The sequence below is a fragment of the Enterococcus pallens ATCC BAA-351 genome, from assembly GCF_000407485.1.
Classification (GTDB): Bacteria; Bacillota; Bacilli; order Lactobacillales; family Enterococcaceae; genus Enterococcus_A; species Enterococcus_A pallens.
This window is the reverse complement of sequence record NZ_ASWD01000009.1, coordinates 1-57671: the sequence shown is the minus strand read 5'-3', so window position 1 is coordinate 57671 and position 57671 is coordinate 1. Positions and strand designations below refer to the sequence as shown.

The 57671-nt window shown below is 37.3% G+C and carries 58 protein-coding genes and 2 pseudogenes; 40 read left to right on the top strand and 20 right to left on the bottom strand.

Annotated elements, in window-relative coordinates:
• The first annotated feature begins 690 nt into the window (after window positions 1-690).
• The 8 genes from traE to I588_RS25860 all read left to right on the top strand — a co-directional run bounded on the left by traE (window position 691) and on the right by I588_RS25860 (window position 10718).
• Window positions 691-1032, top strand: a complete 342-nt coding sequence (traE, locus tag I588_RS25895) for a type IV conjugative transfer system protein TraE (RefSeq protein WP_010760143.1) — start codon at window positions 691-693, stop codon at window positions 1030-1032.
• 579 nt (window positions 1033-1611) lie between these two features.
• Entirely contained in the window at window positions 1612-1908 is a 297-nt protein-coding gene (locus I588_RS25890) for a hypothetical protein (protein ID WP_010760144.1), read from the top strand.
• 133 nt (window positions 1909-2041) lie between these two features.
• The gene (locus I588_RS25885; RefSeq protein ID WP_010760145.1) at window positions 2042-3379 is read left to right on the top strand and encodes a C39 family peptidase; all 1338 of its coding nucleotides are present in this window, start codon (window positions 2042-2044) and stop codon (window positions 3377-3379) included.
• Window positions 3380-3448: 69 nt separating this feature from the next.
• Window positions 3449-4186 carry a hypothetical protein gene (locus tag I588_RS25880; protein WP_010760146.1) on the top strand — a complete coding sequence of 246 codons (738 nt, stop codon included), beginning with the start codon at window positions 3449-3451 and terminating at the stop codon, window positions 4184-4186.
• A gap of 179 nt (window positions 4187-4365) precedes the next feature.
• Window positions 4366-8424 (top strand): SpaA isopeptide-forming pilin-related protein, encoded by a 4059-nt coding sequence (locus I588_RS25875; RefSeq protein WP_010760147.1) that lies wholly within the window; start codon window positions 4366-4368, stop codon window positions 8422-8424.
• 78 nt (window positions 8425-8502) lie between these two features.
• Window positions 8503-8910 carry a hypothetical protein gene (locus I588_RS25870; protein ID WP_010760148.1) on the top strand — a complete coding sequence of 136 codons (408 nt, stop codon included), beginning with the start codon at window positions 8503-8505 and terminating at the stop codon, window positions 8908-8910.
• Between the two features lie 19 nt (window positions 8911-8929).
• On the top strand, window positions 8930-9292 hold the full coding sequence (locus I588_RS25865) for an ArsC/Spx/MgsR family protein (protein ID WP_010760149.1): 363 nt from the start codon (window positions 8930-8932) through the stop codon (window positions 9290-9292).
• A 19-nt stretch (window positions 9293-9311) separates the two neighbouring features.
• The gene (locus I588_RS25860; RefSeq protein WP_010760150.1) at window positions 9312-10718 is read left to right on the top strand and encodes a glucosaminidase domain-containing protein; all 1407 of its coding nucleotides are present in this window, start codon (window positions 9312-9314) and stop codon (window positions 10716-10718) included.
• Window positions 10719-10848: 130 nt separating this feature from the next.
• On the opposite strand, the gene I588_RS27480 is transcribed toward I588_RS25860, so the two are convergent.
• Window positions 10849-10935: a type I toxin-antitoxin system Fst family toxin gene (locus I588_RS27480; protein WP_174316924.1), complete on the bottom strand. Its 87-nt coding sequence runs from the start codon at window positions 10933-10935 to the stop codon at window positions 10849-10851.
• A gap of 136 nt (window positions 10936-11071) precedes the next feature.
• On the opposite strand from I588_RS27480, the gene I588_RS27765 reads away from it, so the two are divergent.
• The 28 genes from I588_RS27765 to I588_RS25725 all read left to right on the top strand — a co-directional run bounded on the left by I588_RS27765 (window position 11072) and on the right by I588_RS25725 (window position 40341).
• Window positions 11072-11224, top strand: coding sequence for a hypothetical protein (locus I588_RS27765; RefSeq protein ID WP_010760151.1), 153 nt, complete (start codon window positions 11072-11074; stop codon window positions 11222-11224).
• A 103-nt stretch (window positions 11225-11327) separates the two neighbouring features.
• Entirely contained in the window at window positions 11328-12236 is a 909-nt protein-coding gene (locus I588_RS25855; RefSeq protein ID WP_010760152.1) for a hypothetical protein, read from the top strand.
• Window positions 12237-12280: 44 nt separating this feature from the next.
• A complete protein-coding gene (locus tag I588_RS25850; protein ID WP_010760153.1) occupies window positions 12281-12472 on the top strand; it encodes a hypothetical protein in 192 nt (63 codons plus the stop codon).
• A gap of 30 nt (window positions 12473-12502) precedes the next feature.
• Window positions 12503-12718, top strand: a complete 216-nt coding sequence (locus tag I588_RS25845; protein ID WP_010760154.1) for a hypothetical protein — start codon at window positions 12503-12505, stop codon at window positions 12716-12718.
• Window positions 12719-12757: 39 nt separating this feature from the next.
• Window positions 12758-14023 (top strand): hypothetical protein, encoded by a 1266-nt coding sequence (locus I588_RS25840; protein ID WP_010760155.1) that lies wholly within the window; start codon window positions 12758-12760, stop codon window positions 14021-14023.
• Entirely contained in the window at window positions 14010-15524 is a 1515-nt protein-coding gene (locus I588_RS25835) for a RodZ family helix-turn-helix domain-containing protein (protein ID WP_010760156.1), read from the top strand. Before I588_RS25840 ends, I588_RS25835 begins: the two co-directional genes overlap by 14 nt.
• A complete protein-coding gene (locus I588_RS25830) occupies window positions 15521-16252 on the top strand; it encodes a hypothetical protein (RefSeq protein WP_010760157.1) in 732 nt (243 codons plus the stop codon). The genes I588_RS25835 and I588_RS25830 overlap by 4 nt, the downstream gene beginning before the upstream one ends.
• A 280-nt stretch (window positions 16253-16532) precedes the next feature.
• Window positions 16533-18770: a VirD4-like conjugal transfer protein, CD1115 family gene (locus I588_RS25820; protein WP_010760159.1), complete on the top strand. Its 2238-nt coding sequence runs from the start codon at window positions 16533-16535 to the stop codon at window positions 18768-18770.
• Window positions 18771-18805: 35 nt separating this feature from the next.
• Window positions 18806-20677 (top strand): pLS20_p028 family conjugation system transmembrane protein, encoded by a 1872-nt coding sequence (locus tag I588_RS25815; protein ID WP_010760160.1) that lies wholly within the window; start codon window positions 18806-18808, stop codon window positions 20675-20677.
• Window positions 20678-20703: 26 nt separating this feature from the next.
• Complete coding sequence (locus I588_RS25810; RefSeq protein ID WP_010760161.1) at window positions 20704-21009, top strand: hypothetical protein; 306 nt, start codon at window positions 20704-20706, stop codon at window positions 21007-21009.
• Window positions 20999-21601, top strand: coding sequence for a hypothetical protein (locus I588_RS25805; RefSeq protein ID WP_010760162.1), 603 nt, complete (start codon window positions 20999-21001; stop codon window positions 21599-21601). Before I588_RS25810 ends, I588_RS25805 begins: the two co-directional genes overlap by 11 nt.
• Window positions 21576-23501 carry a VirB4 family type IV secretion system protein gene (locus I588_RS25800; RefSeq protein WP_010760163.1) on the top strand — a complete coding sequence of 642 codons (1926 nt, stop codon included), beginning with the start codon at window positions 21576-21578 and terminating at the stop codon, window positions 23499-23501. Before I588_RS25805 ends, I588_RS25800 begins: the two co-directional genes overlap by 26 nt.
• Window positions 23501-25192: an NlpC/P60 family protein gene (locus tag I588_RS25795; RefSeq protein WP_010760164.1), complete on the top strand. Its 1692-nt coding sequence runs from the start codon at window positions 23501-23503 to the stop codon at window positions 25190-25192. Before I588_RS25800 ends, I588_RS25795 begins: the two co-directional genes overlap by 1 nt.
• A 1-nt stretch (window position 25193) precedes the next feature.
• Window positions 25194-25808, top strand: a complete 615-nt coding sequence (locus I588_RS25790) for a hypothetical protein (protein WP_010760165.1) — start codon at window positions 25194-25196, stop codon at window positions 25806-25808.
• A gap of 32 nt (window positions 25809-25840) precedes the next feature.
• Window positions 25841-26218, top strand: coding sequence for a thioredoxin domain-containing protein (locus I588_RS25785; protein ID WP_010760166.1), 378 nt, complete (start codon window positions 25841-25843; stop codon window positions 26216-26218).
• Window positions 26219-26239: 21 nt separating this feature from the next.
• Window positions 26240-27055 carry a coiled-coil domain-containing protein gene (locus tag I588_RS25780; protein WP_010760167.1) on the top strand — a complete coding sequence of 272 codons (816 nt, stop codon included), beginning with the start codon at window positions 26240-26242 and terminating at the stop codon, window positions 27053-27055.
• A gap of 360 nt (window positions 27056-27415) precedes the next feature.
• A complete protein-coding gene (locus I588_RS25775; RefSeq protein ID WP_016250098.1) occupies window positions 27416-27673 on the top strand; it encodes a FitA-like ribbon-helix-helix domain-containing protein in 258 nt (85 codons plus the stop codon).
• The gene (locus I588_RS25770) at window positions 27673-28221 is read left to right on the top strand and encodes a hypothetical protein (protein ID WP_010760169.1); all 549 of its coding nucleotides are present in this window, start codon (window positions 27673-27675) and stop codon (window positions 28219-28221) included. Before I588_RS25775 ends, I588_RS25770 begins: the two co-directional genes overlap by 1 nt.
• Window positions 28222-28223: 2 nt before the next feature.
• Entirely contained in the window at window positions 28224-29465 is a 1242-nt protein-coding gene (gene mobP2 / locus I588_RS25765) for a MobP2 family relaxase (RefSeq protein ID WP_010760170.1), read from the top strand.
• A 59-nt stretch (window positions 29466-29524) separates the two neighbouring features.
• Entirely contained in the window at window positions 29525-29974 is a 450-nt protein-coding gene (locus I588_RS25760) for a hypothetical protein (protein ID WP_010760171.1), read from the top strand.
• A 30-nt stretch (window positions 29975-30004) separates the two neighbouring features.
• Window positions 30005-30793 carry a hypothetical protein gene (locus I588_RS25755; RefSeq protein WP_010760172.1) on the top strand — a complete coding sequence of 263 codons (789 nt, stop codon included), beginning with the start codon at window positions 30005-30007 and terminating at the stop codon, window positions 30791-30793.
• A gap of 63 nt (window positions 30794-30856) precedes the next feature.
• A complete protein-coding gene (locus I588_RS25750) occupies window positions 30857-32437 on the top strand; it encodes a DUF3991 and TOPRIM domain-containing protein (RefSeq protein ID WP_010760173.1) in 1581 nt (526 codons plus the stop codon).
• A gap of 723 nt (window positions 32438-33160) precedes the next feature.
• Window positions 33161-33592 carry a TnpV protein gene (locus tag I588_RS28265; RefSeq protein ID WP_428829819.1) on the top strand — a complete coding sequence of 144 codons (432 nt, stop codon included), beginning with the start codon at window positions 33161-33163 and terminating at the stop codon, window positions 33590-33592.
• 38 nt (window positions 33593-33630) lie between these two features.
• Window positions 33631-38835, top strand: coding sequence for an N-6 DNA methylase (locus I588_RS25745; RefSeq protein ID WP_425387102.1), 5205 nt, complete (start codon window positions 33631-33633; stop codon window positions 38833-38835).
• Between the two features lie 157 nt (window positions 38836-38992).
• Window positions 38993-39262 carry a hypothetical protein gene (locus I588_RS25740; RefSeq protein ID WP_010760175.1) on the top strand — a complete coding sequence of 90 codons (270 nt, stop codon included), beginning with the start codon at window positions 38993-38995 and terminating at the stop codon, window positions 39260-39262.
• Window positions 39263-39264: 2 nt separating this feature from the next.
• Complete coding sequence (locus I588_RS25735; RefSeq protein WP_010760176.1) at window positions 39265-39651, top strand: hypothetical protein; 387 nt, start codon at window positions 39265-39267, stop codon at window positions 39649-39651.
• Between the two features lie 15 nt (window positions 39652-39666).
• Entirely contained in the window at window positions 39667-40068 is a 402-nt protein-coding gene (locus tag I588_RS25730; protein ID WP_010760177.1) for a hypothetical protein, read from the top strand.
• 93 nt (window positions 40069-40161) lie between these two features.
• Window positions 40162-40341 carry a hypothetical protein gene (locus tag I588_RS25725; RefSeq protein ID WP_010760178.1) on the top strand — a complete coding sequence of 60 codons (180 nt, stop codon included), beginning with the start codon at window positions 40162-40164 and terminating at the stop codon, window positions 40339-40341.
• 326 nt (window positions 40342-40667) lie between these two features.
• Here the strand turns inward: I588_RS25725 and I588_RS25720 are convergent, their stop codons facing one another.
• Window positions 40668-40946 (bottom strand): helix-turn-helix domain-containing protein, encoded by a 279-nt coding sequence (locus tag I588_RS25720; protein ID WP_010760179.1) that lies wholly within the window; start codon window positions 40944-40946, stop codon window positions 40668-40670.
• Window positions 40943-41302 (bottom strand): type II toxin-antitoxin system RelE/ParE family toxin, encoded by a 360-nt coding sequence (locus I588_RS25715; protein ID WP_010760180.1) that lies wholly within the window; start codon window positions 41300-41302, stop codon window positions 40943-40945. Before I588_RS25715 ends, I588_RS25720 begins: the two co-directional genes overlap by 4 nt.
• A gap of 149 nt (window positions 41303-41451) precedes the next feature.
• On the opposite strand from I588_RS25715, the gene I588_RS25710 reads away from it, so the two are divergent.
• Entirely contained in the window at window positions 41452-42057 is a 606-nt protein-coding gene (locus tag I588_RS25710) for a hypothetical protein (RefSeq protein ID WP_010760181.1), read from the top strand.
• Between the two features lie 144 nt (window positions 42058-42201).
• A complete protein-coding gene (locus I588_RS25705) occupies window positions 42202-43110 on the top strand; it encodes a hypothetical protein (protein ID WP_010760182.1) in 909 nt (302 codons plus the stop codon).
• Between the two features lie 508 nt (window positions 43111-43618).
• Here the strand turns inward: I588_RS25705 and I588_RS25695 are convergent.
• The 4 genes and pseudogenes from I588_RS25695 to I588_RS27125 all read right to left on the bottom strand — a co-directional run.
• Window positions 43619-44209 (bottom strand): SOS response-associated peptidase, encoded by a 591-nt coding sequence (locus I588_RS25695; protein ID WP_010760183.1) that lies wholly within the window; start codon window positions 44207-44209, stop codon window positions 43619-43621.
• A gap of 110 nt (window positions 44210-44319) precedes the next feature.
• Window positions 44320-44526, bottom strand: coding sequence for a hypothetical protein (locus I588_RS25690; protein WP_010760184.1), 207 nt, complete (start codon window positions 44524-44526; stop codon window positions 44320-44322).
• Complete coding sequence (locus tag I588_RS25685) at window positions 44504-45022, bottom strand: hypothetical protein (protein ID WP_010760185.1); 519 nt, start codon at window positions 45020-45022, stop codon at window positions 44504-44506. The genes I588_RS25690 and I588_RS25685 overlap by 23 nt, the downstream gene beginning before the upstream one ends.
• Window positions 45009-45448 (bottom strand): annotated as a pseudogene (locus I588_RS27125) (DinB/UmuC family translesion DNA polymerase); the annotation flags it as partial. The gene I588_RS25685 and the pseudogene I588_RS27125, both read right to left, overlap by 14 nt.
• 88 nt (window positions 45449-45536) lie before the next feature.
• Between I588_RS27125 and I588_RS25670 the strand changes: the two are divergent.
• Window positions 45537-45818, top strand: a complete 282-nt coding sequence (locus I588_RS25670) for a hypothetical protein (protein WP_010760187.1) — start codon at window positions 45537-45539, stop codon at window positions 45816-45818.
• Window positions 45819-45842: 24 nt separating this feature from the next.
• The gene (locus I588_RS25665) at window positions 45843-46256 is read left to right on the top strand and encodes a hypothetical protein (RefSeq protein WP_010760188.1); all 414 of its coding nucleotides are present in this window, start codon (window positions 45843-45845) and stop codon (window positions 46254-46256) included.
• Between the two features lie 944 nt (window positions 46257-47200).
• Here the strand turns inward: I588_RS25665 and I588_RS25660 are convergent.
• From I588_RS25660 to I588_RS25610, 13 genes and pseudogenes are all read right to left on the bottom strand, one after another.
• Window positions 47201-47671 carry a hypothetical protein gene (locus tag I588_RS25660; RefSeq protein WP_010760189.1) on the bottom strand — a complete coding sequence of 157 codons (471 nt, stop codon included), beginning with the start codon at window positions 47669-47671 and terminating at the stop codon, window positions 47201-47203.
• 644 nt (window positions 47672-48315) lie between these two features.
• Complete coding sequence (locus tag I588_RS27475; protein ID WP_155857141.1) at window positions 48316-48465, bottom strand: hypothetical protein; 150 nt, start codon at window positions 48463-48465, stop codon at window positions 48316-48318.
• A gap of 228 nt (window positions 48466-48693) precedes the next feature.
• Window positions 48694-49167, bottom strand: coding sequence for an IS66 family transposase (locus tag I588_RS26650; RefSeq protein ID WP_010760190.1), 474 nt, complete (start codon window positions 49165-49167; stop codon window positions 48694-48696).
• A 196-nt stretch (window positions 49168-49363) separates the two neighbouring features.
• A complete protein-coding gene (gene tnpB / locus I588_RS25650) occupies window positions 49364-49609 on the bottom strand; it encodes an IS66 family insertion sequence element accessory protein TnpB (protein WP_010760191.1) in 246 nt (81 codons plus the stop codon).
• Window positions 49581-49787 (bottom strand): hypothetical protein, encoded by a 207-nt coding sequence (locus I588_RS25645; protein WP_010760192.1) that lies wholly within the window; start codon window positions 49785-49787, stop codon window positions 49581-49583. The genes tnpB and I588_RS25645 overlap by 29 nt, the downstream gene beginning before the upstream one ends.
• A gap of 310 nt (window positions 49788-50097) precedes the next feature.
• Complete coding sequence (locus I588_RS25640; protein WP_010760193.1) at window positions 50098-50286, bottom strand: hypothetical protein; 189 nt, start codon at window positions 50284-50286, stop codon at window positions 50098-50100.
• A gap of 184 nt (window positions 50287-50470) precedes the next feature.
• Window positions 50471-50876, bottom strand: a pseudogene (locus I588_RS27980) (IS3 family transposase); the annotation flags it as partial.
• Window positions 50877-51096: 220 nt separating this feature from the next.
• Window positions 51097-54324 carry a C-type lectin-like domain-containing protein gene (locus tag I588_RS25635; RefSeq protein ID WP_016250097.1) on the bottom strand — a complete coding sequence of 1076 codons (3228 nt, stop codon included), beginning with the start codon at window positions 54322-54324 and terminating at the stop codon, window positions 51097-51099.
• Window positions 54325-54575: 251 nt separating this feature from the next.
• Complete coding sequence (locus I588_RS25630; RefSeq protein WP_010760130.1) at window positions 54576-54935, bottom strand: C40 family peptidase; 360 nt, start codon at window positions 54933-54935, stop codon at window positions 54576-54578.
• Window positions 54892-55368: a hypothetical protein gene (locus tag I588_RS25625; RefSeq protein WP_034692742.1), complete on the bottom strand. Its 477-nt coding sequence runs from the start codon at window positions 55366-55368 to the stop codon at window positions 54892-54894. The genes I588_RS25630 and I588_RS25625 overlap by 44 nt, the downstream gene beginning before the upstream one ends.
• Window positions 55369-55466: 98 nt before the next feature.
• Window positions 55467-56231, bottom strand: coding sequence for a winged helix-turn-helix domain-containing protein (locus tag I588_RS26645; RefSeq protein ID WP_010760132.1), 765 nt, complete (start codon window positions 56229-56231; stop codon window positions 55467-55469).
• A 17-nt stretch (window positions 56232-56248) separates the two neighbouring features.
• Window positions 56249-56992, bottom strand: coding sequence for a recombinase family protein (locus I588_RS25615; RefSeq protein ID WP_010760133.1), 744 nt, complete (start codon window positions 56990-56992; stop codon window positions 56249-56251).
• Entirely contained in the window at window positions 56989-57180 is a 192-nt protein-coding gene (locus I588_RS25610) for a hypothetical protein (RefSeq protein ID WP_034692744.1), read from the bottom strand. The genes I588_RS25615 and I588_RS25610 overlap by 4 nt, the downstream gene beginning before the upstream one ends.
• Window positions 57181-57671: the final 491 nt, after the last annotated feature.

The following is a 57671-nucleotide window of genomic DNA, read 5'->3' as shown; positions in this document are numbered from 1 at the left end:
AACGAGAAAAGCTCAATAAGAGAACAGAGAAAGACCGAATTGATAATGTTGTATTTGCTCTGTTGACTTGTTAAAATAATTGCAGAAACGTTTCTAGGAATCGAATGAGGAGGAGGATATGTTGCGGTAAGTTCCTTGGCTTTGATAATTCCGTGTGAATTTTTTATTAAAAAAGGCTTGTGATTTAAAAAAAATTGTGCTACCGTAAATTTGTATTTTGATAATGATTATTATATAGCCAGTAGTTGTTGCTTGCTATTGTGAAGCTTAATAAAAAAAGGAGATCGGAAGGATTTCTCGCCATTTCTGAGTTGGCGCTCAGGAACAGGTCATAGATTTCCAACCGTCCAATCAACGTAAACACCTTAAAACCACGCTGAAAGGGTATCTCCTTCTTTGTTACAGTTTTACCTGCAACAGGCTTATTCTAACACAGTATGTTCAAGAAATTAACTAGTTTATTTGTGCTGGGAAATTTTTTGTCAAGAGACCTTGAGGCAGAGCTATCCTTTAAATTTTTTAGGGTGGATTCTCTGAGAGGATCTCTGTACTTTGTTATTGCCTGGAAAGTCAGATTCGTAACTGTAGCAAAAGAGGGGCATTACACTTTAGAGTGTGATGCCCCTCTTTTTATTTGGCTTCGGAATGGTAAACAGCAACGGATTGGTAACTAATACAGGAGGAAAAATTTTGGGTAGAAGATTGGGAATTGAAGATATCGGTTATTATGCTGAAAAGGTTATGGTGTATGAAAAAATCTTAGTGGGAAGAGATCCTGATGGGATGCCAATCTTCAAGAAAGGCGTACAAGAGTATCGTGTAGAAGGATTAGCGGCTAGGAAAGTTCAACGGTATTTTGAAGATGGAAAGACCAAAGAAATATTGTCGGAATCAGTTCCGGTGAGAAGTTTGTATAAAAGAATTAAGCACGTCTATGATTTCAATAAAGTTCTAATAGCACGTAGAAATGCACCAAACCAACCACTTTTTGTTACAGGAAAAGGCATGAGTAAATTTCTAAGGTTAGGATAAAAAACAAGATTATTTCTCTTTTTTCGCACGCCTGAAAATATTGTGGATGGGATTAAGAACCTAGTGGAATCAGTGGAAACAATCATAAGGCCTTTAAGCGGTCGATGGCTCACTAAAATAACTTTTAGAAGGTACTTTCGGTATAAGAAATTTTATGGGAACGTCGGTAGTTTTTAAGAGTGATATCATAAAAAATTGGTCACTCAAGGCATACTGGCTTTGGGGAAACTGGTGGAATGAACAGCAACACTAAAAGTTGATGGTAAACAGCTAAGTGATTTATCTTTTGAAGCAATCCATAGCACCACACTTAATCAGAGCAGCTACTAAGGGAGTGTGGTTTTGACGGACGCTTATCCGTAAGGGATGGGTGGGTTCCTCGTAATGGGGGAGTCGCATAGTTAGTGCTAACGACACTAATTATGTCGTGTGCTGCAGTACATTTAGACACTTGTCATTCACAAGTATCCTGGTCTAATAGGGTTTCTAGTTTCGGTTGCCATAAACTAGTCGTATTTTATTTTTGTGTGTGCGAAAAAAGAGAAATAACGACTAGTAATTTTTGTTGAGGTGATTAGGATGGAAATGCTAACCAATCTACAAATACAAACAGATCTACCTGCATTTGTAGAAGAAAGAATTGCTTATTTTGCAAGATACGTTTCAAAAGGATTATGTTTGATAGATTTTTGCTTATTCGTGACAGCAGAATTAGACGAAAATCTACTCCAGCAAATGTTCGAAGATATGACTGGTGGAAGTTATCTGTTTTGTAGTTATGAATTTCTGAAATGGTACAGGGACTCTCTTCATTGGAAAGATCGACAAGTCTATTTGGTACAAGAATGTTTACGAGTGTATCTAGAGCAAGCATAAAGAATCAATTCAAACGATAAGAATTGTTAGTCTTAGTTAAGTAGAGAGCCATTCGCAACAACTCTTGACATAAAAAAACTTCGATTGATAAAATATTGTTACCAAAAATACCAAATATAGGAGAAATAGAGTTATGAAAAAGAAGTATTGGAAAGTATTAATCGTCGGGTTGTTAACTATCCCATTAGGAATGGGAAATGTTGTATTAGCGGAAGAGTCGGCCGAACAGCCTACTAAATCCGTTCAGACAGAAACTAGTCAATCAACCATTGAACAGACAGTAACCAGCCAAACTGTCGAAAGTCAGACCGCGAGTAGCCAAGAGCCAGAGGAACAAATTGCAAGCTCGGATGTGACGAACCTCTCACCTGCGGGGAGAGCAACACCAGAACAAGAGATAATGGTTCCTGATCCTGAAACGGATGAAATTGCAGCTGAAAATGCACGCAGCGCGTCATTGCCTGTGGAAGCCCGTGCAGCAAATAATTTACAACCAGTATATCGAGTGTACAATCCAAATTCGGGTGAACATTTACACACATTGAATGGGAATGAAAAAGATTCTCTAATGTCTCTTGGATGGGTGTACGAAGGAGTTAGCATGCAGATTGATGGGAATGGAATCAATTTGTATCGTGCCTACAATCCGAATTCTGGCGAGCACTTCTACACAAAAGATTACAATGAAATAGAAAATATCAAACGTGCAGGATGGAACTATGAAGGAGTTGCTTGGAAAGTCCCAAACAGTGGTAAAAATGTGTACCGCTTGTTCAATCCAAATGCTCGTGACGCAGGAAGCCATCACTACACATTGCTCGAAGCTGAAAAAGATGATCTTGTAAGACGCGGTTGGAGATATGAAGGTGTTTCATGGTCAGTAACCGGTGGATCGATTAATGTAAAATCTACCAACGTAATCAACAGTGTTCCATACATTAGTCAATACACACCTGTAAAAGCACCCTGGGGTTGTGCTTCAGCTTCCTTAGCAATGCTTTTAGGTTCGAAAAATATCAAACCTGATTTGCGAACAATGCAAGATAACTTGCCAATGTATCCTAGCAATCCAAATGGCCAAATGGGAAATGTCTATACAGGTGCTGGATTTGGTTGGGTTATAAAACCAAATGCGCTAGCTGCTTACGGTAAAACATACGGCGGAAATACAATAGATATTTCGGGATCAAATACGGTTCAAATTATTAATCGCGTCTTGAACGGTCAGCCTGTTCTTTATTATGGGTATTCTTCATACCAGAATAATGCAGATAAAAATAGAAACCATTGCAAAGTGATTGTCGGTTACAATCTTGGAAAATTCTTAGTCTATGATCCATTGTATTATTCAAGCAATGCTGGAGCAGGCAGTGGCGGTAAAAATATGTTGTATGATCATGGCGCGAGAGCTTGGATAACAATGGGGCAATACAATGCGGAAAAGGATGGCCGTGCAATTACCATTCAATAAGGTTTTATAGAAATATGATGTAGGTAAAAAATTGAGTTTAGTATAATTACGATAAAGGAGAAGATCAAAATGAACGGTAGTAGTATTTTAGGTAAAGTTGTTGTTGGTTTAGGAATTTTGTTGGGAGTTGGCAGTGTTGCTTTAGCAAATTCAACTGATGCAGATGCTTCGACTTTGTACCGTGCCTATAATCCTAATACTGGTGAACATCTTTATACACAGAATTACAATGAAATTCCTTTTGTTGTAAAAGCAGGTTGGCGTAATGAAGGGATAGCTTGGGAAGCGCCAAGTAAAGGTGTTCCAGTGTACCGCATGTTCAATCCGAATAATGGAGGAGATCATCATTATACCGTTAACACAAATGAAGTAGATATGTTGAAAGGTAAAGGATGGCGTTACGAAGGTGAATCATGGAAATCTGGTGGCAGCATACCGGTTTATCGTTTATATAACCCAAATGCGAAGTCAGGTACACACCACTATACGCAACTAGCTTTAGAAAAGGATCAGCTGGTAAAAGCAGGATGGCGTTATGAAGGAATTGCCTTTTATAGTGGGTCGGATGCCTCAACACAGCCAACACAGCCATCTAAACCACAAGAACCGGCGAAACCAACTTCTCCAACAATTGTGAGTGGTTGGGTAGGAAATACTGGAAAAATATTTGCTAGTAACTTAGAAGCATCTGAGTATGGTGAGAATGAATGTTTGAAAGAGGGATCAATATACAGCAGATATGTTGTGATTACTATTTTCTATTCGGATGGTAGTCAAAAATACTCAGTGTCATTGTATGAAAATTAAGCCAATATTAACTTAATAGAGTATAAAAAAGTCGATCATTGATCGGCTTTTTTTATTTCTTGGAGGTGATTATAGGATGTTTAGCATACGCTCCCCTTCATAAAAGTGAATTCTTTACCATAAGACAAGTTTTTATAAACTTGTTTTTTTTATTGAATTAAAGTCTAGGAGTGAACACTATGAACAAGTTTAAAAAGATTCTAATGTCTTTAATGCTGTTATTTTCATTGAGTGGTCAATTGGCTCCTTCCGTGCAAGTTTTAGCAGAAGTACAAAAAACAGAAGTCTCTAGTAGTTCGGAAGTGGTCGAAGAAGTTGAAACAAAAGAAGTTACGAAAAAAACAACTGACACAAAAGAATCTACTAAAACAAGCGAAACAGAAGAAGTACAGACTGAGAAACCAGAAATTGGAAAGAGTCAAAATTCAAATGATAGTCCGAAAGTAACGGTAGACGATCATCAAGTACCAACGAATCAATTAGCTGATATTTTAGACCAGTATGGCTATTATATGACCGAAGATGGAAAATTTCTATCTCGTACAAACGAAACGATTCGCGACAACTGGAATGAATTTTTAGAGAAAGTTCAGGAAGTTCAAGGAAATTCACAAGTAGGACGGTCATTGTCACCACTGACGAGAGCTGGTGTAACGATCTATGTAGATCAAAATTACTCTATTCCCACAGCATCATGGGATTACTCTAGTGGAATTCACGATTCAGGTTTCTATGCAAAACGTGATGCAAATGGTGGTATGTTATGGTGTGTTGCACCAGGAAATCCATTGAACTTTGGTGCTAATGGTGGTTTTACACCAGAAGAACGGGACCAATTAAACTTAGTAATTGCTAGTTTAATTGCGTATTGGGGGTACGAAACCCAACCATCTGTTGCGAATGCTTTCTATACAGAACGCCATATCCAACGGATGGCGTCGGCAGTTTCAACTTCCAATATCCAAGACCCATCAGGAACAGTGAGCCAAGCAGGTTATGAAGCTTGGGTAAAAGAAACTGATCGTAAAATCAATTCGTTTTTAACAAAACCAAGTTTTGATACTAAAAGTTTTACAATGAAAAAAGGGGATACCCTTCGGATTGATGATGTAAATAGCTCGTTATGGGCGTATAAAGTTGCTACAAATGACACGAATATGAATGTCTCTATTGATGGCAATACACTTGTAATAAAGGCAACTGGTGACGTAAAAGACGGTACAATCCAATTAAAATATAATATTCCAACCTCTTATCAAGGAGCGACACTAGTTTATCGCCACCCTTATTCTCAAGAATTACTTCAAGCTGCGATTAAAGACCCGAATATCACGAAAGTAAATATTAAAGTATTAAAAAATGGGAACGCCAAAATTAAGAAAGTAGACGCAGATACAGGGAAAGCTATTTCTGGTGCAAAGTTCAAACTTTCTTATGACGGAAAACAGGTAGAGGTTGTCACAAATGCAACTGGAGAAGCTGAACTGAAAGACATTACACATGGCACAAAAGTAACAATTCAAGAAATTCAAGCCGCAAATGGCTATGTCATTAACCAAACACCACAAACTGTAACAATCGAAGCAGACCAGACAGTAACCGCTATTTTTAAGAATAAAAAACAAGTCGGGCGCTTAGATCTAATCAAAGAAGATAAGGAAACAGGAAATCAACCACAAGGTTCTGCCAAATTAGATGGCGCTGTGTATGGGCTATTTGAAACAAACGGTCAAAAAGTAAAAGAAGTGACGTTGAAACAAACGGGAGATAAAGTCACTGGTTCTTTCGAAAATATTCAGATCATGCACGATTACTACGTGCAAGAAATCAAAGCACCCGAAGGGTATAACGTTGATGGAACAAAGTATCCGGTGAATATTGCTTATGCCGGTCAAGATCAAACAGTCGCAGTACAAAGCATGAGTTTAAAAGACCAAGTCATTAAAGGTGGCGTAGAAATCGTTAAAATTGGGAACAAGCCACTTGTTAACCAAGTACTGGATAAACTCACTGGAAAATCAGACAATGTTAAACCAAAATTAGAAGGAGCAGAATTTACAATCACTTCTAAAACGACAGGCAAGCCAGTCAAAGTAATTATAACCGATAAAGACGGTAAAGCGAGCACAGGTAAAACATTGCCGTATGATTCTTATATCATGACAGAAACAAAAACCCCAGAAGGTTATTTAACCATTGAACCGATTGAATTTACTGTTTCAGAAGAAGATCAAACATTCTTCTGGGTGTTGGAAGACAAAATCATCGAATCACAATTGCAGTTAATTAAAGTGGATGCGGAAACAGGGAAAAATATTCCGTTGAGAGATACAACGTTTAAAATTTGGGATCGCTTGGCCAATGATGGCGAAGGGGGCTACGTTTCTATGCGTGTACCTAATTCATTGGAAGTCAGTGACGAGTTTAAAACCAATGAAAAAGGCGAATTAGTCACCAATGATAGTTTACCTTTTGGAAAAGATCGTTATGAAATTCGTGAGCTGCGTGCGCCAGAGGGCTACTTATTGGCAACTGAACCCGTTGTATTCTCGGTAACTGAAGCAGATGCAGGTGGTGTGATCACGATTAAATTTAAAAACATGCCACAAAAAGGACAAGTAAAGATTCATAAAACAGGTGAAAAAGGGATTTCTGCTGTCGAAAAAGAAAGCGAATATGGAAAATATGCGGAAATCCAATATGATCAAGTGGATTTAGCAAATGTAAAATTCAAGATTCGTGCAGCAGAAGACATTACAACACCTGATGGTACCGTTCGCTTAGCGAAAGGTGACTATATACAGAAGGATGGAAAAGATCTTGAGCTAGTCACTGATGACTCAGGAATGACGTCATCTGATCCTAATTTGTATTTAGGAAAATACGAAGCAATCGAAATCGAAGCACCAAATGGTTTTGTGATGTTAGAAGAGCCAATACCTTTTGAAATCAACTATGAGGGACAATTGGTAGAATTAGCGTCAACTGATGTAAAAGTCGAAAATACATTACAAAAAATAGATGTGTATGGCTATAAGAAACAAGAAGTTGTCACTGGTTGGGAAGATGGCAAACCAACGATTGAGTTAGAAGATGCGAAAAATGACCAAGTGTTTGGTTTATATGTTGGTGAGGAGGGTATTCAGATTGGTTTTACTATTTTACCTCACGATACAGCGTTGGCTTTTGTGAAAGTAAAAGACGGTAAACTAGCATTTGAAGGGTTGACGCTGCCAAATGTAGAAAGTAATTTCTATATTAAAGAAATTGATGCCGGAAATGATCATGTTCTGGACGAGACCCACTATGGCTTCCAATATGTGCCTTCTACCAATCAAAAAGAGCATACGATCCATGTGTTTGCAGATGGCTATGCTGAAAACAAAGAAATCTTAACAAAAATGGCTCGCAAAGAAATTGAGAATAAATTAGCGTATACCGATGTAGAATTGGTTAAAACGGATAATTTAGGAAACAAACCACTGGAAGGAGTCGAATTCCAACTTATCCGTGAGGATGACAAAAAGGAAACAGTGGTGGACACGTACAAGACAGATAAAGATGGAAAAATCATCGTGGAGAAACTACCAACTGGAAACTATAGATTTAAAGAAACAAAACCATTGAGTTGGTACTATCCAAATGAAGATGATCTGAGCTTCGAAGTAACACCAGAAACGAATGGACAAGTTATTTCGCTGAAAGCAGTCAATAAACGGAAACCAATGGAAATCACTACGTTTTTAGCAACTGTAGACGGTAATAAAGAAGCTGATCCAACAGTCGATAATATATTACGTGATGAGGTAGAAATCAAAGGAGCAGAAGTTGGTCATACGTACTCTATCGTAACACCATACGTTGATCCAGAAACGAAAAAAGTAATTACAACCGTTGAATCAACGTATACAGCTGAAGCAGAGAACGAAACGATCCAGGTAGATATTCCGATTGAGAAAAATACCATGAAAGATGGGCAAAAAGGTGTTGCAACACACTATATTTACTACGACAAAGAAAAAACAAAGGAAATTGGTAAAGAGGATAATTTGGAGAATACCGATCAAATGGTGACTTTTAAAGAACGAAAGGTATTCCCAAAAACAACTACAGTATCAAAAACAAAGACATTACCAAAAACGAATGACTCACAGAATATCTTCATGAGTGTGATTGGTTTAATTCTTTTGGTTGGAGTAAGTGTCGTAGTTTTTGTTCGTCGTAAAACATGCAAATAATTTTTGAAAAAAGAGATAGTCAATAAATGGCTCTCTCTTTTTTATTTCAGGAAATTTTTTTGGAGGGGAAATCAGAGAATGACAAAACATATGAAAGAACAAGAGAACGTTCTTTTTTTGACAATTGGTAAGGAAGTCAAACTCAATTTCGATGAAAACGACTACTTATCAAGTATTCGCTTAACGGTCAACAAAGTAGCTGAGTTATTTGGAAATAAGTTGGTAAATGAGTCGAGTATATTTAACGTGGAAATAATTGGTCTGATCACTCAAAGCAACTATAGGACGTATATACGGGTTGTAGATGGTAGACAGTGTGTTAGAGGGAATGCCAAATATAAAGAAGTAGCAGTAGATCAGAAAAGAACACATGAAAAAGAGGGCAATCGAAAAGTTTATTCACAAGGACATTTTGAATTTTTCGTAAAAAAATCAGAAAAAATAAAGAAAAATGAGTTGATTCTCCCCTATAATCTTTTTAGATAAAAAAGAGGAGAGAGCAACAATGGTATTACACGTTTATTTTAGCAATGGACAATCGGATAGGAAAGTACGGAAATGGTTAGTGAGTCAGGGTATTCCGTATAAGGAACATAGAATAAAAAAAGATAGTCTTAGTAAAAAGGAACTAAAACTCTTGTTGAGACATACGGAGAATGGATTGGACGACTTAATCAAGCGCACAGTAGATTCTTCTCATTTTGATGATATGACACTAACTCAAGCCCTAGACTCATTAATCAAAGATCCAAGTCCATTAAGAACCCCCATTTTATTTGATGGCAAAAAGATGGAATTGGGATTTCATGAGGAAGAAATCCGTTGTTTCATTCCACATGAACTGAGAGTATTAGCAGGAAGTGTTTAGTGAAATAAGGAGGATATTGGTGAAGAAATTTTCAAGAATCGCTTCTGCATTGTTCTTATCTGTACAGGCATTTCTAGCAACACCTTTAAATGTATTTGCGGATGAAACCTCGCCACAAAGTACAGCAGAGCAGGTGCAGCAATCAAAAGAAGAGTCGGAAACAGCCACAACAACAGAAAGTAGTACGGCAACAAGTAGCGAATCGTCAACGGTGCCTTCAAGTGAAAGTAGTACGACTGCAAGCAGTGAATCGTCAACGGTACCATCTAGCGAAAGTACAAAACCGTCAGAATCAACAGTTCCAAGTCAATCGGAAGTACCGAAAGCAGAAGAACCCCAGAAGGAATCGGTACAGCAACCAGCGACGCCGGTGAATCCTGATCAACCAATAGCGGAACAACCTAAACAAGAAGTCGTTCAAAATCAGGAAGCAGCACAACAAAAACCAGCAATTGATCAGCAGGCAACAGCTGAATTAGCAGAATTTATTCCTTCAGCAAGCGTTACGGAGGATGGCACACTACATTTTGAAAAAGATGAGTCTGTCGATAGTTTCATTCGTAAAATTGGTGAACCGGCACGAAAAATCGGAAAAGAGTACGATCTGTATGCGTCAGTGATGATTGCTCAAGCAATTTTAGAATCAGCTAGCGGCCAAAGCCAGTTGGCACAAGCACCGAACTACAATCTGTTTGGTATTAAGGGAACTCACAATGGAAAATCCGTTTCTATGGTTACCCAAGAGGATTTCGGTAATGGAAATCTTTATGCGACTCAGGCAGGGTTTCGAGTCTATGAAAACTATGAAGACAGCTTGACAGATTATGCCAAACTAATTAAAGAAGGGATTTCAGGCAATTCAACTTTCTATTCAGGCGTTTGGAAATCGAATGCGAAAACTTATCAGGAAGCAACTAAATTCCTTACAGGGCGGTATGCGACGGATACGCAATATAATAAGAAATTGAACGGATTGATTGAAACGTATGACTTAACGGAGTATGACAAAGAAGTCCAGGGGCCAATGATCAGTTCAGAGGGTTATAAGGTACCGTTGAATAATTACACGATTTCAAGTCCTTTCGGAATGAGAGGTGGCGAATTTCACCGAGGGTTGGATATGGCTGCGGCACAAGGTGAACCCATTCATGCCATAAAAGCTGGAAAAGTGCTTAAAGCAGAGTACCACTACAGCTGGGGCAATTATGTCTTACTCCAGCATGACGACGGTTCAACTGCTCTATATGCCCACCAACAACAATATACAGTAAAATCTGGCGAGACAGTTTCCCAAGGCCAAACGATCGGCTATGTAGGAAGTACTGGAAACAGTACCGGAAGTCATTTACATTTGGAAGTGTGTCGGGACAGCAGCTTGTCTCAGAGTATGTTAATCGATCCGCAAAGTGTTCTGTTTGGCAACTAGGGTAGTTGAAAAATAGGTGGAAACATGCTAATCTTAACATGCAAAGATATAAAGTGTAGTACGCACTGAACCCCTAGAGAGGTCGGATTCTCTAGGGGTTCTTTTTTTGCTGATGTCGCCGTCTGTTGTTTTACTTCTTGCTTCGATTATTCAGCCAATAATCGAATAGGGTGACAATCACCCCAACAAGAAGGGAGCAAAGAAGATCATAAAGCATAGTACACACCTCCTTTAGTCGCGAAGACTATCGGATAGGCGACAATTTATTTTAACAGAATAGTTGAGATTCGGACACTTAACATAAAAATTGTTAAGTGTCTTTTTTACGTTAAGAAATAGAAAGGAAAATCGACATGTTTATACTAGCTGTTGGAGGGTGCTGTTTGCTTTCTGGTGGGGCTTTGGGAGTCTTTATCATGGCTCTTTGTATTTCAGCTAAGAATGCAGATATAGCAGCTGAAAAAGCTTTTTTAGTTCATAAGGAAAGTGTAAACACTGATAAGTGAGAACAAATAAAAAATAGAAATGTGAGAAAAGCGAAAGAATCAATTGGCAGATTGATTCTTTTTTTTCCTTTTTTCTTACAAAAGGTGCTAGGAGGTGAAGAAAATGAGTAAAGATGAGGCCTTAATTAAAGGAACGATTGATACGGTTCTACGCTACACTTATCCTGATACTTACAAAAAGTATTTGAGTTACTTTATCAGAATTCGGCCAAAAGAGCTGAAAACTAAGCATGCTCATTATATTCGAAAAGAGCGAATGATTGAGATTTTCAATTTATCCAGAGAATCTCGCTTTTTATTGATCACTTGCCTACATGAAATAGCACACCATGTAGAATATGAAGACTTGGGAGAGAGTGATCATGGGAAGCCTTTTTTTCAACGTTTGTATAAGTTGTATCTAACAGCTGTCGGCTTGAATCTTTTGGACTTGCTAGATGTTACTGAAGAAACAGATGCAATTGATTACCCTGGTTTAGTTCGACATTTTGGTGAAGTCTCGAATTGGGAAGTGCCGAGTATTCCTGATATGAAAAAAAGAATGGTCATAGTAAAAGATGGCCGTTCATTTAGGAATATCTTGAAAAATCGTGGCTTTTACTGGTTTACGATGAGTCAAACGTGGCAAAAAGAAACGAATACGTTAGAAGAAGCTGAACGTGAGGTTCAGTTTTTTTTAGATTATTCCTCACCAGAAAACCTGTTAATTCGACCAGTAATATCACCAACATTTTTATCTTATTACTATATCGGAATCGAAAATGGCTATGAGTATAGATACGGGTTGAAAGAGCTTGGCTATTTTTGGGAGGGATATGGCGTAAAAAAAATGTGGGTAAAAAAGGTAGATGCACAAAGTTATTACACTGAGCTCGAAAAACTAACGCAATTTGCGGGAATAGAATACAAAAAAGTAACACCAAAACAGACTCAAGAAAAAGTAGAAAAGGAAATCAAAGCACAAAAAAAGAAGCAAGAAGATGAAGGATATGTCATTGACTACTACGTGTAGTATCAATTTCGATGAAAGAATGTACTAGAAAGAGGGGACCCCCTATGGCAATAACGAATAAAGAACTGACAAAGAAGAAAGCAACCGCAAAATTGATCCTAGAAGCTAAAGGTTTAGATTTTGACGAGTGGCTTGCACAAAAATATGATGAAGTATTTAGTGAGAATGAAGAAATCATTCAAAAAGCATTGAAATCATTTAAAGAACAAACAAATAGATTTCCTTCCAGTGTATAGGAAGTATCAATCGATTAGGAGGAAAGTTTAATGGATTTCGTTACTCAAAAGCTCGAATTTATCTTAAGAGGGATACAAACAGTCGCTGGTAGCTATGCATCAGTTATGTTGGCAATCATGGGGTATCATTTTATGACCAAAAATCGCCAGAAATTAGATGAAGCGCAAGATGGTGTGAAAAATATTGTTATTGGTATTTTTGTTGTAATTGGTGCAGAAATGATTATTACCTGGCTGAAAAGCTAATACACCTGATTAATTCCGTTGGAGAAAGGAGGAGTATACTTGTATGTAATTTTTGGTACAAGCAAGAAAAAGTTAGGTAGGTTGTTACCAGGTAAAAAAAGGTATAGCCTCACCGAAGCAGACGAACAACTCAAGGAATTTGCAAGTACCTTATCGGTGAGGAAAAAGCCTAATTATGTGATCATTGAAATTTACGATGGTGAAGAAAGAATATTTAGAAGTGAATTTTTGGCTGGAACAGACGATTCAAGTAACTTGAGACTACTTCTGCTAAACCTTCTAGAAACAGAGTTTCCAGATGCTGACGAGGAAGAAAAATCCGAACTTCTCCAACGTATTAATCAAGCATATCTGGCTGAACAAAATGTAACCAACAGTCATGAAAAAGAATATAAGGAAGATCCTGTACCACCGTTAATTACGATTAGGGAGAAAACGTCACTGATTTCAAAGGCAACAGAAGACAAAGAAACGCGTGAACTTGCGCCAGAGGAACTAACTGGATCAGTACTATTCTCACCAGCAGTGGAAGAAAACCAAGTAAAACCTAAGACGAAAAAGAATCGATTACCGAAAAAGCCTGCCTGTCACTTTGCAGGCTTTTTTTCTAGAAAAAAGAAATGGCTTGTTCTTGCAGCTGTACTTTTCATTGTCGCTGGGGTAGGTATTCCTTTTTTTGTGACAGGTTCCATTGGCTTCAATCAAAAAGAAAGCTATTCCGAACTGGTGAAAGAGGGAAAATACAGTCAAGCACTGAAAGAATATCCTGAAGAGGAAATGAACTTAGTCGAACAACTATATAGTCAGAAAGAGTCGAAAGAATTAAAACGGTTGGCGGATAAATACCATTCCAAAATGGCTCTTTTTTATTGGGCATTTCTGAATCAAAAGTGGTCACAAGTCACTGAAATAAAGGGGATTACACAAGACACTACGATTCAAGCAATGAAAGGTTACGCCTATTTAGCGCAAGGTAAACTGGAAGAAGCTGAGTTAATCAATAAAGTGTTGGAAAATGACACACTGAGTGATCAAATCAAACAAGCAAAAAAAGCTGTAGCTTATGAGAAATTGCGAGATCAAGATATTGCTGCTGCTGAAGCAATTAACAAGGAGATCAAAGATTCTGAATTAACAGAGGATATTCAAGTAGCGAAAAGTATTGTTAATTTGCTGAAAAAGTATCAATCGGATAAAGAGAACACGAAACTATCTGAATCTGAACGTAAAGAAGCTCAAAGTAATTTTGAATTATGGTTGAGCAACCTTGAACAATTAGGAGGAAAAATAAATGACGGAAAATAAAGAAAATACTCCAGAAAAAAAAGAGTCACTGTCTCAAAAGAGGAAATGGCTACTAATTAGCCTTTGTTCAGTAGCTTTACTAGGAGGGGCTGTTGGTTATGGAATCTACAGTAATCAACCTGATGATCAGGAAAGTCTCAAAGTAGAACAGAAGGGGGCTTCATCCAGTAAGCAATCCAAACAATCATTAAATCCATGGGAAAAGCAAGTAGCACCTAAAAAAGAACAAAAAGCGAAAGAAAATAAATCTGCAGATGATGTATTAAGTGTTGTCATTGGTGATAAGAAAGAAAATAGTCTATTTGGTGTCGAGATTCCGTCGGGGTCAGAGAAAAAAGGGCTGATTGATAAATTAGCGATAGCGTTAGATGATCAAACCCAAAAAGAGGAAGCCCGTAAAGCGTCTGAAGTCGTTCATGCGGCCGAAGTTAATAAAGAATCTAATACTGATGCTGGTTTAATTAAGGATCAGATTCCGGATAAAGGAAAGGAAGAAGAGAGTGTGAAAGACCCAGATTTAAATAATGATTTCAACCCTCTTCCAAATCCATTACCGGACCCAGCGCCGGATCAAAATCCAACTCCTAACCCTAATCCGATACCAACGCCAGATCCCGATCCTAACCCTAATCCAACACCAGATCCGGCTCCTTCGATTGATGAGTTGATTACAGAATCAAAAGAAGAATTGTCTGATGCCACTCACAAAGCCAATCTAGTCAACGAAAAATTGGCTAAAGTTAAAGCGGAATTGGATAATATGCAAAACGTAGAGTCTAATACAGAGAATCAAGCAACCAAAGCGACCGATCAATGGGCTAAGGTTCAAAGTTTGATCATTGAATACAACCAACTTTCTACTCAACTAAAGCAGTTAATCGCTGTAGATGGAACAGTACCAGAAGTAAATTTGGATCTTTATAAAGAAACGTACGAAAAATTAAGTCAAAAAGTGATTGAAATCAAGAGCACACAAGAGTTAGCTAATAAGGCGACCAATGAAATGAATACGACTATTCTAAATGCTGAAGAAACATTAAGTCAGCTTGATCAAAAGAAAGCTGATTACCAAAAGGCCCAAGAGGATGTGACGAATGTCGCAAACCAAGTAGGAGCTGCAGTATCAAATGCCAATAAAAATGACCAAGTAGCTTCGGCAGTGCAACCAGAAATCACTCAAGCACAAGAAGCTAGCAATGTCATGGGTGAAACAAATAAAGAAGTAGGGAACCAACTAGATCAGGTAAATACTGAAGAAACACAACAAGCAATCGATTCGGCCAACCAAACCGCTCAAGTGGTTAATGAGCAAGCAACAAATCAAAATAATGCTGTGTCGAATGTGATCAATGATTTCGATAGTTTACCAAAACCAGAAGTTGAAAGTAATCCAGAACCCCCTACTCCATCAGAGAGTTCACAACAAGTACCCACTGATCCAGGTGTTGCACAAGTTCCAACGGCTTCAGCTGGACAAAGTTCCGAGGGGGCGGTTGAATGAGTGTAAAGAATAAATATTTCTACCTTCTTTTTAGGCACTATGGGCAAGGATTCTTATTCCTTGCCTTTTTGTTTTTCTTATTTTTCTTGGCACATCTGGGATTTAATCATTTCAACGACTTATTTTTCGTAGGCTTTAAGGGAGTAGATAAGGTGAATCAAATCAGTATTGCTTCTATAGTGGAGACTATCACAGTCTTCATTTTTATATTGGTTTGCGGTATTTACATGGTTACACAAAAAACAAAGTATATAAGAACAGGACTTCAAATTGTCATATACCTTTACGTGTGTATTGGTTTGCTTGGGGCGATTGATCTTCTTTCTAGCGAAAACAGTTCAATTGTATACGCTAAAAGTACCTTAGTAGCTGCGTTTACGTTTCTTCTTTATCGTAGATATGTTGCTATTGAGGATAAAAAGCTATTTACTGAGATTTTTCCGGCTTTGAAGAATATCAATGATGCAAATGCTGTTGAAGATCTGCCTAACATTTCTGAGGAATGGAAACCTTATTTGCGGAATATTAAAGGGCATAGAGAAAAAAGTGTGAATCAAGCACTCGTTTCTTATTTCTCTATGTGGGGCCTGAGCCACAAGTCAGATTCTTTCCAGATTTCATTTAGACTGAGGTATGCACCTTTTCAATTGAAGATTAGCGAAATAGTCAATTATACGCTTCCAGTAACTAGTAGTCTGGGAAAATCGTATAAGAAAGAGGTGGAGTAAGATGTCACTATTGTTTTTATTCATTCTTTGGCTGACTGCTTGCTGTGTATACGTCAGAAAGGACAGTGAAGCTCTTATCGTGCATGTTCTCTATTCCTTATTGTGTATAGGATTAATCATTAGTTGTTTCTACTCATTAATCGTTGAACGGGATCTTTCATACTTTAGTGTAATTTTAATGAGTGTGATTGTTCTTATCCAAGATGGGTCCCAAATGATTGTGGAACTGAAAGGAAGATATCATTCTTGGAGAAAAGAAAGTTAACAAGGGACGATTTACATGAATAAAGAGTACAAACAATGGAAAAAGCATTTAGCGAATCCTTACTTTCTTTCAGTCTTAGGCCTTTTATTCTGTCTTTTCGGTGTTCTTTTAATTAACTTTATATTTAATGGGATCATGTCTTTGCAAGGGATAATCCCCAAATTAAATAGTTTTGTGAATGAAGGTGGTCCTGTTCCTTTCCAACCAAGATTGTATTGGTTAGGAAAGCCCCTCATTACTTATACGCCCTTTTTACTGTTGTATTGGGGGTTAATTGGATTTAATGGTTTGATCGTTGGGAAAAAGATTTATAGCATGAGGATCGCTTACAAAGATATCAATCTATTAACTAAGGGGTCTGAGAAGTTTACGACTTTAAAAGAATTAAAAGAACAGTATAAAATGGTTCCCCTCAACGATGAAGAATATGAAGGGAAATCCGGGATACCAGTTGCAACCTTCACCAAAGTGATTGGTTTAGGTCCATGGAAAAAAGAAGAAAAGTACGTATTCATTGATACCAAAAATACAAACTCCTTAACAATAGGTGGTACACAATCAGGTAAAACGTCTCTTTTTTCTTATCCGTCTTTGGATTTGATCATGAGAGCCAAAGAAAAAGATTCGGTTATTGTGAACGATTTAAAAGGGGATATGCTCAAAAATACTAAATCAGAATTTGAGCGATTTGGTTATGACGTGTATTGCTTAAATTTAGTTGATCCAACCAATGGGATTCATTACAATCCGTTAGATTTAGTGAAACAAGCATATATGCGCGGCGATACGACCAAAGCACAAATGTTAGCCAATAGTCTTTCCTTCAGCTTATACCATAACCCTAACGCCAAAGAACCAATGTGGGAAGAGGCGAGTATCTCCCTTCTAAATGCGCTAATTTTAGCAATTTGTGAGATCGGGATTCAACAAGATAAAACCCAGGTTATCAATATGTATGCCGTCACTAGTATGTTAGAAGAGCTTGGTGCTTACCCTGATGAAAAAGGGAATACCGCACTAGATAAGTTTTTCGACCAATTACCAGTGACCAGCGTTGCTAGAAAACAATACGGAACGATCAAATTTTCGCAAGGAATCACACGAAGTGGGATTTTTACCGGAACAATGGCTAAATTAAAGAATTATACTTACGATGCTATCGCAAAACTTACGCTTGATAGTGATTTTAATTTAGAAGATTTAGGCTATGGGAAAAAGCCCATAGCCTTATTTATTGTGTATCCAGACTGGAATGATAGCAACTATAGTATCATTTCAACATTTCTATCGCAAATTAATGAAGTACTAGCAGAACGAGCAACGCTGACAGGTGAGGGAACGAAACGACGTGTTCGTTATTGGTTAGAGGAAGCGGCCAATATTCCTGCAATTGATGGATTAAGCCGAGCAATGAATGTTGGATTGCAAAGAAATTTAGTTTATCACCTGATCATTCAATCGTATTCGCAACTAGATGATAAGTACGGCGATAAACTCAGCAAAGCAATTACTGGTGCTTGTGGCAATCAAATTTATATTATGTCTGATGAATATGATGACGCTGAATATTTTTCAAAGAAAATTGGTGACAAAACTATCATTAAGACAGACCGTCATGGAGATCCTCTGAGTACAGATAAATCCTATGGAGAAAATGAGGAAGGTCGCAACTTATTAACAGCCAACGAATTACGTGATTTACGTGAAGGTGAATGGGTACTCGATCGAACGAAAATGCGTCGAGATCTGAATGGGAACAAGATAACACCTTACCCGATTTTTGCCAGTATTGATACAGGAACCAATATGACCTTTCACTATGAATACTTAATGCCTCGGTTTGATGGAAAGTTGAATTTGTCTGAATTGGAGCTTAGTAAGAAAGGACATAAGGAAATTAATCTTGTCGATTACATTGTAAAGTGGAAAAGAAAGTCTGCGGATCACAAAGATCAACCACAAAAAAATAGATATGAAGATGAGAATGAGGAGGAGAATCTTATGAAAACTGGTGTAGAGTCCATTGATAGTGTCTCCTTAGATACCAAGGATACAACTCGTTTAGAAGATAAATTAGGACCAAAGATATTTGGAAAGTTCCTACAAGCTGCTTATCTTGATCGTTTAACAGTGCAAGAAAAGGAACGATTGAGTCAGTTTACTTCGATTGAGCAGTTAAAAGTATTTTGTAATAGTGACAATCGTCCAAATCTAAAAAAGGCCTATTTAGCTTACGTCCAGTCGAGTGATTAACTCGAAAGTACTATGTAGGAAGGGAGGGACTTTGCTTGGTTGATCAACTATTAAAATTTCAGGATGTACTTCATGTCGCAGCATTTTGGTGGGATGTGTTACGAGGAATCGGTTTTGGATTGTTGAAAGCTTTTGCTTGGGTAGTTGATGCTCTTTCAGGAGCAGCTAAAGAGGTTTACAGTTTAATGAACTTTTATCAATATCCCGCTGTTCAGAACTTTGTCAGTCAATACCAACCGGTGATTTGGTCATTGGCAGTTGTGGCGGTCGCCTATTTTGGTTGGCAGCTAATCATTACTCGAAAACTTGATCGGGATAAACTGATCAATAATATCATGTTTGCGATCACGTTGTTTTTTGTTTTGCCTTGGGCCATACAGCAGGGAGCAGAATTGACGACAGCTGGAGTAAATGTTTTAAACGGAGAGCAATCAGCTAGTGTTCAGACATTCAAAAATAATATTACCGATTTGTATACAGTCGATAAAAATGGTTGGGAATCCACTGACACACAGAATGATATCGAAGATAAAAATGATCTCATTGTCTTAGATATTAGCGAACAAGTTGATACGAAAGGAAAACTTTTTGAGTCTTCTCCTTTATCAGAAGAAGGTCAACAGCTGTTGACGAAACGGTTAAATAAAGTTGATGGTAAATTCAAAGAAGCAAACATGAAGAGCTTTTGGGGGATCGGAGATCCTGCATACTATCGTTACTCATGGCATCCGTGGTTAATCGCATTCGAATTGATCACTAAAGGCATTGTATATGCGTTTGTGATCTTCAAATCAGCTAAATTAATCAATGAGATCGGCCTGCTGTATGTCATTACGAGTGGAATTGCTCTAACCGATTTAAAGGACGGCCAACGAAACAAGCAATTAGCCACAAAAATCAGAGATTCGTTTATCGTGTTGTATCTGATGATGTTTTTAATTAATTTCTTTGATATTTGGAGTGCCTTTGTTGCGGATTCTTCGCTTTCGACTTTAGTGAAGCCACTTGCTGTAGCTGGTGGTGCATGGCTAGTGATTGACGGACCAAACTTTATTGAACAGCTCTTTGGTATCGATGCCGGGCTATCTAGTGTGGGAAGAACAGTTATAGCCGCTGTACAAGGCGGTGCTGCGTTAAAAGGTGTTGGATCAGGGATTGGAAATGCCACGAAGTCTGCCGCTTCAAAAGTGGCTGGTGTAAGTCGGAAAGCTGCAAGAGGAGCTGCTTACACTGGAGCTGCCGCCAAAGGTGCATTGGATGGTTTTAAAGCTAATAAACAGGTATCTCCGGATTTGCCATCAGGTGGGACAACTATTGGTACTGGTTCACCCAAAGAAGGTCAGAAACCAGAAAATAGCACGACTGCTCCACTTTCAGAAAATAATTCCACAGGAAATGATCCAATGGGAAATCCCATTACTGGAAAAGAAGGAATTACTCCGATTCCAGGTTCAGGAAAAGAGGGTGTTTCAGCGAATAAACCACCAGCAGCACTTAAAAATATGTCAAAACCTGGTGCGCCATTGTCAAATAAAGCACTGGCAGCACAAACTCAAGCAAACAAAGAATCTTTTCAAAATATGGGAATTAGTCCAACTAAAAGTGCTAAGGATATCTCTGGTGCCTCAAAAGCTCGTCAGGCTTTAGATGGCCAACCAGCTATTCCATTGCCACCGAAAGTGTCAGGTGACCAATTACCACAACATGTACAAGAGGCAAAAGCTCAACTGCAGCGAGATATGCAGCCACGTCCGATTGATATGGAAACACTTGGTGAAAAAGTGGTGAACAAATATGCGGATACGGCTCGAAATATCTATAATGGGCCGACAATGGCGCGTTCTCGTAAAGTGTACGATGTTTCAAAAGCGACAAGTAAGCGTGTCAAAGATTCGTTTAAAGACTAATTTACTGATCAGAAGGAAGAGAGAAGATGCGGAAAGAAGTTTCTAGACCAAAGGAAGCTGTCACGAATATTAAGCAAGGAAAGTTTGATTTTAAGGACGTGCTGCTAATCGTTGGTAGCCCGCTCATTGGGATCATTTCAAGTTACCTGGTGCCTAGTATTTTGGAAATTCCTTATATCTTGGCATATCCTGCGATTTTATATTTACTTTTATCTCCTAGTGATATTCATGGCAAAAAGAATTATCAGGTCGCTATTCAGGTATTACTGAAGGATCGAAAAATCTATCATTCTGTAAATCCTCCAAGAGAGGAGGAGACGAATGAACTTTGATTCTGTTGAACGAAAAAAACAAGAGAAGAAAAAGCCAAGAAGTGTTCGTAAAGAAATTAATCGGCTAACTAAAGTTTATCCGGTAGCAGGCATTCATGAAAAGAATTACGTGAAATTAACTATTAGAGGCCAGCGTTGGTACGCGGCTTTTTTTGATACAAAAAAATACGATTTGGAGCTTTTAGATGAAGCAGAAGCTGATTTCGTGACCGACAACTACTGGTCGTTTCAAAAACAGTATGGTAATTCAGTAAAAGAACTATTCATGAATTTCCCTGAAGAGAACCAAAAACAACAAAGTTACGTGAAGTATAAACGTGATCGGTCGAAAGATATTCACCAAATGAGGATTCTTCAAACGGAGTTGGAAAAACTAAAGTATATCGAAAAGACGTATAAAAAACTTACTTCGTATGTGGTGATATTCGGTCGTACAGTCCACGAGCTAGAAGAAAATATATCTAACTTAAGACGTTTCGACAATCTTTTTCAATCAAAATTATTGGACAAGAATTACGTGAAAAAGATGTTGTATATCCTGAATAATACAGGAGGGATTCAGATTTATGACAATGAAAAAGAAAATAATTGATGAAGATGTTCAGTTTATTTATGATACGCAGCCGCAAGGCGGCGTATCATTCAAAGAAGATTTTTTCAATCGTTTTGGTGATGGTTATCGAGCAACAATCCACATTTTTGAGACACCAACCATCATGACGGAGTTCTGGTTAATGGATTTAACCAGTATAGATAATGTCATTGTCATGAAGGATTCTCGGACAGATAGCGAGATTAGCTATAAAAAAGGTGTTAGTGAATCGATTGAAGAATTGGAATCTCGAAAGAAAAAAGCAAAAACGACGGAGCGTGATGAATTAGAGCAGGAAATTGATATTTTAAGACGTTTAAGTCTAAGTATGGGGAGCCAAGGGGAACAGATTAAAAAAGTCGCATTCCGGATTTTTTGTAGCCAGCCGACCCTAGAAGCTTTAGAAAAACAGGTCAACGATATATTGAAAAGTCTCGACTCAAATGGTTATAAGGCCACCGTATTCTTGGGAGAACAAAAAGAAGAATGGCAATCGCTTTTCATTCCAATGTCAGAACAAAGGCGGTTGCGAAATCGTCGGGACGGCATGGATATTCAAGCCGAAGCGTTGGGCTTAGGATTTGCCCATAATCAAACTTTTTTAGATGACGAAACAGGATTTTATTATGGGTTCACCCGAACTGGCGGTACCGTTTATTGGGATATGTTCTATAAATCGCCTAAACGATTGTACTATAACTTATTTTTAGCCGGTGATATGGGTTCTGGAAAATCAACGGTATTAAAGAAATTGTTGCGAGACAATGCAGCAAAAGGCAATGTCATTCGTGGATTTGATAAATCGGGAGAATTTTTAGATGTAGTCAAGGAATATGGTGGGGTATCTATTCCATTAGATGGTACAGGTGGCGTTTTAAATATGTTCCAAGTTTACCCACTTGTATCAAAGAAAACTGAAGATGATTCCTATGTTGTCGATGTGAGAGGCTCATTTACTCAGCACATTTCAATGCTGGGCATTTTGTTTAAGATCAGAAATAAAAAAGCTTCAGACGAATTAGTGAGTGTCTTTGAAGATCAAGTGTGGGATTTCTTTATTGACTATGGTATTTGGAAAGAAGATGAGTCCATAGACATTACTAGTCTATCGAATGACGAGTACCCAACAGTGAGTGATTTTATTGCTTACTTAGATAAAATCGAGCCAACTGCTCCAGATGATACGAAAGGGCTAATCAGCTCAATACGAATAACTATGAAGCCTCTGACGAAACAATACAAACGAATTTTTGATGGAAAGACCTCTGTTCCAGATCTTGGTGAAAATCAAATCGTATTTTTCGATATAGAAGGAGTTTCTAAACTTGGTTCAGAAGTCTTTGACTGTCAACTATTTTTAGCTCTGAATAATATCATGGGAAATGTGACCCGTATCGGGAAAAAACAGAAAGATTTATTTGATCGCAATCAACAGAATTGGTGGGATATAATCCGTTGTTTAATCCTCGTGGATGAGTGTCACAATATTTTAAACATCGAGAAAGCCTATGCTGCAAAATGGTTCGTGACATTGATGTCTGAAGCACGCAAATTATTTATTGGTTTGGCCTTGGCAACGCAACGTGTTGAGCGAATGTTCCCAAATGCGGAAAATGCTCAGGACAAAGATACCGTTGAAGCAGCCAATAAACTAAAAGAAATTTTCGGTTTAACCCAATACAAAATATTACTGAAGCAAGACATTACGTCCTTGAATTTTTTGAAAAATATATTTGGAAATATCTTTACGGATACCGAGTACGCAATGATGGCACAATTCCAGACCAGCAAGGAGGTAGGAGGCTCTCAGGGGATCATGAGTATTGCCGGCGATCAAAATATTCAGATGACATTCCAGGTCACAGATGAAGAATTAGCGCTATTTAATGGAGGTGCTTAATGGGAAAAAGAGTAAAAAATTTAATTCTTAAAAAATATTTTATCCCGTTTCTCATTTCGAATTTCTTCGTATTTGGGACGTTGTTGGTTGTAATCATTTTTGTGTTTTCTATGATGTACATGAGTCAAAAGAATAATTGCGATCCCTCTGACACACCAAGTATTTCGGTTAATGGCGATTCTGGAGCAGTACCTGCTTCGATTGATGAGTTTGTTAAACAGCATAAAGATGCCTATATCCTCTCGTGGAAAGCGGGAGGTTTTTTACCGTCTGCAAGCATTGCTCAAACAATGGTAGAGAATGGTTTCAACTTTACAAATCCATCGGGAACGTCGTTATGGCAAGCACACAACATGGGAGGAGTTAAGACATCTAGTAAGTCTAATTTTCCGATTACGTTAGCAACTTTTGGTGAAGATTCTGTTGACATTACTGGAACAAAGCCCGGGACAAATGTTGGAGATGGGACAGGTGGAGCTTACACTTGGTTTAAAGACTATAATGCAGGAATAGTCGGAAAAGCTGAATTTATGGCCCACCAAACACTCTATACTGGAGCAATCAATAATACAGATGGTATCAGCGCATTGACGGCTATTTTTAAAGGTGGATGGGCAACTGATCCCAGTTATTTGACCAAACTTTTAAGTGCCTATAATTCATTAGGAAAAAACTACCAATGGTTAGATCAAGAGGCGATTACCAAGTACGGAACTTCACCTTACAAGTCTGGTGCAATTGGTGAGGACAGTTCAATTCCTGATAAAGATTCAGCTACTTCTACCGATAATACAATTGATTCTTCCAAGCGTTCTAAAATCATTGATTTTGCGAGAAGCAGACTTGGTGTTCCGTATATCTGGGGAGGTCGTGATTGGGATAAAGGGATGGATTGTAGCGGGCTTACTATGTTGGTCTATCAAAGGGTTGGAATCACCTTACCACCTACTTCCGAAACCCAATCAAATGCGGTCAAAAAAATCAGTAAAGAGGAAGCAAAAAAGGGGGATCTCGTTTTTTGGGGACCAGTCGGTAGTTCACACCATGTGGCAATTTATAGTGGTGACAATAAAGTGATTGAAGAGCCAGAACCAGGTAAAAGTTGTCAGGAAGTCCCTTTATATGGTGACTATTGGTTTGGAACGATTGATGGTCTTGGAAGTGATGATAGTGAAGACAGTGACAGCGATAATTGTGAGGTTGAAACAGATAATTCTGCTGGTGAAGTCGTCGGGCAAACTTCAGCACCAACGCTGGAAGTTCCACCGGAGTACAAAGGAAAATTAACATTGCCAGCACCTGACAATAATAATTATGCTGGTAATCAATACCCAATGGGTCAATGTACTTGGGGGGCTTATAATCGTATGGCTCAAATTGGAAAACCTATTGAATGGTTCTCTGGGGACGGAGGAAATGGCGGCTCATGGGCAGCTTCCGCACGAGCACGAGGATACACCGTTGTGAAAGGGAAACCACAGGTTGGTTGGGCTGCAAGTTTCTATGGAGGCTTAGCCGGATCAACACCACCTTATGGTCATGTCGCCGTTGTAGAGTACGTCAATTCAGACGGTAGTATGTTAGTTAGTGAAACCAATGTCGTTAGTCCTGGATCGGGTACCCGCTCTTGGCGTGTGATCGATAAAGAAACAACTTCGCAAGTTGAATTTATTCAAGGAAAGGGGAATTAAGATGGAATATATTCCCAATAGGATGAAGAAAATTGGAGCACTATTTCTTTCGATATTTTTACTCATTAGTGCATTTTCATGGGTAAATGATAGCCAAAAAAAAGTTCAAACTATCAAAGAATTGAAACAAGAAAATGCAAGTTTGAAAGCGAAAGATACAAAGCTATCAATCCAATATACTCAATTATCTGAACAGTATGATACGTTGAATAAAGAAAAAAATGGTTCAGCTAATGAGTCACTATTAACCACTACGAATGAATTGTTTAAGGCTGTTTATAACTATGATACGGAAAAGAAATCTGATAGTGTCGCAGCAAGAAAAGAAAAGGCAAAACCTTATGCGAATTCCTCGACACTAGATGCTCTTTTTTCAAAAGACCCCGAAAAACTAACAACAACAGTTACGACAGTTTCTAAATTAGAAGGCGATCCAGAAGTTTATCGAATGTCCTCTGATGAAATGAATCTTACGGCAATGGTGTTAGTAAAATATTCTCTTTCGATTGCAGGTAGTGAAAAGCAAGAAAGTGAATTTATGTATAAAATCGTTTTTGATCCTACATTAAAACAAGTGACAGAAGTTAAAAATATTGGGCAAGTAATGATTCCTTAAAGACAAAAATAGTGATGAGATAAGGTGTGTAAATGGTAAAAATAATTGGTGCAAAATGGAAGAAGATTCTCTTATTCATTGGGTTATCTATTAGCCTAATTGGAACGTCAATTGTTCAGATGAATAGCTTTGAAAAAGAAGCAAATCTGATAAAACTGAGTTCGCAAACTGAAAAAACAATCGTGTTTTATCGCGACGATTGCCCCAAATGCCACTCAGTTTTTCCATTGCTCTATTATCACAATTTAGTCCATAGAGACCTGATTTTTGTCAACATGAATCAGCCGTTAAACCGTCGCTATATTCAAATGTACAACTTAAAAAGTGTCCCAACAATTGTTAGAAAAGGAAACCAATATTCAGGATCAAATAAAGAAAAATTGCGTCAGTTTTTGGATAGAAATTTTTGAAAGAAGGAGGGGAAAAGTTAAGTGGCTGTAAAAATTTCGCTAAAAAAAAATGAACGAAAAAAATACCAACGTATGGTTTTAGCTATCGTCGGTATTTTTCTTTTTTTCTTTAGCAGTAGCTTTTTAGTTAAGCCAGAAGTGAATGCTAAATCTACTAAAATTGGGGAAGAAATTTCATCTAATTTGAGAAACATTACCTTAATTGAAAGACAATATTATCCAAAGGAGGAGACCTTAGTTTTCTCCTTCTTATCACCAGTCAACAGCTCAAATGTTCTTGATGAGTTAAAAGTATCTGCAAAAACAAATCGTACGGATAAGACAAAGTATAATACTTCAATCAAAAAAATTAATGAAGATTTGTATGTCGTTAAGATCAAACACTTACCCGATTCTTGGGAAAAACTAGCAGTAGCTATTTATGCTAAAAAGATGGATTTAGAGTCAATGGGTGACAATCAGAAACTTCATTTTGTAAAACAAGAAGTTTCTACCACTGATCCATATAATCCAAATCGTTCGAAAAATTCCTATGAACTAACCGCTGTAAAATTTGAGATTGATCAGATACAAAAAGAAATAAAATCTAATGATAAAAAGGAAACAAACCATCGTAAATCAATCAAGAAAATTGAAAAAACGAACGAAAATTTAGAAGCCTCACTAGAAGAAAGAACAGATAAAGAACAAAAAGAAGTACAGCAAACGATTGAACAAAATAAATCGCAAATCGATTCAACCGAAAAAGAAATAGAAACCCTAAAAGAAAGCAATAGTGAGTTGAATTTAAAGCTGAATAAATTGAATGATCGGAAGCAAACGTTACAAAATCCGTAAACGTGCTTGAAAAAAAGACCCGCTAGGGAACCTGGTATTTTAGAGATTTTTCCTTAAATTGGTCTGAAGAACTTCGTTCTCTTAATTTTTTGACCTGCTGCAGAGTCTGGTATGGACGAAATGACCCGCTAAGGAATCAGGTCAGTAGGTTGCAAGACCCGCTATGGAGCATGGTTCACAAAGTTTTCTGATATCACTCTAAAACCAAACCGCACTGCGGTTTCTATCATATTTGATAGCAGGTTTCCCTTATGCTCTTACAAAATCCCTTCCCATTGTTTCACAATGTCAGGGATTTGTAAGTTCTCCGAACACGTTCGGACACCTTATTTTGTATATTTTGATAAAGGATTTGATGATTTGAGTAGCATATTAATTAGAAATGTACCAGCAAAGACAGTCGCTGCTCTTGATGAGTTAGCGAAGCAAAATGCACAGTCCAGAGAAGAATATATCCGCCGACTATTGGAGCACCATGTCATGTATTCCGAGGTTGAAGGACTGAACAAAAAATACGAAATACTGGTACAAGAGATTTCCCAAAATATGATTCTTGCGCTTAACGAAAACACCAAAGTATTGAACGAATTTATTGAATTGCGGAAGGAGGATTTTTAGTGAAAAAATTGGAAGTTAATCTAAGGGAACCCGAAGAATCCGATTACGGTTGGGCATACCTTGCTCCCTATTTGGAAAAATCTGATGGGAAACGTCGACCAGCTTATCAAGCTCTGGAACAAATATTTCGTGAGCATGAAATGTATAAAACGATTGCTGAAAATATGGCCTCTATGCAAAAAGAAATAACTGGTCAATTAGACAAAATCCAAAAGGAAGTTCATTTCACTTTACTGCGAAGTGGTGACGCTGAGAAAAGTGCTAGAACCTTACTTCACTTATGGAACAGTTACAACTTTGATAACAATGTCACCAGTTACTTATCAATGGGTGAGTTGGTTACACCACCATTGGAAAAAGCAATGCACGAAGTCGGCCAGTATTACAAAGAGTTGTCTGCGAAAAAACGAAGTAGAAGTGAGTCGGTAACGACAGTTGCAAATGAAAAATCTATGGTGACTCAAGTTCAAAACCTACCGAAAAAAGAAGAATCTAGTGAGTTGGACTCGGACAATAATAGAGAAACGTTTGCAGATTGGACTGACTAATTATGGTGAAAGCAGCGCTCGTTATGAAGTGGAAATTTGTTATGTCAAACAATCAAAAATTCCAAAAGTATATCAATTACATTGATCGTGACGAGGCGACACGTACAAAGGAATTTCACCAATACAATATCCTGGAAAGTGATGGCTACAATCAGTATATGGAAGATCCAGAAAAGTCATCAGGGCTGTTTACGGCCAACAAGGATCATTTGACAATCAAAGAGCGACAGGCCGTAAAGAATTTATTTCGTAAAGCACAAAGTAATGATTCATTGATGTGGCAAGATGTTGTTAGTTTTGATACCGATTGGCTGACAGAAGTCGGTCTGTATGATCCTAAAAATGACCGATTAAATGAACCAAAAATCATGAACGCAATAAGAGTGGCTATGAATGAACAATTAAATGCCGAGAAGTTAAAAAATAGTGCTGTATGGACTGCGGCAATTCATTACAACGAGCTTCATCATATCCATGTCCATATTGCAATTGTAGAACCTGAACCAACTCGTGAATACGGCACATTTACCAGAAAAGACGGTACGACTTACAAAGCGAGAAAAGGATTTCGTTCAAAGAAAAATGTAGACCGTTTTAGAAGTCAGGTTATGAGTCAACTGCTAGATCGTGACCAGCCTTTAGCTCAAATATCTTCAATGATACGTACCCAATTAGGAAAGCATAAAGGAAGTATGCGGCAACTACCTGATAGTGAATTGACCTATTTATACGATAAAATTTATCGCTCTTTACCGCCAGATCGTAGCAAATGGAAGTACAACATGAATGCCATCAATTCCATACGTCCAGATATTGATCGTTTCATTACTACCTATCTTAATACCTATGAAAAAAGCGAGTTCACCGAGCTGCAGAGATTGTTGGATGAAAATTCTGCTTTCTATATGAACTTATATGGTGAAGGGACAAAAGAGTATCAACGAGCCAATGATTTTAAAATCAATAAGAATGCGGAACTGTATTCTCTTTTGGGAAATTCCCTACTCAAAGAAATGTCCAATCAGTACAAGGCGGAACATGCGATCCCGATTAAAGACGGTTCTGTTGATTGGAATAAGTTGCTTTCTAAGCAATCAAAAAGTGGGGGCGGTCATTCAGCAAAACCTGACTTATCTAAAGTAAAAAAGGCACTAAAAAAAGACTTTCAAAGTATAAAAAATCAACAAGTCTATTTAAAAAATATGCGAGAAAGAGAGCAGTATGACCAAGGTTTAGAACGTTAAATACCTTTGAAGCGTAAATTTTACGCTTTTTTTTTCAAAATAATTTAGAGGGTGAAAAAATGGTAAAAGAATCAATTCCCAAATCAACCTATTCAATGGGGGAATTAGTGGCTGCAGTAAATAAACAAGAGCAGGGATTATTTCAAATTCCGAATTCAGAGCTAACTGTCGCTGACGCTCGTTTTTTTGATCTACTTGACGTAGAACACCAAGCGAATGAAAAAGTGCTTGTTTTATCTTCTTTGGAACACGAACAGGATTATTTTATTGTTGGTTCAAATGTTGTGAAATGGACAGATAACTGGTCTGGAGAAGACGAACGGATCTATGAAGGAAATGTTCAAGATGATTTTGAAATTTCTTTCGAAGGAGAAGTCTTTAAAGTGAATTCGAAAAATCTTGAATTAGTTATTAAAAATAATCAGCTAAAAGCACCTGTTGTACAAATTGACATGGGAACTGTAAATGAACAAACGAACAAAGCTAATTCACAGGAATTAAACCAATAGATGGTAATAATTTAAGAAGGGGAAATATATATGCTTGATGAAAAGTTTTGGCAAGAATATGAACGAGCAAATTCAAATCCTGTTACTCGTTTTTTTTATAGTGGGAAGATCGAGCAAATGGATCAAATGATCTTAGACTCCTCAAACTTTGTTTCAACTGACAGTTCCGAATTTGAAAAATGGACTTCCAATAGAGATTCAGTTGGTATTAATTTAGAAGGAATAAATCTTAGAGTCGACTATTTAGAAAAGAAGTATGAAATTTTATCAAATGCTTCGTTTTATTCTAATGAAAAAATAGGTGAAGTAAGAGAGAGTTTAGAGCGTGTTTATTCTGAAAGGGAAGCTAATCTAAAAGAATTCGAGAAATTTGAAGAGTTAAATAGTGATAAACAGCCGTTAGATCAACCGAGTTTAGTGAATGATAGGATACATGGTAATGATCAAGCTTACGACCATGAAATAGCAACTATACTTCAAGCGGAATCTTTACCAACAGGATGGGAATGGCACGAATATTATGATATGAGTGGTCATTTAGAGTCACCTGATGGAAAAAGTATTGTTCAATACGATGCACTGGCCAGTGGATATATTGAATATAGAGTCAACGATACTAACTATTGGGAATTATTCACTGAAAGCTTTTCAGAATTCAAAAATCATATAGAATCTCAGGTAAGTTCACAGATTCTTAACCAGGTAACAAGCGAAAATATGCAGCAAGAAAATGATAAAAAATTCCCTGTAGTAGAAATTGAAATGGATGTAAATGCAGCAAATTCTACAATGACACAGTCTTATCAAATTGAACGTTAATTGACGTAAAAGAGGTGCTTTGAAATTTCAGAGTGCTTCTTTTTTATTTTGGAGGTGAAGATTATGGAAAAAAATGAGTATCAAAAACTACTAGCTGAAGCGAAAAAAATTACGATTACTTCAGTGATGGATGATCAAGGTATGGATTACATTGATATGAGGAATTTTGCACAAGGAATTGAACACGACAGTTTAATGATCGACAAAAGGAAAAATCATTTTTATTGGAACTCGCAAATTGAAAATGGAAAAGTAGTCAATGGTGATGTAGTAGATTTTGTTTCAAGGTTTTATGATATGAGCCATTTAGAAGCGTTAAATTATTTGACTCAAGAAAAACATGAACGCCTCAAAAAGACTGAAACTATTGCGAAACCAAAAGAGCCGTTCCAATACTATTTTGAACACAACACTGATTTTTCTCATGTAACTGATTACTTGGTAAATCAACGAAAGCTTTCTCCTATTTTGATTGCTGCATTGCATGAGAAAGGATTTATTCAAGAGGATAAATACAAGCAATGTATCTTCGTATGGTCGGATACGGGGAAAGCTGTCGGTGCGTCTGTGATTGGATCTGAATACAATCCTGAAAAATTCAAACGTGGACGTTTTAAGGGAATTGCTAAAAATAGTGAGGCAAACTTCGGTTTTAACTTAACTATTGGCACACCAAATAAGTTATATGTTTTTGAGTCACCGGTTGATCTCCTGAGTTATTGGTCAATGAACCCGCAATTAGAAAACTGTATGTTGGCGGAAATGGAAGGATTGAAAGAACAGACTATTTATAAATTTATCAATCAAATGTATCTTTCTAAAGGTTCTCTGCCTCATGAAGGGATCTATGTTGGGGTTGACAATGATCGAGCAGGGCACCGTTTTTATGACAATCTATCCAAACTTTCTTATGTGATTAATGAGACTGGCCAAGAGATTCGTTTCAAAAAAATGATTCCACATGATCTGGATATTCCTAAAGAAAATATTCCCGTTTATCAGGAGGCGGCCAAAGCTTTTAATGTTGACTGGCGTGCGGTTGCGGCCACTCACAAGGCACTTACGAATTTTGATGCTGAAGGGAAAACAGCAAACTCCTGGAATATAGATCAGTATTTTTCTGGTGATAACTTTGACCTTTTCTTGGAAAGTAAGAAGGTTGCAGAACAATTAAGCAGTACTGAAATGGCTTCCGAAGAGTATGATTTTCAAAAATTATTCCGGATCAATGAAGGTATAGATCCTATTGAGTTGCACGGTCTGCACCAAAAAGTAAGTAGTTACTATGAGGACTATCGCAATCTTGGTTATCGGCCAACAGACGCTCTCATTAAGGATTGGAATGATTCTCTCCGCTATAGGGTTTTTGTGCGACTAGAATCTCGATTACTTGAAACAGTGTATGAGCGAAATGGCAAGGAACAAATGAAGATCCACAAAGATGAGGAACGAAATAAGTATGTTGCGGTTTCTCAAGACTCACAATTTCATGAACCATTTTTTGAAGCGGACTCTCCTGAAGAGGCCGCTTTTTTAGTTAAAAACTATGGGTTCCAGGCAGTCGATAAGGAAGATCGTGTGAAATATCAGACGGATCATACATTGGAAGCGAAGAAACAAGACTCATGGATACTAAGTCGATAGGAGGGGAAAGGCGCATGGGACTATTAGACAGATGGAAAAAGCAACAAAATGTCACCAATGATTTGCACGAGAGTTTAGCGTCTATGTATAAGCAGATTTTAAAACAGGTAACTAAAAATGAACAAGAGATTTTGCAGTTTTTAGAGTTCAGTAGTCAACTGTATAAATATGATTTAGAAAGTGCTCTATTTGCATATGGCCAGAATCCGAATGCAAAGTTTTTAGCAGATTTTGATACATGGAAATCTATTGGCCGATCGGTAACACGAGGCTCAAAAGCAATCAAAGTTCTTCACCAAAAAGAGAATGGCTTATTCTATCATGTGAATTTATTTGATGTTGCACAAACAACCGGAAGAGAATTTCCTTTTCCGGTTTGGTTGATGAATGCAACACAATACAAAGCCGTCACAGATCACGCATTTCAAGTCTCCAATGATTCTATAGATGGTCTATGGGATGGAATTGTTACAGAGTATTCGGATAAACGAGCGACAAGTGATTTAACTGAGGATTCATTTCAATATCATGAAGAAGTTAGTGAGTTTATGTTGAAATACAAACTTGGGCAGTTTCCCCGCTGGAAAGACTACATTGATATTGTACAGCCTTTTGTTAGAAATCCAGAACTATTTATTGCTGCTGTTCCTAAAATTATTGAAGCCAATCGTTCGCTTCTAGCTCAGATAGATCAAGCCAAAAGAGAGTTACTTTCAAAGGAGAATGACAATGCCAAACAATTTAGATCAACTCAATCAATATCAAGAGAAAATGAACCAACAAAATCAAGCCTACAAACGACGAACAAAACCAATCGTAGCACTGGATTACCAGGAAGAGAACGGCCTACTGTATCCGAAAATAATGCTAATGGCCGGGAACCACGAACTGAACAAACGAGAAATGATGATTCAGGAATATCTGAAGGAGAATCAAGCAGCTCTGTATCACGAGTTGTATCTGAGCGGAGAATTGATGATTTATCTGAAGAACAAGGAAGAACAGCTGAAGATGAAAGAACAGAAGATCTTCCACGAGCTACTTCAACAGAGAGTGGACCAATTACCGACAGAACTATTACAACGAACCCGAATAATCAACCAGCTGAAGGAACAAGCACACGAAACGGCACTGAAGGATCTTCTTCCGCTTTAAAAAAGGGCGAACAATTTTCTTATAAGGAAATTGTTTCAGTGGATGATCTGCAGAAAGTCTCTGCGGATACGTCTCCTGATTTAGCTGAATGGACCGAATTACCTGAAACCTACCGCTTTCAGCGTTTGAATAATAAAGCGTATTTGATCAATGAAAAAGGTGAATTTGAAATTGAGCCTGTTGAAATCACCTACGATAATGGAAAGACGTACTATCGGCAATTTGTTAAAGCAGCTGCTGGAACAAGTAAGGTTGAACAATCGGCCGAAGGAGAAATTGATTTATTTGATTTTCAATATACTGAAGCACAACAAGATACCGTTAAAACTAAAGATTCTGATAAGCAACAAGCAGCACAGGAACTACTAGATTTTTCATTCAACCAAACTGATGATTTTCTTTATAGTAAAAAGCCGAAACAACGTCTAGCAGATAATCTAGCAGCTTTGCGACTATTGAAACAATTAGAAAAAGAGAATCGTTTAGCTACTGCCGACGAGCAAGCAATCTTAGCTAGGTACGTTGGCTGGGGTGGTTTATCCGAAATCTTTAATATGGATAATGATAACTATGCAAAAGAGCGAAGAGAACTAAAAGAGTTGGTGACCGCTGAAGAATACGAAAGTGCACGAGAAAGTGTTTTAACGGCTTATTATACGGATCCAATGATTATCGAACAAATTTATGAGACAGTGGAGCGGCTTGGTTTTAAAAATGGCCGGATTCTTGATCCGGCAATGGGAACAGGAAACTTCTTTTCAGCTATGCCTGCTAAAATGAAACAAAACTCCCAGCTATATGGTGTAGAGCTGGATCGTTTATCTGCAGCAATTTCTAAGCAGTTGCAGCAGTCGGTCCATATCCAAGAAAAAGGCTTTGAAGAAACACAATTTATTGATGGTAGTTTTGATTTAGTGGTTGCCAATGTTCCATTTTCGGATTTTAGAATCAAGGATAAAAAGACCTTAGACAGCTACTATGTTCATGATTACTTTATTAAACATTCGTTGGATCTTGTTCATGAGGGTGGGATTGTTGCCGTAATTACTTCTTCTGGTACCCTAGATAAAAAGGATTCTTACTTCCGAAAAGAGCTAGCAACACAAGCTGAATTATTAGGTGCTGTGAGATTACCAGAAACAGCATTCAAAGCGATTGCGGGGACAGAAGTTACTACAGATATTCTGTTCTTTAGAAAAGAAGCAGCAGAATTAAAGAGAGACTACGGAGAACGTTCTTGGGAAACTACGGTAGATATTGAGAACCACCAGCGTTTTGAGGATGGATCACTTTACCCACCAATTACAGTAAATAAATTTTATTCTGAAAGATGGTCTTCTATTTTAGGTGAGTTTAAATACAAGAATTTTCGTGGGGGAACGTATACTGTTGTTCCGCAGGAGAACAGCAATTTAAGTGAACAGTTACGAGATCGCTTGCGGCTTGTAAAAGGTGAGTACATTCCACCAGTAGAATTAAGTTACAAGGTACCCGAAGTATTGCCATTGATCGATGAAGAGACACCAAGTTTTGACCAAGAACAATTACCCTTATACAGCTACTTTGAAAAAGAAGGGGAGATTTACTATCATGGGAATGGTGATATTGAAAAAATAAGTCTAGGAGAAACTAGGAAAAAACGTATGCTGGGTATGATCGAAATACGTGATCGCTTGTCTGAAGTCATTTCCTATCAACAGCAGTACGATTTTAACCAGGCAGTCTTTTCAGATACACTCAGTGAATTGAATCGAGCTTATGATGAATTTTTAAAAAAATATGGTCCAATCAATTCACAGGTAAATAGTCGTTTATTTTATGAGGATGACCGCTACGCGCTGCTTTCTTCGATTGAGATCCCACAAAAGAATGGTTCATATACTAAAGGAGACGTTTTTAGAAAGGCAACCATTCGACAAATCGAACCTGTAACTAAAGTAAATAGTGCGATTGAAGCATTGAATCATAGCTTGTCAAAACTTGGCAGGGTTGATATTGGCTATATGTTGTCGATTTATCCAGTCGAGGAAGCCATTTTATTAGAACAACTGGATGGCCATATTTTTATTGATGCTGAAAGATATTTACAAGCGGATAAGCAAGCAGAAAATGCGTATGTTCCTAAAGAAGAATATTTATCCGGAGACGTTAAGCACAAATTGAGCTTAGCAAAAATGTTAGTTGGTTCAGATGGTCGCTTTGAAAAAAATATTGCAGCGTTGCAAGAGGTCATACCCAAAGATTTAACGATTAGCGAAATTGAATATGATATTGGAGCCAGCTGGATTCCAGTGGATACGTATCACGCTTTTATGAAGGACGTATTCGATACAGCACCATTCAAGTTTTCACGTAAAATAATCAAGGTAGAATACAACCAGTATACGGATACATACCACATCAACGGTAAAAAGTCAGATAATTCAGTGTTGGTAAACAATGAATATGGAACAAGTAGAATTAATGCTTATCAGATTCTGGAGAAATCATTGAATCTGAAAACTGTTCAGATTTTTGATAAGGAAGAAGTTTGGCTAGATGGTGAACGAGTAACTAAAGATGTTCTAAATATGAAAGAGACAATGTTAGCTCGGTCAAAACAAGAGCACATTCATCATGCCTTTAAAGGGTGGTTATTCCAGGATTCCCACCGTGCGGAAGAACTCTTGCGTATCTACAATGATAGATTCAACAGAATCCGTCCAAGACAATATGATGGTAGTTATCTTTCTTTTGAGGGTATGAATGAACAATTTGAGTTAAGACCCCACCAAAAAAATGTAGTTGCTAGAATTGTCGAAAACGGACGAGCATTAATGGCTCACGAAGTAGGTGCGGGTAAAACGGCTAGTATGATCAGTGCTGGTATGATGATGAAAGACCAAGGATTAATCAAAAAACCAATGTATGTCGTGCCAAATCATTTGACGGAACAATTCGGACAGGAACTACTTCGATTTTATCCATCAAAAAAAGTTCTAATTACTGGAAAAAAAGATTTTGAGAAAAAGAATCGACAAAAGTTTGTTTCAAGAATTGCCACTGGTGATTATGACGCAATTATCATTGGACATAGCCAGTTTGAAAAAGTTCCCTTGAGTAAGGAGAGAAGAACTGCATTGATTAAGCGAGAACTGAGTGAGCTTGAGGAAGGTATCAGACTAGAAAAGAGTGAAAATGGCCAGACCTGGAGTTTGAAACAGATGGTTAGTTTTGAAAAACGGTTGAAAGAACGGCTAAAGAATCTGCAAAATGAGGAGTACAAAGATCGATTACTAACTTTTGAAGAGTTGGGTGTCGATTTTTTATTTGTCGATGAAGCTCATAATTATAAGAATTTATACTCCTATACGAAAATGTCGAACGTTGCTGGTGTAAATACCTCGAACAGTCTACGTGCGACAGATATGTTCATGAAGTGCCAATATATGTTAGAAAAGTTTCAAAATAGAGGGGTCGTTTTTGCGACAGGTACGCCGATTTCTAACTCAATGAGTGAATTGTATACCATGCAGCGTTACCTTCAACCAGAGGAATTATCTCGCATGAATCTTCATACATTTGATCGTTGGGCTTCTACTTTTGGGGAAGTTGTCACAGCACCAGAGATCAATCCTGAAGGCAGTGGATTCCGTATGAAGAGCCGCTTTGCAAAATTCCATAATCTACCGGAATTAATGAGTTCATTCCATTTAACTGCAGATATTCAAACAAGTGATATGCTCAATTTACCAGTGCCTAAGATTGCAACTGGAAAACCGCAATTAGTGATTTCTGAACCTTCTACTTTTCAAGAAAAGAAAATGACTGAACTGGCCGAACGAGCAGATGCGGTACGTTTGGGTCAAGTAAATCCGCGAGAAGATAACATGTTAAAAATCACTAATGAAGCCAAATTAATGGCCATAGATCCTCGTTTGTTAGAGCCAGATGCTCCGATACACACGGATGGAAAACTATTCAAATGTGCAGAAAATGTACATGAGATCTGGCGAGGTACATCTGAAAAGAAATCAACTCAAATCATCTTTTCGGACTCTGGTACGCCTAACCCTAATAAATTCAATGTTTACGATGAAATGAAACGAGTTTTAATCGAAAAAGGAATACCAGAAAAAGAAATTGCCTTTATTCATTCGGCTAAAAATGATCGGCAGCGGGACGAATTATTTGAAAAAGTTAGGAATGGTGAGGTTCGAATTATTTTTGGAAGTACCGAAAAATTAGGAACAGGTACAAATATCCAGGATAAATTAATTGCTGTGCACCATTTAGATGTTCCTTGGCGCCCAAGTGATCTGACCCAACGTGATGGCCGTGGTGTGCGGCAAGGAAATGAAAATCCAGAAGTTCATATTTATCGTTATGTTGCTAGGGATTCGTTTGATGCTTATTTGTGGCAGACCCAGGAAAATAAATTGAAATTTATCAATCAGATCATGACTGGAAAAAGCATTGCCAGAAGTGCAGATGATATTGATCAATCAACATTAGATGCGGCTGAAGCCAAAGCCTTGGCCACGAATAATCCAATGCTTATAGAAAAGATGGCCGTGGATCGAGATGTTATGAATTTGCAGCTACTAAAAAGTAGCTGGCAATCCAGTCACTTAACATTAACTCACAATTTAGAAAACGTTTATCCAAAACAGCTGGAAGATGCTCAAATAAACTTGGAAAAAACGACTCAAGACAACGAGTGGGCAGCGAAGCAACTCAATGGAGAATTCTCTATGAAACTCTTAGACCAGGTCTATAATGATCGATCAGAAGCGTTAGAGGTGTTTAATTCGATTATAGAAACGGGACCAGAAATGGAAGGGAAGATAGTCGGTTCTATGTATGGTTTTGAACTTAAGATTGTCCCTTCTCGTTTTGGGCAAACGATTGTTTCGTTAGAGCGAGAACGAAGTTATACAGTTGCAGTAGAAAAAAACGGGAAAGGTTCTTTAACTCGAATGACCAACGTTTTACGTGCACTTCCAGAAAAGATTAATGACTTAAAAAATGAAATAGAGGAACTGGTAAAAAAAATGGATCAAGCCCAACAGCAAGTTAATAAACCTTTTGAGCAAGACAAAGAATTAAACCAGCTGCTGGAAAAACAAACAGCAATCAATCTTTCTTTAGAAATGGGTGAACAAGATCTATCAGCTCAGGAGCAACCAATAGTTGAAGTTGAAATTTCTGAATCAATAAGTCTAAAAAATAGAGGGAATACAGGAATGGAACAAGAAAGATAATTGAACTATCTATATCTTGCGCATACCACGTATACGTGGTATATTTTAGATGAGGATAATTTCTAACCTAATAAAATAAGAAAGATACTTGCTATTCCGCTCTGCAGTGTTGATGAGGGTAAAGATCAAGTTTCAATAAAAAAAGCTGAGGTGTCTCATGGACTACAAAACAAGTGAAGCAAAGCGTAAAGCAAACCGAGAATATCGTAAAAGAAATAAAGAGAGTGAGAGACTTGCGACTTACCGACGAACAACGAAAGGTTATTTGACAAAACATGCAACTTTTCCTGAATTGCTTGATTTTCAGCGATATATATTTAATCGAGTGGATCAATTAATTGATTCACCAGAATATAGCTCTGAAGATAAATTGGAATTAGAAAAAATGTTTAGAGAAGTATTGGACGAATTTCAAAGGAGTGAATAAAAATGAAACTAATCACATTGATATTTAGTGGTGCAAGTCTGGTAGTAGATACTGTAGGCTGGGGATTTGCTCAATTGATTAAGGTGTTGTTGCAGGGTATTTCTACTTTTTGTGGCTGGGGAGTTGGTAAGATTCAGTCACTACCTGAAAACATTCAAATACCGGTCGTTATAACGTTAGTCGTTATTTTTTTAGGTATCTTTTTAGCTGGTCTATGGGGATTTCCACATATAGTGATTTCAGCTTTTATTGTTGTTCCGTTGATAATTTTTATGCTAAAGCTGTTTATTGGATGGATTGTTTTGTTTAGTCTGATCTATATGATGTACCTGTGCATTAAACGATGGTGCATACGACTTTGGAGTTATGTAACTCCCAACGATATCTGATTGGAGGAAAATACAATGGCAGAAATAATTAGTTTTAGTAGGGCAAAGTCAAGGGCACAGTCAACTTACAATCCTTTAGAAGCTTGGAGATGTGCCTTTTTAGAAGAATTGATGGCTGCAGAGTATTCGACCTCTGTTCCAGATGAGTTGTTTCCAAACAGTAAGATTGATGACTCCAAAAATCTGTATGAACTTAATACTAAAGTTGAAACGTTGTTGCCAGGAGAAAAACTGGTCTTAGTGAGGAATCATCATTTTGAACTTTTTTTCTATTATTCCTATGAAAATGAGTTGACGCTCAGGATTGGGAGCTTAATATCCGGTATAGATGCGGTATTTTTACAGGATAAGTTTTCAAATGAAAAAAGGATTTTTAAAAAGTATTACCAGTTTATGTTAGGATACTTTGGGAAATAATATAGTCCGATAGTAGCTTAGAAGGGCTTTAACTACTTTTTTATTGTCTTCTTTGCCGTGTTGGCGAGTAAATAAAAAGAAAAGGAGTTTGACATGACGAAAGAACAGCAAGACATTTTAGACGAAATTGAGCGGACAGTAGAATTAGGAATATTCACACCTATGCAGGCAATCACCCGTTATGTGAGTTTTTATCGCGGTGGTTCTTATGAGGGAATTACTGAAGAAGAAGCTGGTCAACTCTTAAAAGAGTTGGTCAATAAGTATTTATAGATAGGACATTTGGAAATTTAGTGTTGTAGAGATCGATTCTAAGATCATTTTATCTCTTTTTGCTTGTCAATGGCCTGAACTTTGTTTCTGGTGAAGACCAGAAAACTAGCAGCAGCTGCAGACGCTCCTGCAATCGGAAATGTACACGCTAAATCCGAACGAACGTCTAACCAGGATCACCGGATCTTGTGGTAAAACACGAACGTATTTTTGCACATTTACTGGATATAAAAATCGCAAATGAAATAAGTGAGTAATAAAATACTATAAACTATACTCTATAGACAAACAAGCTCCCAACAGTACATTCTGTTGGGAGCTGCTACCTATTTAAATTCGATTTTTACTTCCTTGCCGACACTTGTTGCAATCTCGTAGAGGATGTTAAAACTGACATTCATTGTACCATTCTCGATTCGTGCTATCGTACTTTGCGGCTTCCCTACTTTCTCGGCTAGTTCCCGTTGTGTCATGCCTAATTCGTCTCTTAGTTGAGCGACAGCAACAGCGACATTGAGTCGCTGTTTTTCTTTTTCAAACTCTGCGGCAAACTGAGGACTGCTTGCCTTCTTTCGTGCAATTAATTCATTGATGCTGATTGTCATTCTACTTCCCCTTTCATGTACTGTTCTCTGATACGTTTAGCGTGTTCAATTTCACGTCTAGGTGTCTTTTGTGTTTTTTTAGTGAATCCATGAGTGATCAGATATTTATTCCCTACCTTCTGGAAATAGATAGCTCGTTGTATGTTATTTCCAACTTTAGAGCGTAGCTCATATAAGTTGGAGTCTAGTTTTTTTACCCACTCCAATCTTTGAGCAACAAGCAGACCTACGTCTTGAACATTTTCAATTGTTGCCAACAATTTAGCGGAATCTTTTACTGGCAGCGATTCAAGAAATTCAACAAATTCACTAGTACCGTCTTTTCTCTGTATGGCACGAAACTCTGGCTTTTCCATACTCTCATGATAGCATACACGCTATCTAAAATCAATTCATGTCACTCACCTATAAGAGGATCAACTCAAATGTTACTAGTAATATTAATCAGAGTATGATATGCTGATGATGGTTAATTTTACTAGTAACATAAAGTGAGGTGAATCGTTTGAATATTAACGACGCTATGAAGTTACTGGAAAAAAATAATGTCACTAATAGCAAGCAAATGCTGCGCCGTTGGATTAGGCAAAACAAAATTAAAGCAGTCCTTAAATCAAAGAAACAAGGGTATGAGATTGATGCTACAAGTTTAGAAGTATTTATTAAAGAAAAACTACGCAATGATCAAAAACCCGGTAATAGCGATTTTCAGAAAGGTTATAAAGCAGGTTACGATGCTGCTTTACAAGAAGTATCTGAACGCTACAAAAAAATGGCGGTTATGGGAATGTATGAGTCGAATTTTCCAATCTATCGTAATGAGTTTAGAGAACTTTGTTCAAGAAGGATTTCTAAACATAGACTAAATGATTTTTTGATCTTTGTTGATAAAGAATTCTTTGCAAAGCAAGTCAGCAAACCAAGAAACAAAATCTGGTGCAATTCCATAGGAAATTTTTTCTATTTTGAATTAACGCAATTACTGATTGATCAACATGACTACGAAGTCGATTCTGAGCTTTCGCTCGATGCTATCGCCTACGATTTGCTATTAAGAAGGTTGAATGAACAATTTATTGATGCAGATAGTAGTACTAGTAAAATTAATTGACGCTAGTAAAACATTAAGCATTCTTTTTGCATTCAGATTTTTCGGTAAGGATAAGCAACTTTCTAAAAAATGTATATTTTTCGGAAAGATGGGTAAATTAGTTTGTTGACACGAATGTAATGAATTTTCGTATAGGAGGTAATTATGAGAAAAGATAAATATTACTATTTAAATGGTGATTCGAATAGGAAGATAGAATTTGCTAATATAACAGATGAAGAACGTGAGTTATTTAGATACTATGTTGAACAAGTTCGACATTTTGAAGAGTTATTCAGCCTGTATAACATTTTTAAAAATAATCAAAATCTATTGCTCGAAAATTTCATATTGCAAACTGATGATACAATTACGTTTAATAAAAATATCGAACTTCCAGACAAGGATCTTCAGATGCAGATTAATACCTATACTATCAATTTTCTGTCTTCGGGAAATGCTTTGATGGAGTCAGTAGAAGTGTACGTAAAGGCTTGTATGGGGGAAGAAACGCATGAAGATTTCAGAAAAAAAGTTTCAGGAAAAATATATGATAATCATTTGCCATATAGGTGGTTACGTTACCTAAGAAATTATTCTCAGCATGGTCACCTACCAGTTGAAGTGACAGCGAAAAGAGCATGTTTCAATTTAGATGACATAGTTTTCAAAAAGCATACTAAAAAAATGAATAAGGCTGTGAGAAAGGAAATGCTAGATATACGGACGAATATTTTGAGTGAAACGGGAGGAAATCCTCTTATTTCATATACTATTACCATAGCTGAAATGACACTCTATATACTAAAAATGTATTTTGAATTTTTGATTTACATTAAGGAGGATATCAAAGATACTTATGAAAAAGTTCAAAGAGTGATCATTGATAAAGAAAAAATAGTCTTTGAAGGATCGGTTTTCTATGATGAAGATGAAACATTAACACATTGCTTCGATCCTGATGATAATAGGATTGCTCGTTTTAGTGAAGTAAAAAAAATCGTTAGACAACATTTGAGAAGTGAAGAAAACGAAGTGAGTAAGTTAAAAAGAAGTTTCACAAAAATCAATTAGCGATAAATAGATCAATAATAGTTAAAGCAGCATACATTTAATTGTATGATGCTGTTTCAGTTTTTTCATGATCCGCCAGGTTTCAACAAAAACGATCGGGAAAATACTTAGTATTTAAAAATAATTTGGTTCAGTTTGCGTACTTTATATTATAAAGCAACTCTTCAAAGACTAAAATGAAAGCTGGGATAGCATGAAAAAAGTAACCAGGACTATTACTAGAAGACAAGCAGCAGCCTTTGAGAATTACTATCTTCGTAAAAGGGAACTTACAATAAATCAAGGAATCAAGTCTTTTGGTATTGGATCTCTCTATTCATTTCTGTACTTCACTTTTGCTGATAAGTCGATTTCCCTTACCTGCAGCAGCAAATGGATAGCGCTACTATTTTTTATTTTCACAGTTAAGACGTTTGTGCATATCAAGGTGTTAAGTAACATAAATATCAAGATCAAACGAAATTTAGAATAGATTCTGTCCAAACAATAAGTAGGTGCAGCGGATACTCTATGAGACTTGTTCAGAAAGTAGCTCTGGCATGTCTGTATTGATTAGGTGGCGTGCAAAATCAATATCTAATATCCATTTATCAATATCTTTTCGATTAACGATTAGCGGCATTCTGTCATGGATATTTCGAACAGACCCATTAGGCCTTGTTGTCAGTATAATAGATTCAGCTCTGCGGCCTTCAGAAGAATTATGCAGGCGGTAAAAACCAGCTACAAAAATGGTTTGATCAGTTGAAAAATAAAACTTTCTCTTCTCTTGATCCCATTCATTGAAGCCGCTCATTGGAAAAATACAGCGGTTCTCCTGAAAAGGTTTCTTGAAGGTTTTCTTCTCTTCAACTGTTTCAGACCTGGCATTAATAATTAGCTGGCCTTTTTTGAATCCGTCAAATCCCCAGCGTGTTAAGCCTGGTAAAATTTGTTCTCTAGGTGTGCTGGCTAGTGTAACAACATAATTGGATGGATAAACTTCACCTGAAGCAATTCTTTCAGCAAGTTCTTTTTCTTGTTTATGGCGTTCTTGGATCTTCCGGCAAAGCTCTTGAAGTTCTTCAGAGTCTAGGTCGTAAAAGTATCGTCCACACATTTTTTTCGCCTCCAGTGGAAACTTAGTGTCTTACAGGTCAATTCTAAGGCCATTTTACCTCTACTTGTTGGGAAATGGCTCGAACTTTGTTTCTGATCGTACTTGAAAAACTAGCAGCAGATGCAGTCGGCCGAATTGTCGCTAATAAATGGAATGATGTAGTATTCATTCTTGTGATAATCACCGGCTGCTTCAATGTAGAAAATGAAACGGGTCAAACCTTCTTCATTGATCAGCTGCTGGCCGCTGCCGGCTAAATGATAGTAAAAAATTTGTTTATCAATGTAGCCTAGCTCAAATTCCTTGATTATCGTCATTTTCTAGTTCCTCCGGAAAAGGTTGATAGAATTCGTCCTTAATCGCGCTAATTTCTGTTTCATCAGATTCCTTTTTTGGCGCTGCACGAGCACGCGCGTCTTCAAAAATATCAATGTCTGACCACTTTTTAGCTTCAGTGAATTTAGCGTGACGGACGTCTTCCCAATCGATCTTACTATCATTAAAAACAAAGTAGTCCTCATACGCTTCACCTAGGAAAAAACCGACAAGACTATCTTGCAGGCGGCCGTATTCGTCGCGTAAATTTAATTGAACAAGGATCTCTTTAGTCTGAAGGAATGAATCGGAAAGAACGATATCTATATCTTCTCTACTCATTCTGGGAAGCGCAGCGTTACTTTTAAGCGCGTATTCTTCAGTAGCCCTCACCTGTTTCATTAGGTCATCCATGGCGTAAGCTGTAGCCCATTTTAAGCCAAAGGGTCGATCACGATAAACATTGTAATCTCTGAATTCCTTTTTAGTTCGTCGCATTGTGAGGATCAGCCTCAATCCCAGACATTCCTCCAGCATGGCCGCCGACTAAACTAGAACGATCAATTGCTCTTGCTCCAGGCATTAGGCTAGTTGCATGTACGATTGCTTTAAATCCGTACTTTTTACGAATATTATCGACAACAAAATCGATTTTTCTGTTGTCTAGTTGCTTCTCAGGCTCTTCAAATAGATTCATTTGAAACGCTACGTATAAGTGAGCTTTGAACAGTTTACGCCAATTGTTCGAATATCCTGCCTTTTATAATTCTTATCTAGGAGGATCAGCAACGCTTCAGCAATTTCCTTGCTGCTGTTTGTTTGAGGAATTTTAAGCTGCTGATGAAAGCTTGTCTTTCCCAGCTGGTCGAAATATCCAATAGAATAGCCACACCACAAGGAAACACATTCTGTTTTTGCTCCGCTTGCTAAGTATCCAGAAAAGTTTTTGGACGGCAGCGTGGACTGCATTGGAAATGGATCTAGGAGTACTTATGTTATTACCAGAGAAGGTATGGAATATTTAACTGGTCAGACTGAAAATCAAGCCAATGCTGGTACCTGGTTAGTTAGACATGAGAAAAATTGGATAGTTGACTTTGATAGACGCGTAGACTCCGAAAAAACTGCGCGAGAAATGATAGCTAAAGAAATAGCAAAAGAAATAGCAAAAGAATTAAACAGCAGCTGTATGCAGATAGAGTTTGAACAGCTGCAGGAAAAGCCTATTAAGTCCAGAGTGGTCATTAAAGGCAACAGTATTTACACTTATGAAAAAACTAATTTGTCTCTTTAATAATGGTATCCGGGAGTGATTAGGATGAACTTTAAAGCAGAAAAAGCTGAATTAGTATCAACGCTCCAGCGTCTATACTTGAGAAATGGTTTGAAAGATGGATTTACTAAAGTGGTGGAACCTATAGACATAACTGCAATTTCTTCGGTTTTTATCGCAAAGCGGCCAACTTCAGAGGTCCCATCAAAATTAAGATCCGTACCTATTGCCAAATTGATAAGCGGCGAGGAAATAATACTCTTATCCCCTAGTCTTCCCCTGCTCTTAAACAAAACTGAACAAGAGGAGAAGGCAGATGCTGAAGCCGTTGTATCTGCAGTTATACGATTGATCGAGATCAGCAAAGCTGCAGCTGCCGGGGATGCTTATCACCAGACGAATAATGGGAATAATAATATCGCAAAAGAAATATTTTGCAAAAAGGTTATTAGCAAATAGGGATTGCTACCTCTTACTGATATGAAAGTTGCCAACTGGTATTTCTTTATAAATCATGCTATAATAAATCTGCGAAACGACAGTATATGAACTGCATTGCAACACAAAAGCCAACCCTATTGCGAGTAGGGTTGGCTTTTTTTACACTCGTTGCGACTAAATGGTATCAGATGTGGACGGTTCAAAACAAATCAAACTAAAAGAGGACATCTTTTAGTGTTTGATTATAGGCTCTTGGCTGATTCACACCAGGATTAATGCCTGCGAGGGCAAGTAATCGCTTTTTTATGAGAGAAACGGCGTACGTCGCCAATTTATGCTATTAGCTGCGGACCTAAAAAAACACCTATCTCAAAGAATTATTGCTAAAAACCTTTATGAGTTTTGTCTTCACAGCTTTTAAGTCTTATTCGACTTTGGAAAGTTTAAGGATCAAATGTTTGATACCGCTTCGTGTATGAATTACTTCGAAAGGGCTATAGAAAATTTCTCCTAAGGGATGTAAAACAGTGACAACACTTTTATCATTGGAAATATTAATATTTACTACGTTCAATAAGATCAGGTCTTTGAATATTTAGTGTAATGGAAACCAGCAACACTCATTGTTTATTCAATCTGCTAGTGGTGACACGAACGTACTGACGACAATTCAATCTACATAAAATGAACGCTGTAATGAAAAGCTTGTAAGCAGTCTTTCGTTCGGACGTAGGAGTCCAAAATTTGAAATGGCTTGACCAATACTTTTTTATTTTAACAGCTCAAGCAATCATAAGAAAAGTCCAACTATGAAGGGGGGGTTCTGAAATAAATTCACCTGTAATTTTAATCAGATAGTCAACTAATGACCAAGAGTAAAGAGAGCTTGTATAGAATGATTCATTTTTGTGGTTTAATTCATCCAAAAAAGGAAACCTTTTTAAAGGTTTCCAAATAAGACACTAGTTTATCAAACTTAGTTTTCTATCGATTCTCTTTTTACTCATTCGGTAATTAACTTGTAGAATACCTGTGGCAACCATAACAACGATAAGAATAAGAAAATAATATGGATTATGTATTTCATATTTTTCAAATATCTCATGAGTTATATAAATACCATTGAGTAAACCTGCCAATGAAACAAAGAACCAAGCTGTAGCTTTATCGAAAAAATTCATGATCTGATACAATTTGTTTTTTTCTAATTGCAGATTCTTTAAAATAAAAATAGCTTGCTGTTTTTCCTTATAAATTTTGTATGGGGGAATTATCCAATAAAAGGGAGATATTTTTTCCACCTTCATTTTGGTTTCCACAATCTGATTTAGTTCTATAGTTGGTGTAGCTAATTCTAAACGTGCTTGATAGAAAGGAAAAGTAAAAAGAAGCCATACCCCCAGAAAACCGCACAGATTTACGAATAGTTCCATAGAATAACCTCCTTAATTCTTATGATATATCAGTTGAAACAAAAAGACAATTAATTCGATATACGATCATGATTAGAGAGAATGTACGATGATCTGCGTGAATAAATGGCCGATAAGGATGAACTATAGATTATGATTTCAGTAAAAAAACAATCTTTCTAAAAATAATATATCTTTTTTAGAAAGATGGATAGGTCTTTACAGGTTTACAATTTTTAAACGAATAGACTCCCTTGGATCACAGTTGAAACTCTAAATAAAACAAACAGCAGGACTCAATGAATGCTGTTTGTTTCTATTAAATTTCTTAAACATCTTATCATTTTACAGTATTACGGCTAGTTAACAGATTTTTATTTGATTCAACGTTAAAACATCTAAATAGTCTTGTGAATTTGAAACAACAGTCATAATGATTGGAACAAATCACAGTATACAAATGATGGTATTTTTGATTGTCTTCAAAACAAGCTAGATACTGCATGGCATAAAAATAGAAAAATCAATCAAGTAAGAAGCTTAGTTGATTCAGGCAAAATGAGGTCAATTTATTACTAAAAGTCTTCGAAAAGCGATATTAAGCATTTAACTTCCTTCTAATGGTTAAACATCTTTTACGTCTCAAAATATTTTATACGAGCCTCTTAATTCTTCGATTGAATTTTTAATAATGTATCCATAGATGTATAAGGTAAGTTTAGATCATTTGCAACAGCTTCAATGGTCAATTTACTCTCATAGGTACTCAAGCCGCGACGTAATGCCAATAGGATTTCATAAAGCTGAAATAGCACATATTCTACTGCTAAAAGATGCCAGTTAGTTATCTTTTGGCGGTTCAATGGAAAATCTAAGACTTTCCATTCTTTTTCTTGGCGATAAGCGGGAACCTTTTGATATACTTCTCTATCATTGTTTGAGTGACCAAGGTTGGAGTACCGAAGCTGTTGTTAATTAATGGTTTGGGGATAGGTGCTTTTACGATAGTCGTTGTTCCACTAAGTTTTTCGCAACTACAACATTTATAAGCGTGTTGTTTCAATGTGGGCAGGAATAAAGAAGGGTTCCTCACGAACAATAGTCGAACCAACTTCGGCCATGTGAGTGCCGCATGTCTCACAAAGACAGGCTTCTCCTTCTAATCGATAGTGTTTATGATTAGCTGGCAAATGTGCTAAAGAGACTGCCTTTTTACCTTTCGGCTTTGCTCGTCGAAATCCTTTGACTTTCACTATTTCCTGGCTTTCTTGTCCAGTGTGCTCTGGTTCATTAAAAGACTCGTGTTTATTATCGAACAAGTCGGTTTGACCATCGACAGAGGGGATATCTTCTTTCTTTCGTCCATACATCTGTCGCTGGATACTAAATAACTGTTCCTGCAAGTATTGAATTTGATCAAGAGCCATAACTAATTGATCAGATAACTCTTTTATTTCTTTGTTTTTCTTTTCTAATAACTTGTTATATTCTAGTGACTTATTTACCTTTTTAGCCAAGAGATTTCACCTCTTCCCCTTTATGTTCCTTGTTATTATTATACCATTTTTGACAAAGAAAAAACAGTAAAAACCGCATGAAATCAGCGTTTTTACTGTTAAAAATATGCACCTGGGGTGCTTCTGTGAATCGTCTTTTTTTCTTCAATGGCGAACCCTGAAAGCAATCGTTTTAACTGCTGAACATTTATTTTTTTCACTTCTGATTGGTCATTGGTCCATTTTCAAATCTTTTGTAAAGCAAAAGGAAGCCGTTTCCTTCCCAATAAATTGCCTTAAAGCGATCCGATCTTGTCCCACAAAAGAGAAAGAGTGCCTGATCAAAGACATCTAATTGATAGGTTTCTGTGACAAACGCAGCCAGACAATCAATTCCTTTACGCAAATCCGTCTTCCCACATACGATAAAAATATTAGGAATTTGATTGAAGTCGAGAAGCATGGAAACTCAGCTCCTTCAAGATCGTAGCTAGAATATATTTGTCCGTTCCATTGTAAATATAAGCATCAGCTTGTCCTATTTTGATTCGAGCGGCGACTTTGGGGTTGGCTGGAGAGGCGGAAGTGGTCGATTTTTTGGAATCAATTAATTGAATGGGTACGATATCATTTTTCTCCATGGAAAAAACCTCCTCGTTGTTTATACACCAATTCTAACAACAAGGGGTATCGTCTTCTAGCCGCCGCTCTACTATAGGACGCTTACACAGAATCTCTGCGACATCATTTAAATCATGCGAAAAAAAGGAAACGCCGAAGCGTTCCCTTAAGGTGATTTGGTTAAAACAACACTATTGACTTAGAGCCTGAAATGAACGGTTTTTCCGTCATTTCACTGGCATTTTTTTAAAGACTTATGTCACATCCTCTACTTTTCTTGACCATTTAGAGATTAGACTTTAAAGCCTAGCTCAGATAATTTATTAATAGTTATTTGAATCTTCTCTTCACATCTTTTCCCATCTCTTTGAAATCCTTAGCAATTGATTTACCTTTTTCTGCATACTCTTTTCCAACTTTTTTACCTTCTTCTGAATAAGCTTCACCTAATTCTTTACCTTCGTTCTTCAATTCCTCTGCTTTTTTCTTGACTTGATCTAATTTATCTTGGATAGACATAATAACTCATCCTTTCTATTCTTTAATCTCATTTTACTCTTAATTAAAAAAAATTTCTCACAACTAAATTTTTTTAACCCGTCTTCTTGTAAATCCAAATTTTGTAGTCCGGTAGAGACCCCAAAAAGATAGGCTTTCTCATGAAAGATCAGACTTCAATTCCTAGCTTTCGAATCAAACGTTAAACCTTCTTCTTGTTTATTTGAAATTCTCAATTTCACAATTATTTGTCATACGTAAGCAGCCATAATCCTTGTGCTTTTTTCTTATTTTGAGCATTTCATCTTCGATTTACTGATCTGGCTTCTCTCGATCGAACCGTTTTTGCTAATACATAAAGTTTGATTTAGGAAATTTTAAAGTTTCAAGAAGCTCAACTAATTTGAACGATTCTCAGAGACTGTCGATGATTCATACGATTTATTCTTTCGTCTTTGAGAGCCTAGTCCATTGGCAATTAACGATAGGACAGCTCACTTATCTGATATAATTCAATCGCACCCATCTTGAATTTAACAGAATAACTTTTTTTTTCGCTTTCGAAAAAATAATTCTTCACCGAGCTCTTAATAGACATTGATCCAATTTTTAAATATGCCTCAGTATCGTACACTTACCTTTGTAAGGTATCAATTTTACTAGACAAATATTTTACTAATATTACGCTATCTTTGTAAGAGAGTGCTGATCCAACAGAACCTCTGCGACATTGTTTAAATCATCTTAAAGTGATTTTATTGAAACAACACTATTTAATTTAGAGCCCTATATAATAGACACTTCCGATTCTTTATTTGGTTCTAATCATTTTTACTGTGGAATAATGGTATGAACTTTGTCAAATTTATTTCGTTCATAATCCCAACTATAAAGTTCTGGGGTCTTTCCATCTCTTTTAGTAGATCGTACATAGATGGTCAACCACTGCTCCTGATCGGTATAAAAGCTGTCGCGACTGATCTCTGGTATACCTGGTGTTATTGTTGTATTTGTCTGATGACTTGCGCCATTTGGATCCTGCTGCTGAGTCGTTAAGTGATAACCTTCATATTGGTAATAAGCTGGTACCATCACTTCAAATAATGATGCGTCCTGGCCATCTTTTTGATGTGCCGTCGAGAAAATTACATCAGTAAAGTTGGGATTATCTTCTTGTTTGCCAGACGAAAGAATACGATTGTTTTGATACGTAGTATCCATGGTTGGATTATTATTATTGAATCGCTGGTTTCTAATAGTTAAGTAACCTTCCTTAGGTACCGGAATATCGCCATTCGCATTCAAAATTGCTTGCCTAGCATGCAACCGAGCTCCTTGAGACGTATAAATTAGCTTCCCTTCCTGGTGCTGAGTTCCTATTATATAATTCAAATTTCTTGAAGCATCTGTCATATCTCGCAGCTCTACAAATTTATACAGGTCAATAGCTTTAGGTTCAGCAGTAATGGCTTTTCCTAAACGTAACTGTTGATCGTAAACCAAATCACCATATGGGAGGCGTGTTCCTCGTTCTTCATAGGCTTGGAGGGTAATTTTTTGCGGCATTTCTGCAGTCCAACCTATATCGGTTTCTTCGATTCCTTCTTTTTGTCCACCGTATTCAGAGAATTCTACGTAATATCCATGATTCCCAGCACTAAACTCTCGGACACCCGATAAGTCGTTCCAATATTTACTGTTCTCTTGAGCAAACTGCAGCGTATACTCATCATTATTTGAATTATTCGGTTCCGTAGAAACAAAACCATTGTATGCTCCAGTAGGCGTTTTGCCTTCACTATAATGCATTCCATTATAGAATACTTGTCCTGCTTCTGGCCCGTCCACCCAATACCAATCTTTTAAGGAGATGTTATACTCAGAGGCGTTCTGTGGCACAGTGGTTTCATCATTGATTTTACGATTACCAGTATTGATAACTGCTCGTGTCCCACCTAACCATCCGGGTTCCTTGGAAATATTATTAAAAATAAAATCGTGCTCCTCTGATGAGGTAATTGTTGCCAGATACCCAGTCAATTGCTTATACCTTAGTTGTTTGGCACTATTATAGGCTTGGAACCAGTTCTTACCCGGTGAAGACATTTCTGGCATAAAGACATAATAATGATTGGCTCCGTTTGGATCAACCCACGAAGTATAAATTTTCTCATGGAATATAATATTTATCCGTCCTGGATCATTGACACTATTTTTTATAGTAAAACGCAACGATTCCAAAAATGATTGTATAGTAGTCCGATCATTATGAGCTTCCATCGCGAAACTGAAAGAATAGTAGCTACTGGTTTCACTGTTTTCAAAAGAGTACCACTTGTCTGGTAACTGTAATGACTTAAAATTCTTGATCTCAGAATTTTTAGGAATCTGAATCTCAATTGATTTCATCCGATTGCTGATAGCTGCGTCATCCATCGTTAGATCAATGATTTTCGCTTCGTCCTCCGTTCGTTCCAATCCGAACCCCATCGGTCTAGTAATGTCTGGTACTCGCTGGCTGTCAATCTCTCCAATATTATTGGCACGATCGACGGCAACAACATGAAGATATTTGCCGATAACATTGTCTGCTGAGACAATCTTATTGCCAGAGGTGTTATAGTCCGTTGCATTACTATCTGGCGCTACGTACAAGTCAAACTTACTAGGATCAATTCGGCCAAAAGTATCCTTTAAGCTATTCACTCGGTCAATTAAGGTACTGTTCGGAGAATCAGATAACTCAAAGAAGTAGCCAGCAACATTACTAGTCACTGTCTCTTTTACTACGTCTGACTTTAATCCCCCCTGATTCTTTGTGTCCGCTTCAACATAGAACTGATAATCCTTACCTTTGTCAACAGCATTTACTTGTAAACTTAAATCCTTTCCGTTACTGTTTCTCACTGTAACTTTAGGCTTGGCTGGACCTTGATCATCAATTACCGAGTAGTCCGTCGCATTATTTTCAAAGGACACTTGAGCCAGATTGTACAAGACATTCGCAATAATTTTTTGTTCATCTTGAGTCGATTGACCTCCACTGTGACCTGTTTGAATCATCGCAACATTGTTATTGGTTTTTAAATACCAACCACCACGCCAAACTTCATCTTCATAAATTGGATTAGGAAACGCTCCTGATGGTTCAATTAATTCCGCCCAGACGGTTCCAACACTTTTCTTGCTTAGTTCAATATTATGCGTATATGGAATCGTCAATACAAGTCCATCCGCCATCTCAAAAGGATATTTCATCAAGTAACCATCATTTATAATTTTTACTTTTTGTGAACTAGTCCAATACTTAGTATCATTAAGCCCGACCGAACTTTCCATAACGCTCTCGTGACCGACACCTAAATAATCCTTCTGGTCATGAAAGTATTTCCACCAATTCTTTTTTACACTGTAATACTCGGCTTTGTAAACCGTATCATGACCAAATAATACACCTCGTCCTGAATCAATGAACTTGACCGTTGCCTGAGCAGCTGTTTCGGAAATGTCTTTCTCATTGTTACTGTCCCAGCTACCAAACATAATAACATCCTGTTGGTAGTCATCCGATTCGCCTTTCAAATATGCGTCGGGATTCACATTAAATGCAGCTTGTGAGACTGCAGTTACTTGAATTAAATTACTCCCGTCTTTGGACTTCAAATTTAGCCCATCCATCCAGCCCTTCAAGGTATTAGAGTCACTTCTATCTGGATAGACATTCAATACATTGATACTTTTCCCATACGACATCGAACGAGAGTTCCAATTGTTCCCTTGGTCCTCTGATTGATAGAGCTTGTACCCTGACTGGGTTAAGTTGTTGATTTTGTCCCATTTCAAATCAATATAACTTTTCTTGGCGGTATTGTCCCAGCTATTCTTCGCAGTTAAACGAAAATCTCCATTAGAAACCACAGATGAAGCCTGAACTTTATTCGGTGATTCTGTTTTTGTATACAAGATCAAGGCTGTCGCTATCACTGCAGCCCCTACCAGCAGAGCAAAAATATATTGAGGCTTCCTTCGCCCTCTTTTTACATTCTGATATTTAATCATCTTGTTATATTACCTCCTACTTGTTATTTAATACTTGAATCTTTATCAAATTGGAATTTTACTGGGCTTGGATAGCTGGTCCTTTATGTATTTTTTAAACAACTGATAGGCTCCGACCAAACTAACTATTATTTGTAATTCTTAATTACAAAAACTCCTGATACATTGTTTTGATTTTTACTAGCTTCACATAATCCAATCTACTTAAATCAATATTCATTGAGTTAAGTAATGTTTTACACAATAGGGCTCTATAATACTCGCCCAGCACTTTCGAAGGGATAATAACTAACGTGAGATACTTTTACTACATCCCCAGGCTGTAATGCCTGAATAAAGCAATCATCACCTATGTACAATCCTACATGGTATGCTGGTTTCCCCCAGAAAACTAAATCTCCTGGTTGAACTTCAGTCAAAGGGACTTCTTTGGCAGCTATCTGCTGAGATTGACTTGTGCGAGGCAAGCCAATGCCATTTTGCGCAAACACCCATTGAATAAAGCCGCTGCAGTCAAATCCGTTGGGCGTGGTGCCGCCCCAGACATAGGAAACACCTAGATATTGTTTAGCTGATAGAACAATGGCTTTTTTTTTTATTTCCTTCTTCAACGCTGTCCATTCTCTGATCTAAAACTACTTGCTCCCACAGTACTTCCTGTTCTGTCCGTATAACTAACTCCTGCTGCCGTTCTTCTTCTTGAATCCTACTTAATAGATCTTCATTTTTCTTTATCTCTCGCTCTAACTGCTTTTTGCTGGAGATTTGTTTATCAATGATTGCTTGTAATAGTTTTTGTTTCGCTGCATGTTCATTTTGTCTTTTGTCCAAATCTTTTTGTTGCTGCATAATCTTTTCGATTAGTTTAGTGTATTCTTTAGCTCGAACATCATCAGTTTTATATACACTTTCGATTTCTTTTACTGAACTTAGGGTTTTAAACCAACCGTCCAGTTGGAAAAAAATCTTTTTCTGATCTGCATCTCTTAATTGAATGATCCGTTTTTGAATTTCCTTTTCTAGCTGAGTCAACTTTTCTGCCATATTAGTCACTTTCTTCACTTTGTTGATTGAACCTTTAACTATTATGTTCTTGCTCTTGTTGTTATAAATAAGTTCCTTATTTTACTGGTTGACGTTTTTTATTTTGTTACTAAGCATTGGACTACATCTTCATCCTGTTGGTTGTTTTCCACCCAATATTCATAGAATTCATTACTTAATTTGTAGCCTCTTCCCCATAATGTAGTGATGGATTCACCAGAAATCCCGTGCAGCTCAAGTTTTCGCTTCAATTTATTAATCAAACAAGACAGCTGGCTCAGATTAGATGCGGTTTCACCGTCACACCATAACTGCTCACACAAATCTTTGCGAGAAAGCACATCATTGCCAGGATGTGCTTGAATTAAATTTTGCAAGACTCGTTTTTCCGTTTTTGATAAACTTTTTATCAAGGCTTCCAATCCGTTATTCCCAGGAGCGTTAGCTATAATTGGAAAGTTCAGGATTTGACTCCCTGTTACCATCCCTTTTTGTAGTTGCTTTTGCAAACAGCTTATCTTTTCACGAATTGCAGTAAAGGTCGCTTCACTTAATAGCCAGTCAGTCAGTCCATAATTTTTCCATTCTGTTTGTTCTTCCTCTGTCGGCTGACTCTCAGTTATCCGTAAAGTCAGTAAAGACTGGCCTTTTGTTTGACGCAGCAACTGTTCAACTTCCTCATCACATAGCGTTTCGCTAAAAATCACCCATTGAAAATAAGAAAGAAATGAACGAGCGGTTCTTTGCTGCAGATGATAAAGTAGATCAGTTGAACAAAAGGTTTCAAAATTCAACTGTTGTAATTTTCTGACCATATTTTCTTCTGATAAGGTATTTTTTGTTAGAATTAGTACATGTTGCATATTGATTCCTCTTCTCTTTAAGTTTTTGATACTTTCTTCTCTTTGACAGTCAGTTTTACTTCGTCATCATCGGTATCTACTAGCACATTCCACAAAATGACTAATGTAACAACGACACAAATGGCCACTTGTATCCATAACTGATCAAAATAGGACTCAGCCAATTTGATACTGAAAATAGCCAGCAAGAAACAAATGACCAAAATGATTGCAAGCTGAATTTGTTTTAGTTCTTGTTGAATCCGATATACTGTCTCCAAAGGGATCCGCTTTTGTTTTGCTACCTGACGAACTGATTTTTTCTCGACTAGCAGCCAAATCGTTTCTCGATACAACTTGCGCGCTTCTGGTTCTTTACTAAATAGCGAATAAGCATCTTTGCTACGATTTCGTTCCTTGCCAGCCTTGACCAAAAAGGGATGCAGCAATCGATCATTACGCAGCGACCACAGAAAGATTTGCCGCCATTCTTCAATCGAAAGCTGCGGGAGATTGAGTACATCTATGGTTAACTCGCGCTTCTCCAGTTGCTCCAAACAGCCTAGTAATTGTCGGTAATCTCTGGAGATCACTTCCCAGGAGACAATTACCACATGATCTCCGGGTTGAGCAAAGTTGAACAACGCTTGAAACTCACTAGTGGGAGAGTTCAGCTCTTCAATTTCTTGGTGCCCATCGGAAAAGAGTTCATCCACTGGATAGTCTTCCAGCATATCCAGTTGTTGGGTAATTTGATATCCCCGTGCATATCCCAGATTCATCGCGGCCTTCCTCTTTCTATCGTTTTTTTCGATGGGGCTTTTTTTGCTTCCGGTCGTCTTGATTGTATCGAGCGAGCCAAGTGGGCTACCTTTGCCTGCAATTCACGCTGATCCTTTATCAGTGAAACCAGCAAGTATCCTTGAAACAGCAGAACAAGTCCTAATACCAGTAATAAAATATAAACCATTGATTTTCGCCCCTTTCCTTTTATGGTGTCTTGATTTAAGTAAAATTATTTGCTTTCTATTCCCAACTAGTGGGCTGAATCATTTGTTTATTTTCCGGACTTGGTCGCAGGTACAGCATCAGTCAGATCATTTATTTCATATGGAGACTCCTGGTCGTATCTCCCTATCCAATTAATACGATCAATGGTAAGTATTCGTTCAAAGGCCAGATCTGTGTCTATTCGTTCCTATTTATCCTTCGAAGATTCTTCTTTTGAAGTCCTCACTTCCTTAATAGGATTTGATAACTGTTTAATGGATAAAAAAATATACCACTTAAAAAGAGACTCACAGGGGTCAGAGAATGATCCATTATGTTTTTTACACTTTTTCTTATGTACGTCCCTTTATTCATTTTTGAAAAGCTGATCAAATCAGTATTTTACTTAGTAAAACACTCACCTCATAAGCTTTGACATTTTTTAGAAGGGATACAGAGACGCGTCTGTAT

Coding starts and splice junctions, on each gene's coding strand:
- I588_RS25830 (WP_010760157.1), top strand. CDS start 15,521: ATGAGTGTAAAGAATAAATATTTCTACCTTCTTTTTAGGCACTATGGG.
- I588_RS25670 (WP_010760187.1), top strand. CDS start 45,537: ATGGAATATTTAACTGGTCAGACTGAAAATCAAGCCAATGCTGGTACC.
- I588_RS25820 (WP_010760159.1), top strand. CDS start 16,533: ATGAATAAAGAGTACAAACAATGGAAAAAGCATTTAGCGAATCCTTAC.
- I588_RS25690 (WP_010760184.1), bottom strand. CDS start 44,526: ATGACGATAATCAAGGAATTTGAGCTAGGCTACATTGATAAACAAATT.
- mobP2 (WP_010760170.1), top strand. CDS start 28,224: ATGGTGAAAGCAGCGCTCGTTATGAAGTGGAAATTTGTTATGTCAAAC.
- I588_RS27765 (WP_010760151.1), top strand. CDS start 11,072: ATGTTTATACTAGCTGTTGGAGGGTGCTGTTTGCTTTCTGGTGGGGCT.
- I588_RS25885 (WP_010760145.1), top strand. CDS start 2,042: ATGAAAAAGAAGTATTGGAAAGTATTAATCGTCGGGTTGTTAACTATC.
- I588_RS25720 (WP_010760179.1), bottom strand. CDS start 40,946: ATGACAATCAGCATCAATGAATTAATTGCACGAAAGAAGGCAAGCAGT.
- I588_RS25685 (WP_010760185.1), bottom strand. CDS start 45,022: ATGCGACGAACTAAAAAGGAATTCAGAGATTACAATGTTTATCGTGAT.
- I588_RS25610 (WP_034692744.1), bottom strand. CDS start 57,180: ATGGTTTATATTTTATTACTGGTATTAGGACTTGTTCTGCTGTTTCAA.
- I588_RS25875 (WP_010760147.1), top strand. CDS start 4,366: ATGAACAAGTTTAAAAAGATTCTAATGTCTTTAATGCTGTTATTTTCA.
- I588_RS25865 (WP_010760149.1), top strand. CDS start 8,930: ATGGTATTACACGTTTATTTTAGCAATGGACAATCGGATAGGAAAGTA.
- I588_RS25660 (WP_010760189.1), bottom strand. CDS start 47,671: ATGGAACTATTCGTAAATCTGTGCGGTTTTCTGGGGGTATGGCTTCTT.
- I588_RS25890 (WP_010760144.1), top strand. CDS start 1,612: ATGGAAATGCTAACCAATCTACAAATACAAACAGATCTACCTGCATTT.
- I588_RS25810 (WP_010760161.1), top strand. CDS start 20,704: ATGCGGAAAGAAGTTTCTAGACCAAAGGAAGCTGTCACGAATATTAAG.
- I588_RS25785 (WP_010760166.1), top strand. CDS start 25,841: ATGGTAAAAATAATTGGTGCAAAATGGAAGAAGATTCTCTTATTCATT.
- I588_RS25740 (WP_010760175.1), top strand. CDS start 38,993: ATGGACTACAAAACAAGTGAAGCAAAGCGTAAAGCAAACCGAGAATAT.
- I588_RS25805 (WP_010760162.1), top strand. CDS start 20,999: ATGAACTTTGATTCTGTTGAACGAAAAAAACAAGAGAAGAAAAAGCCA.
- I588_RS25870 (WP_010760148.1), top strand. CDS start 8,503: ATGACAAAACATATGAAAGAACAAGAGAACGTTCTTTTTTTGACAATT.
- I588_RS25705 (WP_010760182.1), top strand. CDS start 42,202: ATGAGAAAAGATAAATATTACTATTTAAATGGTGATTCGAATAGGAAG.
- I588_RS25755 (WP_010760172.1), top strand. CDS start 30,005: ATGCTTGATGAAAAGTTTTGGCAAGAATATGAACGAGCAAATTCAAAT.
- I588_RS25795 (WP_010760164.1), top strand. CDS start 23,501: ATGGGAAAAAGAGTAAAAAATTTAATTCTTAAAAAATATTTTATCCCG.
- I588_RS25850 (WP_010760153.1), top strand. CDS start 12,281: ATGGCAATAACGAATAAAGAACTGACAAAGAAGAAAGCAACCGCAAAA.
- I588_RS28265 (WP_428829819.1), top strand. CDS start 33,161: ATGACAATGCCAAACAATTTAGATCAACTCAATCAATATCAAGAGAAA.
- I588_RS25615 (WP_010760133.1), bottom strand. CDS start 56,992: ATGAATCTGGGATATGCACGGGGATATCAAATTACCCAACAACTGGAT.
- I588_RS25665 (WP_010760188.1), top strand. CDS start 45,843: ATGAACTTTAAAGCAGAAAAAGCTGAATTAGTATCAACGCTCCAGCGT.
- I588_RS25640 (WP_010760193.1), bottom strand. CDS start 50,286: ATGTCTATCCAAGATAAATTAGATCAAGTCAAGAAAAAAGCAGAGGAA.
- I588_RS25750 (WP_010760173.1), top strand. CDS start 30,857: ATGGAAAAAAATGAGTATCAAAAACTACTAGCTGAAGCGAAAAAAATT.
- I588_RS27480 (WP_174316924.1), bottom strand. CDS start 10,935: ATGCTTTATGATCTTCTTTGCTCCCTTCTTGTTGGGGTGATTGTCACC.
- I588_RS25635 (WP_016250097.1), bottom strand. CDS start 54,324: ATGATTAAATATCAGAATGTAAAAAGAGGGCGAAGGAAGCCTCAATAT.
- I588_RS25845 (WP_010760154.1), top strand. CDS start 12,503: ATGGATTTCGTTACTCAAAAGCTCGAATTTATCTTAAGAGGGATACAA.
- I588_RS25835 (WP_010760156.1), top strand. CDS start 14,010: ATGACGGAAAATAAAGAAAATACTCCAGAAAAAAAAGAGTCACTGTCT.
- tnpB (WP_010760191.1), bottom strand. CDS start 49,609: ATGCTTCTCGACTTCAATCAAATTCCTAATATTTTTATCGTATGTGGG.
- I588_RS25695 (WP_010760183.1), bottom strand. CDS start 44,209: ATGTGTGGACGATACTTTTACGACCTAGACTCTGAAGAACTTCAAGAG.
- I588_RS25730 (WP_010760177.1), top strand. CDS start 39,667: ATGGCAGAAATAATTAGTTTTAGTAGGGCAAAGTCAAGGGCACAGTCA.
- I588_RS25790 (WP_010760165.1), top strand. CDS start 25,194: ATGGAATATATTCCCAATAGGATGAAGAAAATTGGAGCACTATTTCTT.
- I588_RS25735 (WP_010760176.1), top strand. CDS start 39,265: ATGAAACTAATCACATTGATATTTAGTGGTGCAAGTCTGGTAGTAGAT.
- I588_RS26645 (WP_010760132.1), bottom strand. CDS start 56,231: ATGCAACATGTACTAATTCTAACAAAAAATACCTTATCAGAAGAAAAT.
- I588_RS25760 (WP_010760171.1), top strand. CDS start 29,525: ATGGTAAAAGAATCAATTCCCAAATCAACCTATTCAATGGGGGAATTA.
- I588_RS25625 (WP_034692742.1), bottom strand. CDS start 55,368: ATGGCAGAAAAGTTGACTCAGCTAGAAAAGGAAATTCAAAAACGGATC.
- I588_RS25715 (WP_010760180.1), bottom strand. CDS start 41,302: ATGGAAAAGCCAGAGTTTCGTGCCATACAGAGAAAAGACGGTACTAGT.
- I588_RS25725 (WP_010760178.1), top strand. CDS start 40,162: ATGACGAAAGAACAGCAAGACATTTTAGACGAAATTGAGCGGACAGTA.
- I588_RS25645 (WP_010760192.1), bottom strand. CDS start 49,787: ATGGAGAAAAATGATATCGTACCCATTCAATTAATTGATTCCAAAAAA.
- I588_RS25855 (WP_010760152.1), top strand. CDS start 11,328: ATGAGTAAAGATGAGGCCTTAATTAAAGGAACGATTGATACGGTTCTA.
- I588_RS25880 (WP_010760146.1), top strand. CDS start 3,449: ATGAACGGTAGTAGTATTTTAGGTAAAGTTGTTGTTGGTTTAGGAATT.
- I588_RS25800 (WP_010760163.1), top strand. CDS start 21,576: ATGACAATGAAAAAGAAAATAATTGATGAAGATGTTCAGTTTATTTAT.